This window comes from Siminovitchia sediminis (assembly GCF_042680885.1).
Taxonomy (GTDB): Bacteria; Bacillota; Bacilli; order Bacillales; family Bacillaceae_C; genus Siminovitchia; species Siminovitchia sediminis.
On record NZ_JBHUEO010000005.1, the window covers coordinates 173,015 to 230,685 of the forward strand.

Annotated in this window: 57 protein-coding genes and 1 other annotated feature (2 of these 58 running past the window's edge); of the genes, 54 read left to right on the forward strand and 3 right to left on the reverse strand. The window is 43.4% G+C overall.

Features of this window, described 5'->3' with window-relative positions:
• The 13 genes from ACFSCZ_RS03400 to sigG all read left to right on the forward strand — a co-directional run.
• On the forward strand, nucleotides 1-263 hold the 3' portion of the coding sequence (locus tag ACFSCZ_RS03400) for a UDP-N-acetylmuramoyl-L-alanyl-D-glutamate--2,6-diaminopimelate ligase (RefSeq protein WP_380772339.1). It extends 1,198 nt beyond the left edge of the window; only the last 263 of its 1,461 coding nucleotides appear in the window; its start codon lies off the left edge, out of view; it ends in the stop codon at nucleotides 261-263.
• Nucleotides 257-427, forward strand: a complete 171-nt coding sequence (locus ACFSCZ_RS03405) for a hypothetical protein (RefSeq protein WP_380772340.1) — start codon at nucleotides 257-259, stop codon at nucleotides 425-427. Before ACFSCZ_RS03400 ends, ACFSCZ_RS03405 begins: the two co-directional genes overlap by 7 nt.
• Complete coding sequence (gene mraY / locus ACFSCZ_RS03410) at nucleotides 424-1,398, forward strand: phospho-N-acetylmuramoyl-pentapeptide-transferase (protein WP_380772341.1); 975 nt, start codon at nucleotides 424-426, stop codon at nucleotides 1,396-1,398. The genes ACFSCZ_RS03405 and mraY overlap by 4 nt, the downstream gene beginning before the upstream one ends.
• Nucleotide 1,399: 1 nt before the next feature.
• Nucleotides 1,400-2,761 carry a UDP-N-acetylmuramoyl-L-alanine--D-glutamate ligase gene (gene murD, locus ACFSCZ_RS03415; protein ID WP_380772342.1) on the forward strand — a complete coding sequence of 454 codons (1,362 nt, stop codon included), beginning with the start codon at nucleotides 1,400-1,402 and terminating at the stop codon, nucleotides 2,759-2,761.
• 49 nt (nucleotides 2,762-2,810) lie between these two features.
• Entirely contained in the window at nucleotides 2,811-3,911 is a 1,101-nt protein-coding gene (spoVE, locus tag ACFSCZ_RS03420; protein ID WP_380772343.1) for a stage V sporulation protein E, read from the forward strand.
• Nucleotides 3,912-4,116: 205 nt separating this feature from the next.
• Nucleotides 4,117-5,220, forward strand: coding sequence for an undecaprenyldiphospho-muramoylpentapeptide beta-N-acetylglucosaminyltransferase (gene murG / locus ACFSCZ_RS03425; protein ID WP_380772344.1), 1,104 nt, complete (start codon nucleotides 4,117-4,119; stop codon nucleotides 5,218-5,220).
• A 13-nt stretch (nucleotides 5,221-5,233) separates the two neighbouring features.
• Nucleotides 5,234-6,145 carry a UDP-N-acetylmuramate dehydrogenase gene (murB, locus tag ACFSCZ_RS03430; protein WP_380772345.1) on the forward strand — a complete coding sequence of 304 codons (912 nt, stop codon included), beginning with the start codon at nucleotides 5,234-5,236 and terminating at the stop codon, nucleotides 6,143-6,145.
• Between the two features lie 51 nt (nucleotides 6,146-6,196).
• The gene (locus ACFSCZ_RS03435) at nucleotides 6,197-6,985 is read left to right on the forward strand and encodes a cell division protein FtsQ/DivIB (RefSeq protein ID WP_380772346.1); all 789 of its coding nucleotides are present in this window, start codon (nucleotides 6,197-6,199) and stop codon (nucleotides 6,983-6,985) included.
• A 393-nt stretch (nucleotides 6,986-7,378) separates the two neighbouring features.
• On the forward strand, nucleotides 7,379-8,671 hold the full coding sequence (ftsA, locus tag ACFSCZ_RS03440; RefSeq protein WP_380772347.1) for a cell division protein FtsA: 1,293 nt from the start codon (nucleotides 7,379-7,381) through the stop codon (nucleotides 8,669-8,671).
• 36 nt (nucleotides 8,672-8,707) lie between these two features.
• Nucleotides 8,708-9,844 (forward strand): cell division protein FtsZ, encoded by a 1,137-nt coding sequence (ftsZ, locus tag ACFSCZ_RS03445; protein ID WP_380772348.1) that lies wholly within the window; start codon nucleotides 8,708-8,710, stop codon nucleotides 9,842-9,844.
• Nucleotides 9,845-10,462: 618 nt separating this feature from the next.
• Nucleotides 10,463-11,389: a sigma-E processing peptidase SpoIIGA gene (gene spoIIGA / locus ACFSCZ_RS03450; protein ID WP_380772349.1), complete on the forward strand. Its 927-nt coding sequence runs from the start codon at nucleotides 10,463-10,465 to the stop codon at nucleotides 11,387-11,389.
• A gap of 32 nt (nucleotides 11,390-11,421) precedes the next feature.
• Nucleotides 11,422-12,141, forward strand: a complete 720-nt coding sequence (gene sigE / locus ACFSCZ_RS03455; RefSeq protein ID WP_380772350.1) for an RNA polymerase sporulation sigma factor SigE — start codon at nucleotides 11,422-11,424, stop codon at nucleotides 12,139-12,141.
• Between the two features lie 137 nt (nucleotides 12,142-12,278).
• Nucleotides 12,279-13,061, forward strand: coding sequence for an RNA polymerase sporulation sigma factor SigG (sigG, locus tag ACFSCZ_RS03460; RefSeq protein WP_380772351.1), 783 nt, complete (start codon nucleotides 12,279-12,281; stop codon nucleotides 13,059-13,061).
• Nucleotides 13,062-13,287: 226 nt separating this feature from the next.
• On the opposite strand, the gene ACFSCZ_RS03465 is transcribed toward sigG, so the two are convergent.
• On the reverse strand, nucleotides 13,288-13,527 hold the full coding sequence (locus ACFSCZ_RS03465; RefSeq protein WP_380772352.1) for a hypothetical protein: 240 nt from the start codon (nucleotides 13,525-13,527) through the stop codon (nucleotides 13,288-13,290).
• A gap of 70 nt (nucleotides 13,528-13,597) precedes the next feature.
• On the opposite strand from ACFSCZ_RS03465, the gene ACFSCZ_RS03470 reads away from it, so the two are divergent.
• The 16 genes from ACFSCZ_RS03470 to pyrE all read left to right on the forward strand — a co-directional run bounded on the left by ACFSCZ_RS03470 (nucleotide 13,598) and on the right by pyrE (nucleotide 30,530).
• Nucleotides 13,598-13,873 (forward strand): YlmC/YmxH family sporulation protein, encoded by a 276-nt coding sequence (locus ACFSCZ_RS03470; RefSeq protein ID WP_380772353.1) that lies wholly within the window; start codon nucleotides 13,598-13,600, stop codon nucleotides 13,871-13,873.
• A gap of 92 nt (nucleotides 13,874-13,965) precedes the next feature.
• Nucleotides 13,966-14,640 carry a YggS family pyridoxal phosphate-dependent enzyme gene (locus ACFSCZ_RS03475; RefSeq protein WP_380772354.1) on the forward strand — a complete coding sequence of 225 codons (675 nt, stop codon included), beginning with the start codon at nucleotides 13,966-13,968 and terminating at the stop codon, nucleotides 14,638-14,640.
• 18 nt (nucleotides 14,641-14,658) lie between these two features.
• A complete protein-coding gene (locus ACFSCZ_RS03480; RefSeq protein ID WP_380772355.1) occupies nucleotides 14,659-15,102 on the forward strand; it encodes a cell division protein SepF in 444 nt (147 codons plus the stop codon).
• Nucleotides 15,103-15,107: 5 nt separating this feature from the next.
• Nucleotides 15,108-15,371: a YggT family protein gene (locus ACFSCZ_RS03485; RefSeq protein ID WP_380772356.1), complete on the forward strand. Its 264-nt coding sequence runs from the start codon at nucleotides 15,108-15,110 to the stop codon at nucleotides 15,369-15,371.
• A gap of 261 nt (nucleotides 15,372-15,632) precedes the next feature.
• The gene (locus ACFSCZ_RS03490; RefSeq protein ID WP_380772357.1) at nucleotides 15,633-16,409 is read left to right on the forward strand and encodes a YlmH family RNA-binding protein; all 777 of its coding nucleotides are present in this window, start codon (nucleotides 15,633-15,635) and stop codon (nucleotides 16,407-16,409) included.
• Between the two features lie 80 nt (nucleotides 16,410-16,489).
• Entirely contained in the window at nucleotides 16,490-17,005 is a 516-nt protein-coding gene (locus tag ACFSCZ_RS03495) for a DivIVA domain-containing protein (RefSeq protein ID WP_380772358.1), read from the forward strand.
• Between the two features lie 53 nt (nucleotides 17,006-17,058).
• Nucleotides 17,059-17,285 (forward strand) — a binding site (T-box leader).
• A gap of 60 nt (nucleotides 17,286-17,345) precedes the next feature.
• On the forward strand, nucleotides 17,346-20,108 hold the full coding sequence (gene ileS / locus ACFSCZ_RS03500) for an isoleucine--tRNA ligase (RefSeq protein ID WP_380772359.1): 2,763 nt from the start codon (nucleotides 17,346-17,348) through the stop codon (nucleotides 20,106-20,108).
• A gap of 229 nt (nucleotides 20,109-20,337) precedes the next feature.
• A complete protein-coding gene (gene lspA / locus ACFSCZ_RS03505) occupies nucleotides 20,338-20,814 on the forward strand; it encodes a signal peptidase II (RefSeq protein ID WP_380772360.1) in 477 nt (158 codons plus the stop codon).
• Nucleotides 20,801-21,712 (forward strand): RluA family pseudouridine synthase, encoded by a 912-nt coding sequence (locus ACFSCZ_RS03510; protein ID WP_380772361.1) that lies wholly within the window; start codon nucleotides 20,801-20,803, stop codon nucleotides 21,710-21,712. Before lspA ends, ACFSCZ_RS03510 begins: the two co-directional genes overlap by 14 nt.
• A 304-nt stretch (nucleotides 21,713-22,016) precedes the next feature.
• Nucleotides 22,017-22,562, forward strand: a complete 546-nt coding sequence (gene pyrR / locus ACFSCZ_RS03515) for a bifunctional pyr operon transcriptional regulator/uracil phosphoribosyltransferase PyrR (RefSeq protein WP_380772362.1) — start codon at nucleotides 22,017-22,019, stop codon at nucleotides 22,560-22,562.
• Between the two features lie 150 nt (nucleotides 22,563-22,712).
• A complete protein-coding gene (locus tag ACFSCZ_RS03520; RefSeq protein WP_380772490.1) occupies nucleotides 22,713-23,597 on the forward strand; it encodes an aspartate carbamoyltransferase catalytic subunit in 885 nt (294 codons plus the stop codon).
• A 15-nt stretch (nucleotides 23,598-23,612) separates the two neighbouring features.
• Nucleotides 23,613-24,899: a dihydroorotase gene (locus ACFSCZ_RS03525; protein ID WP_380772363.1), complete on the forward strand. Its 1,287-nt coding sequence runs from the start codon at nucleotides 23,613-23,615 to the stop codon at nucleotides 24,897-24,899.
• On the forward strand, nucleotides 24,896-25,996 hold the full coding sequence (locus ACFSCZ_RS03530; protein ID WP_380772364.1) for a carbamoyl phosphate synthase small subunit: 1,101 nt from the start codon (nucleotides 24,896-24,898) through the stop codon (nucleotides 25,994-25,996). Before ACFSCZ_RS03525 ends, ACFSCZ_RS03530 begins: the two co-directional genes overlap by 4 nt.
• The gene (gene carB / locus ACFSCZ_RS03535; protein WP_380772365.1) at nucleotides 25,980-29,180 is read left to right on the forward strand and encodes a carbamoyl-phosphate synthase large subunit; all 3,201 of its coding nucleotides are present in this window, start codon (nucleotides 25,980-25,982) and stop codon (nucleotides 29,178-29,180) included. Before ACFSCZ_RS03530 ends, carB begins: the two co-directional genes overlap by 17 nt.
• Before the next feature lie 14 nt (nucleotides 29,181-29,194).
• Complete coding sequence (pyrF, locus tag ACFSCZ_RS03540) at nucleotides 29,195-29,902, forward strand: orotidine-5'-phosphate decarboxylase (protein ID WP_380772366.1); 708 nt, start codon at nucleotides 29,195-29,197, stop codon at nucleotides 29,900-29,902.
• A 4-nt stretch (nucleotides 29,903-29,906) separates the two neighbouring features.
• Nucleotides 29,907-30,530 (forward strand): orotate phosphoribosyltransferase, encoded by a 624-nt coding sequence (gene pyrE / locus ACFSCZ_RS03545; protein WP_380772367.1) that lies wholly within the window; start codon nucleotides 29,907-29,909, stop codon nucleotides 30,528-30,530.
• 104 nt (nucleotides 30,531-30,634) lie between these two features.
• On the opposite strand, the gene ACFSCZ_RS03550 is transcribed toward pyrE, so the two are convergent.
• A complete protein-coding gene (locus ACFSCZ_RS03550) occupies nucleotides 30,635-32,344 on the reverse strand; it encodes an Rqc2 family fibronectin-binding protein (protein ID WP_380772368.1) in 1,710 nt (569 codons plus the stop codon).
• A gap of 239 nt (nucleotides 32,345-32,583) precedes the next feature.
• Here ACFSCZ_RS03550 and ACFSCZ_RS03555 point away from each other — a divergent pair, with 239 nt between their 5' ends.
• The 16 genes from ACFSCZ_RS03555 (at nucleotide 32,584) to spoVM (ending at nucleotide 49,062) form a co-directional block, all read left to right on the forward strand.
• A complete protein-coding gene (locus ACFSCZ_RS03555) occupies nucleotides 32,584-35,271 on the forward strand; it encodes a cation-translocating P-type ATPase (protein ID WP_380772369.1) in 2,688 nt (895 codons plus the stop codon).
• 83 nt (nucleotides 35,272-35,354) lie between these two features.
• Nucleotides 35,355-36,230, forward strand: coding sequence for a YicC/YloC family endoribonuclease (locus tag ACFSCZ_RS03560; RefSeq protein ID WP_380772370.1), 876 nt, complete (start codon nucleotides 35,355-35,357; stop codon nucleotides 36,228-36,230).
• A gap of 46 nt (nucleotides 36,231-36,276) precedes the next feature.
• Nucleotides 36,277-36,534, forward strand: a complete 258-nt coding sequence (gene remA / locus ACFSCZ_RS03565; protein ID WP_380772371.1) for an extracellular matrix/biofilm regulator RemA — start codon at nucleotides 36,277-36,279, stop codon at nucleotides 36,532-36,534.
• Nucleotides 36,535-36,543: 9 nt separating this feature from the next.
• Nucleotides 36,544-37,158 (forward strand): guanylate kinase, encoded by a 615-nt coding sequence (gene gmk, locus ACFSCZ_RS03570; protein WP_380772372.1) that lies wholly within the window; start codon nucleotides 36,544-36,546, stop codon nucleotides 37,156-37,158.
• The gene (gene rpoZ / locus ACFSCZ_RS03575) at nucleotides 37,159-37,395 is read left to right on the forward strand and encodes a DNA-directed RNA polymerase subunit omega (protein ID WP_380772373.1); all 237 of its coding nucleotides are present in this window, start codon (nucleotides 37,159-37,161) and stop codon (nucleotides 37,393-37,395) included.
• A 119-nt stretch (nucleotides 37,396-37,514) separates the two neighbouring features.
• A complete protein-coding gene (gene coaBC / locus ACFSCZ_RS03580) occupies nucleotides 37,515-38,720 on the forward strand; it encodes a bifunctional phosphopantothenoylcysteine decarboxylase/phosphopantothenate--cysteine ligase CoaBC (protein WP_380772374.1) in 1,206 nt (401 codons plus the stop codon).
• Nucleotides 38,717-41,119, forward strand: coding sequence for a primosomal protein N' (gene priA, locus ACFSCZ_RS03585; RefSeq protein WP_380772375.1), 2,403 nt, complete (start codon nucleotides 38,717-38,719; stop codon nucleotides 41,117-41,119). The genes coaBC and priA overlap by 4 nt, the downstream gene beginning before the upstream one ends.
• Before the next feature lie 23 nt (nucleotides 41,120-41,142).
• Nucleotides 41,143-41,616 (forward strand): peptide deformylase, encoded by a 474-nt coding sequence (gene def / locus ACFSCZ_RS03590; RefSeq protein ID WP_380772376.1) that lies wholly within the window; start codon nucleotides 41,143-41,145, stop codon nucleotides 41,614-41,616.
• A gap of 6 nt (nucleotides 41,617-41,622) precedes the next feature.
• Nucleotides 41,623-42,570, forward strand: a complete 948-nt coding sequence (gene fmt, locus ACFSCZ_RS03595; protein WP_380772491.1) for a methionyl-tRNA formyltransferase — start codon at nucleotides 41,623-41,625, stop codon at nucleotides 42,568-42,570.
• The gene (gene rsmB / locus ACFSCZ_RS03600) at nucleotides 42,563-43,894 is read left to right on the forward strand and encodes a 16S rRNA (cytosine(967)-C(5))-methyltransferase RsmB (protein WP_380772377.1); all 1,332 of its coding nucleotides are present in this window, start codon (nucleotides 42,563-42,565) and stop codon (nucleotides 43,892-43,894) included. Before fmt ends, rsmB begins: the two co-directional genes overlap by 8 nt.
• Nucleotides 43,895-43,948: 54 nt before the next feature.
• Complete coding sequence (locus tag ACFSCZ_RS03605; RefSeq protein ID WP_380772378.1) at nucleotides 43,949-44,710, forward strand: Stp1/IreP family PP2C-type Ser/Thr phosphatase; 762 nt, start codon at nucleotides 43,949-43,951, stop codon at nucleotides 44,708-44,710.
• The gene (pknB, locus tag ACFSCZ_RS03610; protein WP_380772379.1) at nucleotides 44,704-46,650 is read left to right on the forward strand and encodes a Stk1 family PASTA domain-containing Ser/Thr kinase; all 1,947 of its coding nucleotides are present in this window, start codon (nucleotides 44,704-44,706) and stop codon (nucleotides 46,648-46,650) included. The genes ACFSCZ_RS03605 and pknB overlap by 7 nt, the downstream gene beginning before the upstream one ends.
• A 17-nt stretch (nucleotides 46,651-46,667) precedes the next feature.
• Entirely contained in the window at nucleotides 46,668-47,555 is an 888-nt protein-coding gene (gene rsgA / locus ACFSCZ_RS03615; protein WP_380772380.1) for a ribosome small subunit-dependent GTPase A, read from the forward strand.
• On the forward strand, nucleotides 47,552-48,205 hold the full coding sequence (gene rpe / locus ACFSCZ_RS03620) for a ribulose-phosphate 3-epimerase (protein WP_380772381.1): 654 nt from the start codon (nucleotides 47,552-47,554) through the stop codon (nucleotides 48,203-48,205). Before rsgA ends, rpe begins: the two co-directional genes overlap by 4 nt.
• A gap of 19 nt (nucleotides 48,206-48,224) precedes the next feature.
• Complete coding sequence (locus tag ACFSCZ_RS03625) at nucleotides 48,225-48,878, forward strand: thiamine diphosphokinase (protein WP_380772382.1); 654 nt, start codon at nucleotides 48,225-48,227, stop codon at nucleotides 48,876-48,878.
• A 103-nt stretch (nucleotides 48,879-48,981) separates the two neighbouring features.
• The gene (spoVM, locus tag ACFSCZ_RS03630) at nucleotides 48,982-49,062 is read left to right on the forward strand and encodes a stage V sporulation protein SpoVM (RefSeq protein WP_018705181.1); all 81 of its coding nucleotides are present in this window, start codon (nucleotides 48,982-48,984) and stop codon (nucleotides 49,060-49,062) included.
• Between the two features lie 262 nt (nucleotides 49,063-49,324).
• Here spoVM and rpmB read toward each other — a convergent pair whose 3' ends face one another.
• Nucleotides 49,325-49,513: a 50S ribosomal protein L28 gene (rpmB, locus tag ACFSCZ_RS03635; protein WP_380772383.1), complete on the reverse strand. Its 189-nt coding sequence runs from the start codon at nucleotides 49,511-49,513 to the stop codon at nucleotides 49,325-49,327.
• A 283-nt stretch (nucleotides 49,514-49,796) separates the two neighbouring features.
• Between rpmB and ACFSCZ_RS03640 the strand changes: the two genes are divergently transcribed.
• The 9 genes from ACFSCZ_RS03640 to rnc all read left to right on the forward strand — a co-directional run.
• Nucleotides 49,797-50,159 (forward strand): Asp23/Gls24 family envelope stress response protein, encoded by a 363-nt coding sequence (locus ACFSCZ_RS03640; RefSeq protein ID WP_380772384.1) that lies wholly within the window; start codon nucleotides 49,797-49,799, stop codon nucleotides 50,157-50,159.
• 15 nt (nucleotides 50,160-50,174) lie between these two features.
• Nucleotides 50,175-51,818 carry a DAK2 domain-containing protein gene (locus tag ACFSCZ_RS03645; RefSeq protein ID WP_380772385.1) on the forward strand — a complete coding sequence of 548 codons (1,644 nt, stop codon included), beginning with the start codon at nucleotides 50,175-50,177 and terminating at the stop codon, nucleotides 51,816-51,818.
• 33 nt (nucleotides 51,819-51,851) lie between these two features.
• On the forward strand, nucleotides 51,852-53,900 hold the full coding sequence (recG, locus tag ACFSCZ_RS03650) for an ATP-dependent DNA helicase RecG (RefSeq protein ID WP_380772386.1): 2,049 nt from the start codon (nucleotides 51,852-51,854) through the stop codon (nucleotides 53,898-53,900).
• A 100-nt stretch (nucleotides 53,901-54,000) separates the two neighbouring features.
• A complete protein-coding gene (gene fapR / locus ACFSCZ_RS03655; RefSeq protein WP_380772387.1) occupies nucleotides 54,001-54,564 on the forward strand; it encodes a transcription factor FapR in 564 nt (187 codons plus the stop codon).
• A gap of 14 nt (nucleotides 54,565-54,578) precedes the next feature.
• The gene (gene plsX / locus ACFSCZ_RS03660; protein WP_380772388.1) at nucleotides 54,579-55,568 is read left to right on the forward strand and encodes a phosphate acyltransferase PlsX; all 990 of its coding nucleotides are present in this window, start codon (nucleotides 54,579-54,581) and stop codon (nucleotides 55,566-55,568) included.
• A 13-nt stretch (nucleotides 55,569-55,581) separates the two neighbouring features.
• Entirely contained in the window at nucleotides 55,582-56,523 is a 942-nt protein-coding gene (gene fabD / locus ACFSCZ_RS03665; RefSeq protein ID WP_380772389.1) for an ACP S-malonyltransferase, read from the forward strand.
• Between the two features lie 2 nt (nucleotides 56,524-56,525).
• Nucleotides 56,526-57,269: a 3-oxoacyl-[acyl-carrier-protein] reductase gene (fabG, locus tag ACFSCZ_RS03670; RefSeq protein WP_380772390.1), complete on the forward strand. Its 744-nt coding sequence runs from the start codon at nucleotides 56,526-56,528 to the stop codon at nucleotides 57,267-57,269.
• Nucleotides 57,270-57,331: 62 nt separating this feature from the next.
• Nucleotides 57,332-57,565, forward strand: coding sequence for an acyl carrier protein (gene acpP / locus ACFSCZ_RS03675; protein WP_380772391.1), 234 nt, complete (start codon nucleotides 57,332-57,334; stop codon nucleotides 57,563-57,565).
• 75 nt (nucleotides 57,566-57,640) lie between these two features.
• On the forward strand, nucleotides 57,641-57,671 hold the 5' end (the start) of the coding sequence (gene rnc, locus ACFSCZ_RS03680; protein ID WP_380772392.1) for a ribonuclease III. Its footprint extends 701 nt past the window's final position; only the first 31 of its 732 coding nucleotides appear in the window; the start codon lies at nucleotides 57,641-57,643; the stop codon falls past the right edge of the window.

Sequence of the window (57,671 nt, forward strand, 5' to 3'; positions counted from 1 at the left end):
TATTCACTTCAGATAATCCGCGTACGGAAGACCCGCTTGCCATTTTAAATGACATGGAACAAGGGGTGAAAGGAAGAACATATCAAGTGATCCCTGATCGAAAAAAAGCAATAGTGGCTGCTATACAAGCTGCTCATGCGGGGGATATTGTGTTAATTGCCGGTAAGGGACATGAAACCTATCAGATTATTGGCAATCAGGTCTTGGATTTTGATGACCGCCAGATTGCGAGGAATGCGATTAAGGAGTATAAGAAATGCTGACATATGAAGATGTGGAAAGGATCATACCTGATCATAAAGGTGATAGAAAAGATGAAAATAAAACAGTTGTCTTCTTGCAAAAGCAAGGAGCAGCCGGAATGTTAAGGAAGTACATCAAAAAAGAAAGACAAAACATCAGGAAATTCGGGGGGGATCAAATATGATAGAAAGAGTTGTTCTATTTACGATCATCATGTCCTTTTTGATTACCGTACTGCTATCCCCCCTCTTTATCCCTTTTTTAAGAAGGCTGAAATTTGGCCAGAGCATTCGGGACGAGGGCCCAAAATCCCATCAAAAGAAAAGTGGAACCCCGACAATGGGAGGGATATTGATCATCATCTCCCTGATTGTGACTACATTGGTGATGACCGGAAAATATACTGAGCCGGGTTCCGATACATATTTACTCATTTTAGTCACCTTTGGATACGGTCTGCTGGGATTTCTTGATGATTTTATCAAGATTGTCATGAAACGCAATCTTGGTTTGACCTCCAAACAAAAGCTGCTTGGACAAATCATGATTGCCCTGATCTTTTATTTTGTGTTAAGAAATCTGGATTTTTCTACAGAAATAGCCATTCCCTTAACTGGTCTTTCAATAGATCTGGGAATTTTCTATTCATTATTTATCATTTTTTGGATGGTAGGATTCTCTAATGCTGTAAATTTAACCGATGGATTGGATGGCCTTGTATCAGGGACGTCCGCCATTGCATTTGGTGCTTTTGCTATTTTGGCATGGAGCCAGTCCCAGTATGAAATAGCAGTATTTTCTGTTGCCGTGGTGGGTGCGGTATTGGGCTTTCTTGTGTTTAATGCCCATCCTGCCAAAGTATTTATGGGGGATACGGGATCCCTTGCACTTGGAGGCGCAATAGCAGCAGTTTCCATCCTTACAAAATCTGAGTTCATTCTTCTCGTTATCGGTGGTATATTTGTAATTGAAACGCTATCGGTCATTTTGCAGGTGATATCATTTAAGCTGACGGGAAAAAGAATTTTTAAAATGAGTCCGCTGCACCATCATTATGAGCTGATAGGCTGGTCAGAATGGCGAGTAGTTGTTACATTTTGGGCTGTTGGACTTCTTTGTGCCATTCTGGGAATCTACATAGAGGTGTGGGTCTGAATTGAAGAAAATTACGGATTATCAGCATAAAAAAATACTTGTGCTCGGGTTGGCGAAAAGCGGTGTCGCAGCCGCTACATTGCTGCATGAATTAGGTGCCTTTGTCACTGTAAACGATCAGAAACCTTTTGAGGAAAATTCTGCTGCACAGGGCTTGCTTGAAAAAGGAATTACAGTCATTTGCGGAAGCCATCCACCAGAGCTTCTTGATGAAGGTTTCGAATTGATTGTAAAGAATCCAGGAATTCCTTATACGAATCCCCTGGTAGCAAAGGCTATGAAAATGGGTATTCCTATTATTACAGAAATTGAACTTGCCTATCGTATTTCTGAAGCTGACATGATCGGGATCACCGGCTCCAACGGAAAAACAACCACAACCACGCTGATTTTCAAAATGCTGGAGCAAGCCTCCATGCATCCTTTGATTGCAGGAAATATCGGTACAGTGGCGTCAGAAGTAGCAATGAAGGCTACTGCAGAAAATCAGATGGTTGTTGAGCTATCATCTTTTCAATTGATGGGTGTAGATCAATTTAAACCCCATATAGCGGTTATTACAAATTTATACGATGCTCATCTTGATTATCATGGAACGAGAGAAAATTATGCAAAAGCAAAGGCAAATATTACATTAAATCAGACAGAATCGGATTTTCTGGTCGTTAATGCCGACCAGGAAGAACTTCTTGAGTGGGTCAGCTATTCCAAGGCAGCCCGGATCCCATTTTCTACTCAAAGGTTTCTTAAAGAGGGAGTATCCATTAAAAACGGCCGCATTGTCTATTTTGGTGAGGAAATAATCGATACAGGAGACATCCTGCTGCCCGGAAAGCATAATCTTGAAAATATCCTTGCAGCCATAGCTGCAGTTAAGATCGTTGGGGTCGGCAATGAGGCAATCCAACATGTACTCAAAACATTTCAGGGAGTCCAGCATCGGACCCAGTTTGTTGATGAAGTACATGGGAGAAAGTTTTATAACGATTCCAAAGCGACAAACATTTTGGCCACTCAAAGTGCCTTGCAGGCTTTCCGGCAGCCGGTCGTGTTGTTGGCGGGAGGATTGGACAGGGGGAACGGATTTACCGGGCTTGTGCCCTATCTGTCCGGGGTCAAGGCTTTGGTACTCTTTGGTGAAACAGCCAAAAAACTCGAGGAAGCCGGAAAAAAGGCGGGAATACAAACGATTATTCACGTCGATAATGTAGAGGAGGCTGTTCCGGTATCCTATCACTTATCCGAACCGGGTGATGTTGTACTCCTTTCCCCTGCCTGTGCAAGCTGGGATCAATACAAAACATTTGAAATCAGGGGGCATATTTTTGAACAAGCGGTGCATAGATTGAAAGAGAGCCAATAACAGGTGTATGGAACAGGCTTAAATTCAGTGGAGGCAGAGGTGCTGACTGTTGCCGTTAAAAAAATCTACACCCGATTTCATTTTAATTATCGTTACCATGACTTTGTTGGCCATTGGGCTGATTATGGTTTACAGCGCCAGTGCTGTCTGGGCTGATTATAAGTTTAATGATTCTTTTTTCTTTGCAAAAAGGCAGCTGCTTTTTGCAGGGCTTGGCTTTGCCGCCATGTTTTTTATGATGAATATTGATTATTGGTCATGGCGGAAGTGGGCCAAGCCCATGCTGCTGATTTGCTTCATTTTGCTCGTGGCAGTTTTAATTCCCGGTATCGGAATGGAAAGAAATGGTTCACGGAGCTGGATTGGAGTCGGTGCTTTTTCCGTGCAGCCGTCCGAATTTATTAAACTCGCATTGATTGCTTTTTTGGCAAAGTTCCTGTCTGAACAGCAAAGATACATTACAACCATAAGGAAAGGGCTGGTTCCTTCACTTTCGTTAGTATTTCTTGCCTTTGCCCTGATCATGCTGCAGCCTGACCTTGGTACAGGGACTGTGATGGTTGGAACATGCTTCATCATGCTGTTTATTGCCGGAGCCAGGATCCTTCACTTTGTCATTTTGGGACTGATTGGTTTGGCAGGCTTTGTTGGTCTGATTTTATCGGCCCCCTACAGAATGGCAAGGATTACATCTTTTCTTGACCCGTGGCAAGATCCTCTGAACAGCGGGTTCCAAATCATTCAATCGCTGTATGCCATCGGTCCGGGAGGATTATTTGGCTTAGGTTTGGGACAGAGCAGACAGAAATTCTTTTACTTGCCTGAACCGCAGACGGATTTCATTTTTGCCATACTTTCGGAAGAACTGGGATTTATCGGCGGAAGCCTCGTCATTTTATTATTCGCCCTTTTGCTGTGGCGGGGCATTAAGATAGCTTTGGGAGCGCCCGATTTATACGGCAGCTTTCTTGCAGTAGGAATTATATCAATGATCGCAATCCAAGTGATGATTAACATCGGAGTCGTTACGGGGTTGATGCCTGTTACCGGAATTACACTTCCCTTCCTCAGCTATGGAGGTTCCTCTTTGACAATTATGCTTATGGCAGTGGGAGTATTGTTAAACATAAGCCGCTATGCACGTTTCTAGCCAAAGAGCTCAATTGAATTTGGGTTCTTTTTTGTTTGTCTGTAAAGCAGGAAAAACTGCTTGAAAAGCATATATCAATACATCACGTACTTTCTATTACAATTAAACAACAATACGTTAGGAAAACATTTTTCTTATAAAAAATATAGTACAATAAGATCATTAAGAAGTTTGTTTATTAGAATAGACTAACTGGGGTGTTCTCATGAGAATTATAGTGAGTGGAGGAGGCACCGGGGGTCATGTTTATCCTGCCCTGGCCTTAATCAGGACGATTAAACAAAAACATCCTGATACTTCTTTTTTATATATCGGCACCGAAAATGGATTGGAAGCCAATATTATTAGAAGAGAAAATATTCCTTTTGAAACTGTGGAAATTACCGGATTCAAAAGATCGTTATCATTCGAAAATATAAAAACTGTGATCCGCTTTTTAAAAGGTGTAAAAAAAAGCAAGCAGATTATTAAACGGTTCAAGCCGGATGCTGTGATCGGAACAGGCGGTTATGTATCCGCTCCGGTTGTGTATGCTGCGGCGAAAAAGAAAATTCCGGCTGTGATCCATGAACAAAATAGTGTTCCGGGTCTGACCAATAAGTTCTTAAGCAGGTATGTGAAGAAAATCGCCATTTGTTTTGAATCGGCGAAGGAGTACTTTCCTGCAGATAAAGTGATTCTTACAGGAAACCCCCGTGCCACTGAAGTAGTGGGAAAAACCGGTGTTGGTGAATTGGGGAAGCTGGGGTTAAAAGAGGGCACTCCCACAGCTTTGATTACAGGCGGAAGCAGAGGAGCAAGGCCCATTAATGAAGCTGTTGTAAAATCATTAGCACAGCTTGCGAATAAGCCATATCAAGTGCTTTACATAACCGGGGAAGTTCACTTTGCGGATGTTAAAAAGGAAGTTGACCTGATCGGTGATTCTCCGAACGTAGCGGTAGTTCCTTTCATACATAATATGGAGAAAGTTCTTTCGGCCATTGATGTTGTCGTCGGAAGAGCAGGGGCAACGTCACTTGCGGAAATTACGGCATTGGGCCTTCCGTCCATACTCATTCCAAGTCCTTATGTGACAAACAATCACCAAGAGAAAAATGCAGAGGTACTAACGTCTGCAGGTGCGGCCATCATGTTAAAGGAAAAAGACTTATCAAGCCAAAAGCTCATCGCGTCACTAGATGAAATTCTTTTGGATGACAAAAAAAGAAAGAATATGAGTGAAGCATCTAAAGAGCTTGGACTTCCTGATGCTTCCGACCGGCTATATGAAGTATTACTGAAAATGATGGAAAGCGGCAGGAGTTGAAAGGGGCATGAATATGAAAAAGTTGATTGAAGAGCTGCGTTCTAATGAAATTGGAAAGGTGAAAGAGGATGAACCGCTGTCCAATCATACAACGATTAAAGTAGGCGGGCCAGCTGAAGTTTTTATCGAGCCTGATTCCATAGATCAATTGTTACTGGTGATGGAAATAATTCAGAAAAACAAAGTACCATGGAGAGTCATCGGCCGAGGTTCCAACCTGCTTGTTTCAGATGAGGGTATAGCAGGAGCCGTCATTAAATTAGGAAAAGGCCTGGATCACCTGCATATGGAGGATACAACCGTTCGGGTGGGGGCAGGGTATTCCTTCATCGTTCTTGCCAATGCAATGAGCAGGAAGGGACTGAGCGGTTTAGAATTTGCCGGGGGTATTCCGGGTTCTGTCGGAGGAGCTGTCTATATGAATGCCGGTGCTCATGGATCAGATGTCTCAAAAATACTGAAGAAGGCCCGGATTCTTTTTCCGGATGGTACCGTTCAATGGCTGAGCCATGAAGAAATGGAGTACTCATATCGAACGTCGGTCCTTCAGAAAAAACGACCTGGCATTGTTTTGGAAGCAGTCTTTCAGCTGGCTGCAGGGGATAAGGAAATCATCATGGCTGAAATGAAAAAACACAAAGCATATCGACGTGATACACAGCCGGTTAAACCTTGCTGTGGCAGTGTATTTCGAAATCCTCTGCCTGAACATGCAGGGAAACTGATCCAGGATGCCAATTTGAAAGGATATTCTATTGGGGACGCACAAATTTCTGAACTCCATGGAAACTTTATTGTGAATAATGGATCTGCCAAAGCAGCAGATGTATTGGCTTTAATCTGCCATATAAAAGAAACGGTGAAGGAAAGAAATGGTATTGATCTGCATACCGAAGTTGAAATTGTAGAGAGAACCCAAGAGTGAAGATTCATAGATTTTTTTCTATGTAGATAGAAAACCGGGACGAAAAGGGGAATGACCGTGGATAAAAGGAAAGTTTTATCCTTGGAAGACAGGATTCCAAAAATAAAGGAGCATCGAAAGCGTAAAGCAAACCGACGGCTCATTTTCCTTATTTCATTATTTTTTCTTCTTATTATTTTGGTGATCTATTTTCAATCACCTTTAAGCCATGTTGCCAACATAAAAGTGGAGGGCAATGAATCTGTGCCCGACCTATCGATTATCCAAGAGAGCGGTCTGGAAAAAGGGGATAATATCTGGAAGCTTGACAGAAAAAAGATCGTTCAAAAACTCGAAGAACATCAAGAAATTAAAGAGGCAAAGGTGAAAGTCGGGTTCCCTAATACAGCAGTCCTGGAGGTTGTGGAATATGATACAATTGCCTACGTATCCACAGGAACAGAATTTCATCCCATTTTGGAAAATGGTCTGATAGTAAATCATCCGGAGGGCGAGGTTCCCGTAAGTGCGCCGATATTATCAAATTTTAAAGAAAACCAAATATTGGAAGAAATGGCAAAGGAATTAAAAAAACTGCCTCCGGAAATTGTAAATGTTATTTCAGAAATCCATTACACTCCCAAGAAAACGGACAAGTACCACATTACATTATATATGAATGATGGATATGAGGTAACGGCAACGATCTTGTCGTTTTCTGAGAAAATGATCCACTACCCATCTTTTGTCAGTCAGCTGGATCCGAAGGTGAAAGGAGTCATTGACTTGGAAGTAGGGTCATTTTTCAAAGCATACGAGCCAGGAGAAGAAAACGGAGAAGGAGACGGGCAGGAGGAGTGAAGCCCACCTTCTCTATTTTAAAGATAGATTACTCGTTGGGCCCGGGCAGATAAAGTTCGACAAATGTTCTCCGATCATCTTTAATGGGGTCTTGTCGTAAGTTTGGCTTTTCTAGGACTCCATCTTAGTGTAGACTAATATTTAGCTGTTGTTTTTAGTATATAAGCATACAGCTGGATAAGAAGAACGACGCATGTTGTCAAATTTTGTTGAACAAAAAGGCTCCAGGCCCAAAATTTAACGATGGAAACTCATAAATAATTTAAGAGATTAAAAGGAAATTACTTGAATTTGCCGAATACATACAAGTAATTGCTTTGTCAAGGATGATTATATGATGAAACTCGATAGATTCATTGATGTTAAAGAGAGAGTTGAAGGAGGTGCCGCGGAATGAACAGCAGCGAGATGTATGTCAGTCTCGATATTGGAACATCTACAGTAAAAGTCATTATAGGTTCCATGGGCAGCGACTCCTTAAATGTAATAGGGGTTGGAAATGTCAGTGCCAAGGGAATTCGAAAAGGCTCAATTGTTGATATAGATGAAACCGTTCATTCGATCAAAAGTGCGGTTGAGCAGGCAGAAAGAATGATAGGAATGAAGATTGATGATGTGATTGTCGGTATAGCCGGTACTCATGTTGCTTTACAGCCCTGCCACGGAGTGGTGGCAGTTTCCAGCCAAAATCGGGAAATTACAAATGAGGATGTAGCAAGGGTGATGGATGCAGCCCAAGTGATTTCGATTCCTCCTGAAAGGGAAATTATTAACGTGATTCCGCGCCAATTTATTGTAGATGGATTGGATGAGATTACTGATCCCCGGGGAATGATCGGAGTCCGCCTTGAAATGGAAGGGACGATTATTACCGGGGCCAAAACCATTCTACATAACACGCTTCGCTGTGTTGAGCGTGCAGGACTTAGTATCACAGATATCGTTTTACAACCGCTTGCATCTGCGTCGGCGGCCCTATCGAAAGACGAACAGCAATTGGGAACTGCTTTGATTGATATGGGAGGCGGGTCAACCACACTTTCTGTTTTTGAAAATGGCAGCATAAAGAGTGTCAGTGTCATTCCTGTCGGTGGAGAGCACATTACGAAAGATCTGTCGATTGGTCTGAGAACGGCTACGGATGACGCGGAGAAGATTAAAATTACATATGGACATGCGTTTTATGATCATGCATCGGAAGATGAAGTATTCAGTGTTCCCATTATTGGAAGTGACCAGCACCAGCAATTTAACCAACTGGAACTGGCCGACATCATTGAAGCAAGAATGGAAGAGATTTTTGAATTGGTGAAAGAAGAGCTGAACAGAATGGGTGTGACCGACTTGCCTGGTGGATTTGTCCTCACCGGCGGCAGTGCAAATATGCCGGGAGTGATTGAATTGGCTCAAGTGATTTTCCAGAGCCGGGTAAGGGTTGCTATTCCAGATTATATAGGTGTTCGGGAGCCGCAGTATACCACTGCTGTCGGACTGATTAAGTACGCATATAAGAATGCCAGATTGCAAGGAAGAAATGTCAGTGCCTCATCGGTACAAATGACAAATGATCAAGATTACGGTACCGCACAAGATATACAACATGCGGTAAAACAAAAGCAGGATAGAGATCCTGATAAAAAAATATCAACAAAAGTAAAAAAGTTTTTTGGCTACTTTTTTGAATAGTGACCGGGTTGAATAAAACGAACAGGAGGACATGTCATGTTGGATTTCGATACGAATATTGATTCATTGGCAACCATAAAAGTAATCGGGGTTGGCGGCGGCGGAAACAATGCTGTTAACCGGATGATAGAGCATGAAGTGCAGGGCGTTGAATTTATTGCTGTCAATACAGACGCTCAGGCTTTGAACTTATCTAAAGCTGAAATAAAAATGCAAATCGGTGCCAAGCTTACAAGGGGATTGGGTGCTGGAGCCAATCCGGAAGTAGGCAAAAAGGCGGCGGAAGAAAGCAAGGAACAAATTGAAGAAGCACTAAAAGGTGCTGATATGGTATTTGTTACGGCAGGAATGGGCGGAGGAACCGGAACAGGAGCGGCCCCTGTGATCGCTCAAATTGCTAAGGATTTAGGTGCTTTAACTGTGGGTGTCGTCACGAGGCCATTCACATTTGAGGGACGCAAGCGTGCTAATCAGGCAAGCGGCGGAATTGAAGCAATGAAAGATGCCGTCGATACACTCATTGTTATTCCAAATGACAGGCTTTTGGAAATTGTAGATAAAAGCACACCGATGCTTGAAGCTTTTAGGGAAGCGGATAATGTACTCAGGCAGGGTGTTCAGGGGATTTCCGACCTTATCGCTGTACCTGGATTGATTAACTTAGACTTTGCGGATGTAAAAACCATTATGACCAATAAAGGGTCAGCCCTTATGGGCATAGGTGTGGCTACGGGTGAAAATAGGGCTGCTGAAGCTGCTAAAAAGGCTATATCTTCCCCGCTGCTAGAGACTTCCATTGATGGAGCACAAGGCGTGTTAATGAATATTACAGGCGGTGCAAATCTAAGTTTGTATGAAGTGCAGGAAGCTGCTGATATTGTAGCCACTGCTTCAGATCAGGAAGTAAATATGATTTTTGGCTCAGTGATCAATGATAACTTAAAAGATGAAATTGTAGTTACGGTGATAGCCACAGGGTTTAATGAATTGACGTCAAAGGCAAAGCAGCAAGCTCCTTTGTTCGGACAAATGAGAACACAGCAAACCCCGGCACAAAATCGTGACCAAAAAAGGGAAGAAGTTCCTCAGGAGCCGGCAAGAACCAGCCAGCAGCCTATTGAAGATACGCTCGATATACCAACCTTCCTAAGAAACCGAAATCGAAGAAGGTAAAATAAGCAAAAAACCAGATGATCCATCTGGTTTTTTTGTTGAGGAAAATGTAAACGAATGTATTTGGATGTATTCTATTTCCCCCGCTACGGCACCTGTGGATAGCATTGTTTGAGCTTCCGATCCATCAATGCTCAAGCTTTTTCAAAGGAGTAAAGCTGCCTCTATGCAAAACGGTGATGCACTCTCCCACAAATGTCACATGAGGCCTTTCTCCTGCGTCACAGTTTATTTGGGGAAGGCTTTTTCAGCTTTCAACTGGCCGCAAAGCTGCATGAAGCAATTTCACGCTGAATTGAAATCAGCAGCCGGGCTAATAAGCTTCCTGTATGGTAATCACATTAATTGGGTACTGTTCAAGGCGTTTACCATAAGTTGCTTCAGTCTGAACGCTGATGAACAGGCACATTCGCCTTTGTCTACTCTTTTTACCATCATTGCTAGCCTCAAAGGCAATTCCTTCATTAGCCATTCTTCGATATTTATTGTGAAAACTTCTCTAAATTTACATACAGAAACTGACACATTCCAGACGAGACGTCAGCTATACTAACCATAGCTATGATATAAAAAAAGCCTGGCATTCTATGGCTGCATCCTATAAGGAGGGCCTTTCCCATGACGATTTATATGGATGTCATCTGGTTATTAAACTTCCTCGTGGACAGTTTACTGCTTTGGTTTACCGCAATTATTTTGAAAAGGCAAGTAAGCATGTGGAGGGTGATCCTAGCAGGTCTGATGGGTGCAAGTCTGATACTGTTCACATTGACACCATTAGCTTCATGGGCTGCTCATCCATTGGCGAAAATAGGTGTTTCAGGCTGTATGGTATGGACAGTATTTGGGTTCAAAAGACTGAAGTTATTCGTCACTTGTTTGCTGACTTTCTATTTTTCCACTTTTTTATTTGGCGGAATTTTGTTGGGGACCCATTATTTCATACGATATGATATCGAACTTCAGACCGCTGTTTCATTGGACAGCATAAGGGGATTCGGGGATCCGGTCAGCTGGCTGTTTGTAGCTGCAGCTTTTCCGGTTGCCTGGTATTTTTCAAAAAAAAGGGTGGAAGACCTGACGGCTTCTTCAGTGGAATATGATGTCCTGATTGACCTGACGATTCATATCAATGATCTGGATTTCCAAATGAAAGGATTGATTGACAGCGGGAATCAACTATATGAGCCCATCTCGAAGACTCCAGTCATGGTCTTATCTATTACCCGGTTAAAGGACCAGCTTCCTGCTGTGATTCAACATTTGTCGGTGAGACAAAATAATCCCCTTGATTTCGTCCATGAATTGCCGGATGAATGGAGTAATAAAATGAGGCTGGTACCGGCAAAGACGCTTGGGGATAACAACCAATTGTTATGTGCTTTTAAACCCGATGCACTTTATATTCATATGGGTCAAGGTCAAAGAGCCGTAAAAAAAGCATTAATCATTTTTACGGATCAGGAATTATCAAGTGATGGCCAGTTTCAATGCATTGTACATCCGCTTATGGTGGAGCAGTCCGTGATACAACCGGCTTCTTAATTTGCGGAGAAAAGATGAAAGGAGGAAGCAGCATGAAAAAATTACGTTTGTACATCACCTATTATTGGTATAAGGTACTGAAGAAATTTGGCTGGAAATCGGATGAAATTTATTATATTGGGGGAAGCGAAGCCCTGCCTCCACCCCTTACCAGGGAAGAAGAGGCCATTTTATTAAATAAGCTGCCGAAAGGTGATAAAACAGCAAGATCTCTATTGATTGAAAGGAATTTGCGGCTCGTCGTATACATTGCACGAAAATTTGAAAATACAGGAATCAATATTGAAGATTTAATCAGTATAGGCACCATTGGGCTGATCAAGGCAGTCAATACATTTAATCCGGAAAAGAAAATAAAGCTTGCTACATATGCATCTCGCTGTATAGAAAATGAAATTTTAATGTATTTGAGACGGAATAATAAGATTCGCTCCGAAGTGTCTTTTGATGAACCATTAAACATTGACTGGGATGGCAATGAACTGCTTTTGTCGGATGTGTTGGGTACAGATGATGATATTATTACCCGTGATATTGAAGCACACGTGGATAAAAAATTGCTGTTGACAGCACTGGAAAAACTCACAAAAAGAGAGAAGCAAATCATGGAATTGCGGTTTGGCCTTGCAGGGGAAGAAGAAAAGACCCAAAAGGATGTAGCAGAAATTTTGGGTATTTCTCAATCGTATATTTCCCGGCTCGAAAAAAGAATTATTAAGCGCCTTCGAAAAGAATTTAACAAAATGGTATAGAGCCGGTGTGACTAGATTTTCCTTAACTTTTGTATAAAATTTGATCAATTTTCACTTCCGCATCACAGGACACCATGCATATAATTTCCATGCTCGGAGATACTTATTTCTAGCAGCTCCTGCTAGGAGGGAAATAAGTGAAGCGAAATAAAGTGGAAATTTGCGGTGTAGATACTTCAAAGCTGCCTGTTCTCAAAAATGAGGAAATGCGAGAACTGTTGAGACAGATGCAGCAAGGTGATGTGACAGCTAGGGATAAACTGATCAATGGCAATCTCCGCCTGGTGTTAAGTGTCATCCAACGCTTTAACAACAGGGGAGAATACGTGGATGACCTCTTTCAAGTTGGCTGTATAGGACTGATGAAATCAATCGATAATTTTGATTTAAGCCAAAATGTTAGATTTTCCACCTACGCCGTTCCGATGATTATAGGGGAAATCCGCCGATATTTGCGGGATAACAACCCTATCCGTGTATCACGATCATTACGCGATATCGCTTATAAAGCACTCCATGTAAGGGAACGCCTGATGGCGAAAACTTCAAAGGAGCCGACTGCCGCAGAAATTGCCAAGGAATTGGAAATCCCCCATGAAGAAGTGGTGTTTGCTTTGGATGCTATCCAAGACCCTGTTTCTTTATTTGAACCCATTTATAACGACGGCGGTGATCCGATTTTTGTGATGGATCAAATCAGTGATGAGCGAAGCCGCGACAGTCAGTGGATTGAGGAGATTGCATTACATGACGGGCTGCAGCATTTAAATGACAGGGAAAAGTTGATTATACGAAAACGTTTTTTTCAGGGGAAAACCCAAATGGAAGTTGCAGAAGAAATCGGGATTTCCCAGGCGCAAGTGTCAAGACTGGAAAAGGCGGCAATCAAGCAAATGAATAAAAATATTAATATTCAATAAGAAAAGCGGAGGGCGCCTGTTTATCGACGTACAGACTGGAGTGCCTCCGACGAGATAAAGGAAACACGGCGACGCAGGAGCCGATGTTGACTTATCATAGGAAAGCCTACCAATTTGAAATCTTCGTGTGTGACTTCTTTGAATAGACATCATGAGCTTTGCGACGAGGTGAGCTCTACTTCTTCGAACAAGCTCCGCCGCAGGAGCACCTGAGGCGCGAAGTCTGCTAGTCGATAGGCGCCGCAGCTGGCCAATAAGAAAATCGGAAGACGGTGCTTAGGGTCGACAAGCGCTGGAGTAAATACCAGTGATGGCGTAGTTTGCCTTCATTGGTTTTTTTGAAGCGGCCCTGAGCCCCTGCCGTCTGCAGCTGGAGAAAAATCAGAACAAGAGCCGGATGGTTCCAAGTGGACATCCGGCTCTTGTTTGTTCTATTGGAAAAATGCAGCTTTTTGTTAATTATCATCAACCATAGCTCCCTCAGCATATACATAATATAGAGCGCCTGTATAAACGAAGGATGGAGGCGGAAATCAATGGTAAGGATCTCAGAATTTCAATTAAAGGATATAGTGAACATAGCCGATGGAAGAAAACTTGGAAACATTACAGACATTGAAATAAATTTGGACACGGGCAAAATCGAATCGATCATTATCAGCGCTTCGGGAAAGCTGCTTGGATTTTTTGGAAAGGATGAAGAAGTAGTGATCCCCTGGAATCAAATCATGAAAATCGGTCAAGATGTCATTCTTGTCAGGTATGCCGGGACCCAATATACCCAACAGAAGCTGGAAACTCCAAAGGACTAGATATTAGATGCCGTTCGCATACTTTTATGGTACACTTAAGAAAATGTCTTTTTCTGTGAAAAAAAGTAGAAACACAAATAGGAGTAATCAAAGTGAGAGATGTCAAGGAAAACTTATCTATTATTCAAGAACGGATCAACGAAGCATGCGAACGGTCTGGGCGGGACCCGGAGGATATTCAAATTGTGGCAGTTACCAAATATGTTTCTGTTGAGAGAGCTGCTGAGACCTTGGACGCAGGTATTCAAAACCTGGGTGAAAATCGGGACGAAGGATTATTGAAAAAGTGGGAAGCGTTAGGGGACAAGCCCACCTGGCACTTTATCGGTACTCTTCAATCCCGAAAGGTTAAAAGTGTTGTGGATAAAGTAAATTACATCCATTCTCTTGACCGAAAGTCTCTGGCTAAAGAAATTAATAAACGTGCTAAACAGCCTGTCAAATGCTTTGTACAGGTCAATGTATCAGGTGAGGAGTCCAAACACGGTTTGGCGCCGGAAAATACAGTGGAATTTATAAAACAGCTGGAGGCCTATGAAAATATTGAGGTTGTCGGCCTGATGACGATGGCCCCTCATATAGATGATGATGAGGTTTTGCGTACATGCTTCCGCCGCCTTCGTAAGCTGAAAGAAGAAGTTGAAGGGCTGGGCTTATCTTATGCGCCATGCCACGAACTATCCATGGGAATGTCCAATGATTACACAATTGCCATTGAGGAAGGCGCGACATTTATACGTATCGGATCTGCCCTAGTCGGAGAATGATGTTGAGGAGGCTGAGAAATGGGGATTAAATCAAAGTTCAAAAATTTTTTCCTTTTAGAAGATGAGTATGATTACGAAGAAGAAAAAAATGAAATGGAACCTCAACCCAAAAAAGAACAAGCTCATCCTGTACCTTCACGAAAGCAAAATGTAGTCAGCCTTCAAAGTGTTCAGCAGTCATCAAAAGTGATGCTTGTAGAGCCCAGAGTTTATGCCGAGGCGCAGGAGGTTGCTGATCACCTTGTTAACCGCCGTGCAGTAGTCGTCAATTTACAGAGAATCCACCATGATCAGGCTATCCGAATTGTAGATTTTTTAAGTGGAACAGTGTATGCCATTGAAGGGGATATCCAAAAGATTGGCCGGGATATCTTTCTCTGTACACCGGATAATGTGGAGGTGTCCGGAAATATCACTGAAATGTTTGATGATGAAAATTTTGAGGATCCGAGGTGGTCATAAGACAAATGAACGTAATTATAGCCATTATTATGCAAGTCATAAGCCTTTATTCATGGGCATTAATTATTTATATTTTAATGTCCTGGTTCCCAAACGCAAGAGAATCGGCCATTGGCCAATTTCTTGCCAAGATATGTGAACCGTATTTGGAACCTTTCCGAAGAATTGTTCCCCCGCTTGGAATGATTGACATATCCCCTATTGTCGCATTTTTAGTGTTAAGACTGGCAACCGCAGGTCTGCTGGAAATTGCGAGATGGGTAAGCTAGAAAAGGATAGCTGTTCAGCTCTCCTTTTTTATTGTTGCGGATAAAACAGAACGGGACCATCGATTCGGATATCACACCTTTTATTTTGAAGGGAGTATGTCAACAGATAAAAACTGCTGAAGCAGTGGCTTTTGCTGTTTTTAAAAACAGTTGTTTTTGAAAAGCTCCCAGGGGGAATGCCCCCCTGATCTCTTTTTTAGGAGTTCCTGGATTTGTGGACAGGTGTCTGCATGATGTACCAGTCATGAGGAGTTGTATCACATGTCATCTATTTATCAACATTTCAGACCTGAAGAAAAGCCATTTATTGATACCGTTTTTGATTGGCGCCATCTTGTGGAGAATACTTATTCCCCTAAACTGACTGATTTTTTGGATCCTCGCCAGCAGTATATTCTTCAGTCTGTCATAGGCGAAGGCGGGGATATACAATTTGGTTTATTTGGAGGCCAGGAACAAAGCGAGAGGAAAAGAGCTCTCTTATATCCGGACTATTTTCAACCGGAGGAAGAGGATTTTCAAGTCGGGCTCTATGAAATAGAGTATCCGAAAAAGTTTGTTCGAATAGAACATCCGATGGTATTGGGCTCCCTCATGTCACTAGGTTTAAAAAGAGATAAATTCGGTGATATTCTTGTAGGTGAAGATCAAATACAATTTTTCTCAAGTAAAGAGATTGAACGTTTTCTACTGTCAGAACTGAAGGAAGTTGGACGGGCGGCTGTTCGTCTTAAAGCAATACCGCTGACAAAAGCCATAGAAACTACCGAGAAATGGAACGAAAAAGAGGTGTCCGCCGCTTCAATGCGCATAGATGCCATCGTATCGGCTGCGTTTAATCTGTCAAGGCAAAAATCCCAAGTTTTAATTGAGCAAAAGCGTGTAAAGCTGAATTGGAAAACAGTTGAAAATCCTGCAGCTGAATGCATGGAAGGTGATATTATATCCGGACGCAGGCTCGGCAGGTGCAAAATTATTGACGTTCTGGGTACAACGAAAAAAAATAAGGCGCGGCTGAAAATTGGAACAAAAAATTAATTAAGAAACCCGCCAACTTTAGTCAAAATTCGAGTATAATATGATTAGTAGATGAACAGAAGTGTAATGGAGGTGGCATCATGCCGTTAACACCAGTGGACATACATAATAAAGAATTCAGCAAAGGTTTTCGCGGATATGACGAGGATGAAGTAAACGAATTTCTTGACCAGGTTATAAAGGATTATGAGTTAGTCCTCAGGGAAAAGAGAGAATTGGAAGATAAGATTGCATCTATGAACGAAAGACTTGGACACTTTAGCACCATTGAAGAAACGTTGAATAAATCCATTGTCGTTGCACAGGAAGCAGCTGAAGAAGTAAAAGGAAATGCTATGAAGGAAGCAAAGCTCATCATTCGGGAAGCCGAAAAGAATGCGGATCGGATTGTAAATGAGTCTTTGTCAAAAGCACGTAAAATTGCTTTGGAGATTGAAGAGTTGAAAAAGCAGGCAAAGGTTTTTCGGACACGCTTCAGAATGCTGATTGAAGCACAGCTGGATTTAATTAATACGGATGATTGGGACCAATTAATGGAATTTGAACTGGATGCAACTGAACTGAATAGTTTAGAAGAAGTCGAAGAATTAGAGTAAAACTTGACTCTGCATTTAAGACTTTCATATAATGGTATCAATTCAATGATATGTGTAATACGATGACAGGGACAGTACAATCTTAGACCTATTCCAAGCGAGCCGGGGAAGGTGAAAGCCCGGCAATAGGAGAGATGTGGAAAATCACCCTGGAGTACTTGATTCGAAAGCATTGCGAGTAGAAAAAAGCGTTTCATCCATGATACGGATGCTTGAGCGGACAATTACCGGTAATTGTCTAATTGGGTGGTACCACGGGAACAGCCTTCTCGTCCCTTTTTTGGGATGAGATGGCTGTTTTTTTATATATACGGATGTAAACATTAAAGGAGGAAATAGGATGGATTATAAAGATACGCTGCTTATGCCGAAAACAGATTTCCCGATGCGTGGAAATCTACCAAAAAGAGAGCCGGAAATGCAAGCGAAGTGGGAAGAAGACAATATTTACCAAAAGGTTCAGGAAAGAACAAAGGGACGGCCGCTATTTGTGCTGCACGATGGACCGCCATTTGCAAACGGCAATCTTCATATGGGCCATGCTCTAAACAAAACGTTAAAAGATTTTATTGTGCGCTACAAATCTATGGCTGGCTATTGTGCTCCATACGTCCCAGGATGGGATACACATGGTCTGCCCATCGAGCAAGCCCTTGCAAACAAAGGTGTAAACCGGAAAGAAATGACATTAGCGGAATTCCGGGAAATCTGTAAGGAATACGCATATGAACAAATTGATAATCAAAGAAGTGAATTTAAGCGTCTGGGTATCAGGGGAGACTGGGATCATCCTTATATTACCTTAAAGCCTGAATTTGAAGCGGAACAGATAAAAGTGTTCGGCGAAATGGCGAAAAAAGGATATATTTATAAAGGTAAAAAACCTGTGTACTGGTCACCTACAAGTGAGTCTGCACTTGCTGAGGCAGAAATTGAATATAAAGATAAGCGCTCGCCATCCATTTATGTAACATTTACGGTAACGGACGGTAAAGGTGTCATTGAAGAGGGGACAAACATTATTATTTGGACAACAACGCCTTGGACGATCCCTGCCAATCAGGCCGTTGCCGTTCATCCAAACTTGAATTATGCAGTCTTGGATCACGAAGGAAAAACATATTTAGTTGCTGAGGACCTTGTTTCAAATGTAAAAGAGGTACTGGATTGGCCAAATGCCAAAGTCATCAAAACGGTACAAGGATCCACCCTTGAATATGTGGTTGCAAAACACCCTTTCTACAATAGGGATTCCCAAGTCATTCTGGGTGAGCACGTAACGGTTGATTCCGGTACGGGATGTGTCCATACAGCCCCGGGTCATGGTGAAGATGACTTTATTGTCGGACAACAATATGATTTGGAAGTTCTCTGCCCGGTTGATGACAAAGGGATCATGACAGAAGAGGCTCCAGGATTCGAGGGGATGTTTTATGATAAGGCCAACAAGCCGATTACAGAAAAGCTTCAAGAAGTTGGGGCTTTGCTGAAACTGGAATTTATCACCCACTCTTATCCGCATGATTGGCGGACCAAAAAACCGGTCATTTTCCGAGCAACTTCCCAATGGTTTGCCTCCATTAAGGATTTCAGAGAGGATATTTTGGAAGCCATTAAAGACGTGAAATGGGTACCGAATTGGGGAGAAACCAGACTCTTTAATATGGTGAGGGACCGGGGAGACTGGTGCATTTCCCGACAAAGGGTATGGGGAGTGCCTATCCCGGTGTTTTACGCGGAAAATGGTGAAGCCATTATTACAGATGAAACGATTGCTCACGTATCTGAACTATTCCGTAAACACGGATCCAATATCTGGTTTGAAAAAGAAGCTTCAGAACTGTTGCCTGAAGGATTTTCGCACCCTGGAAGCCCTAATGGAATTTTTACCAAGGAAATGGATATTATGGACGTTTGGTTTGACTCTGGTTCTTCTCATCAGGGAGTCCTAGTTGAAAGAGAAGAACTTAGACGCCCGGCTGACTTGTATTTGGAAGGGTCTGACCAGTACCGCGGATGGTTCAACTCTTCTCTGACAACGGCGGTGGCCGTAACAGGAAAAGCACCATACACGGGAGTGCTGAGCCATGGCTTTGTCCTGGACGGAGAAGGGCATAAAATGAGTAAGTCCCTAGGGAATGTCATTGTACCTTCAAAGATAACTAATCAGTATGGAGCTGAAATCCTCCGTCTGTGGGTAGCGTCTGTAGACTATCAGTCAGATGTAAGAATTTCCGATGCCATTTTGAAGCAAGTCAGTGAAGTTTACCGTAAAATCAGAAATACATTCCGTTTCCTTCTCGGAAACCTGGCTGATTTTAACCCGAATGAACATGCAGTTCCATTTGAAAAACTTCGTGAAGTCGATCAGTTTATGTTCATCAGGCTGAATAACTTGGTAAGACATTCCCTGACAGCCTATGATGAGTATGAATTTGCGGACATTTACCATGCCGTCAATAATTTTTGTACGGTAGATCTGAGCTCTTTCTATATGGATTTTGCGAAAGACATATTATATATTGAAGCAGAAAACAACTTTGAGCGCAGGGCCATGCAGACGGTCATGTATCAAAGTGTCGTAACGCTGGCAAAGCTGCTGTCTCCAATTTTACCTCATACAGCAGATGAAGTCTGGTCCCATATCCCTGGAGTACAGGAAGAAAGTGTCCAGCTGACAGATATGCCTGATGTCAAAGAAATTCAAAACGGTGAAGAATTGGAGAAAAAATGGAAAGAGTTTCTTCTTGTCAGGGATGATGTTCTCAAAGCTCTGGAGGAAGCCAGAAATCAAAAGGTGATCGGGAAATCATTGACAGCTAAAGTGACACTGTATGTGAATGAAGACGTGAAAAAGTTATTGGACAGCATTTCCGAAAGTTTACACCAACTTTTTATCGTATCAGGTTTTGAAGTGGCTGGACCCTACGATGAAGCACCGGACAATGCTTTGAAGCTTGACAAGGCTGCTGTTGTGGTAGAAAAAGCTGATGGGGAAACTTGTGAACGATGCTGGGTTGTCACCCCTGATGTCGGCAAAGTTGAGGAACATCCAACCATTTGCCCTCGTTGTGCATCAGTTGTTGAAGAGCTGAAATCTTAAAAGAAGCCCTCCGCTGGGTACTGCACCCCGGGGGGGCTTCTTTTTAGTGATGGTCATGATGGTGAGAGGTTTGGCGAAGGAAACCGTATCTGTGCATTTCTTTTGACGCTGCTTCATACTTGGACTGGATACAAAGGATAGTCAACATAACGGTTTCTTTATACTATTGTCATTCTTTTTGTGCTAAAATTCAGTAGGAATAAGTACTTTATGATTCGGGGGTTTACGAGTGCCTTATTATTTAATAGCATTGTTCGTCATTGTACTTGATCAAGTGACCAAATGGACCATCGTCCGCCACATGGAAATCGGTGAAAGTATTACAATTATTCATAATTTCTTTTATTTGACATCCCACCGGAATAGAGGTGCCGCGTGGGGTATGCTGGAAGGCCAAATGTGGCTGTTTTATATCGTTACGCTGATTGTAGTGGCCGGAATTATTTATTACATGCAGACACAGGCTAAAGGTAAGCCTTTGTTTCAGATCAGCCTATCTTTTATATTGGGAGGAGCGATCGGTAATTTTATTGACCGATTGTTTAGAAAAGAAGTAGTGGACTTTTTGGATACATATATATTTGGTTATGACTTCCCTATCTTTAATATTGCTGATTCGGCTTTGACAATCGGGGTGATTCTTCTCTTTATCCAAATGTTTCGGGAAGAGAGAAAAGAAAAGGTGAATGCAGATGGAAAAAATTGAGTATCTTGTAAAAGAAAAAGATAGCGGAGAGCGGATTGATAAATTGGCAGCAACGCTGAACAAGGATTGGTCTCGCTCCCAGATTCAGCAATGGATCAAAGATGGACATCTGACGGTAAACGGAAAAAATGTAAAAGCAAATTATAAATGCAATCAGAATGACCGGATCGTTTTAGAAATCCCGGAGCCCGAACCGTTGGATGTGATCCCGGAAGAGATGGATCTTGACATTTATTATGAAGACCAGGATGTGATCGTAGTCAATAAGCCCAAAGGCATGGTCGTTCACCCTGCACCAGGCCACACCTCTGGGACGCTTGTAAATGGAATAATGGCTCATTGCAGGGATTTATCCGGGATCAACGGTGTATTGCGTCCGGGGATTGTCCATAGAATTGATAAGGATACATCAGGGCTGTTGATGGTTGCAAAAAATGATCGGGCCCACGAGAAGCTTGTACAGCAGCTGGTTGATAAAACAGTCACCCGGAAATATTTTGCTCTGGTACACGGGGTGATCCCTCATAACCACGGGACGATCGATGCTCCGATCGGAAGAGATCCCATGGACCGTCAAAGCATGACAGTCATTGAAAAAGGAAAACAGGCTGTGACTCATTTTACAGTTTTGGAACGGCTGGACCCTTATTCGTATGTTGAGTGTGTGTTGGAAACTGGAAGGACACATCAAATTAGGGTTCATATGAAATATATCGGCCATCCGCTTGTCGGAGACCCGAAATATGGACCGAGGAATACGATTTCTGCCAATGGACAAGTGTTACATGCAGGAATTTTGGGTTTTAACCATCCTCGAACCGGAGAATATAAAGAATTTCAGGCACCTTTGCCGGATAGCTTCACCAAATTGCTGAATGAGCTTCGACAAATTCATTGACAACCATTTCTCAGAAGTTTATAGTTGTATTAGTTGAATATGACCCTTTAAGTCGGTCCAGTGAGGCCGGGAAGGTACGGTGAATATGATTGGAAATAACATGTGTTGTTCAAAACTATGTTATTTCTCTGGTACCCTCCTGCCTGGATGCAGGAGGGTTTTTTGCTGCATAACATCATCATGAATAACTAGAAGCCAGAATTAAGTCCTGGCGGCTCGAAAGGGTCCTTAGGCAATAATTGTCTTGTGTTCGTCACCTAAGCCTGTATACTTGGCGCTGTTCTTATGAAAGGGGTATGATACCATGAATCCAAAGGCAATCGTACTTGATGAAAAGGCCATCCATAGGGCGTTGACCAGGATCGCCCACGAAATTATTGAACGGAATAAAGGAATAGATCATTGTGTACTCATTGGAATCAAAACGAGAGGAATCTACCTGGCACAGCGTCTTGCTGATCGGATTAAAAGGATTGAAGGTGAGAATATACCGGTAGGTGAACTGGATATTACACTTTACAGAGACGATTTGACTGTCAAAACGGACAGCTCTGAACCTGAAATCAAAGGTTCTCATCTTCCGGTGAATATTAAAAATCAAAAAGTTATCCTTGTTGATGATGTTCTTTATACAGGAAGAACAGTCAGGGCTGCGATGGATGCTCTCGTTGATCTGGGCCGACCCTCTCAAATTCAGCTCGCTGTTCTTGTAGACAGAGGTCACAGGGAGCTGCCGATACGAGCTGATTTTATCGGTAAGAATATTCCGACTTCCAGTCAGGAACGAATAGTTGTACAGCTCGTAGAAGCAGACGGCTGTGACCGGGTAGAGATTTACGAAAATAAATAACCCTTTTAATTCAGTCCTGTGAGGCTGGCAAGGGGAGCTGTTTGAGTAAAAGCCGGAGCAATATTTTCCAGCTTTGTTTTCCAAACCCTCTTTGCCTAAAAAGCACAGAGGGTTTTCTTTTTGAACATAAACGAAAGAAAGGTGAACAGCATGAACAACCTTTTTTCTATGCAAGACCTATCCACAAACGACATGAATGATCTGCTCAGGACTGCTCAAGCTTTTGCGAATGGGGAGAGCTGGACGCCGCGGGAACAAACTTTTGCGGTGAACCTGTTCTTTGAACCGAGCACAAGAACAAAGTTGAGTTTCGAAATGGCAGAGCGCAAACTGGGCCTTGAGGTTATACCTTTTGAGTCAGGGTCATCCAGTATTTTAAAAGGTGAAACTATGGAAGATACCTTAAAAACGCTGGAGGCCATTGGAGTAGATGTTGCTGTTGTTCGCCATAAACAAGATGCCTATTATAAAACATTGGCGGAGACCGTAAATATAAAAATCATTAATGGCGGGGATGGCTGCGGCCAACATCCAACGCAGTCACTGCTGGATTTACTGACCATCAAACAGGAATTTGGCAAATTTGAGGGTTTGAAAGTTACCATTGTCGGCGATTTGAGCCACAGCCGAGTTGCCAGATCCAATACTGAAGCACTGACCGCATTAGGGGCTGAAGTATTTCACTCAGGTCCGCCGGAATGGTTCGAAGGAGATCCCAAAACAGCGGATAGTTATGTGGAGCTGGATCAGGCCATAGGTTTTTCTGATGTCTTGATGCTATTGAGAATCCAGCATGAAAGACATGAAAATGTGATGGAGCTGCCGGCCGAACAATATCACAAGTTGTATGGACTGACTGCCGAAAGGGAAAAGAGGATGAAGCCGGAAAGTATCATTATGCACCCGGGACCAGTAAACAGAGGCGTTGAAATAGCGGACAGTCTGGTGGAAAGCCAAAAGTCAAGAATCTTTAAGCAAATACAAAATGGTGTATATACAAGAATGGCTGTTCTAAAACACATACTTGATCAATAGAGGGAGGAAACCTGCATGAATTGGCTGATTAAAAATGGGAAAGTGTTCGAAAATGAAGAGATGGTCCATAAAGATATTCGTATTAAAGATGGATGGATTGCCGAAATAGGTGATCAATTAGAGAATCAGGGTGAGAAGGAATTTGATGCAACAGGCCTGCTCGTAACACCAGGCTTCGTAGATTTGCACATTCATCTGCGTGAACCGGGCGGTGAATACAAAGAAACGATTGAATCGGGGACGGCAGCAGCAGCCAAAGGCGGTTTTACTACAGTTGCCTCTATGCCGAATACAAACCCGGTACCTGACAATGCCGGGCAGATGGAGTGGCTCACAAACCGTATTAAAGAAACTGCTCATGTCAAAGTTTTACCTTATGCTGCGATCACCGAAGGCCTTCAAGGAGAAAACCTTGTAAATTTTAAAGCCTTAAAAGAAGCTGGTGCCTTCGCATTTACTGATGATGGAGTAGGGGTACAAACCGCAGCCAAGATGTACGAAGCTATGCAAAAAGCTTCTGAATTGGATATGGCGATTGTGGCTCATTGTGAAGATAATTCCCTTATTTACGGCGGGGCAGTACATGAAGGGGAATTCTCCAAAAAATCGGGCTTACAGGGAATCCCGTCAATTTGCGAATCCGTCCATATTGCCCGCGACGTGCTCCTTGCAGAGGCTGCAGACTGTCATTATCACGTCTGCCATATTAGTACAAAAGAATCCGTACGGACAGTAAGGGATGCCAAACGTGCAGGAATTAAAGTGACAGCGGAGGTCAGTCCGCACCATCTGCTGCTGTCTGATGAAGATATCCCGAATGCGGATGATACGAATTATAAAATGAATCCACCGCTTCGCAGTAAAGATGACCGACAGGCTCTGATCGAGGGGCTGCTTGATGGAACAATAGATTTTATAGCAACAGACCATGCCCCTCATGCAAAAGATGAAAAAGCCAGGGGAATGATAGAATCTCCTTTTGGGATCGTGGGCCTCGAAACGGCTTTTCCTCTCCTCTATACACATTTTGCAGAAAAAGGATATTGTACATTAAAGCAATTGGTCGATTGGTTCACTGCAGCTCCCTCCAAAACATTCAACTTGGATTGCGGAACATTGGATATTGGAAAGCCTGCTGATATCACACTGATTGACTTAAAGAAAGAACAAACAATTAATCCCAATCAGTTTTTATCAAAAGGAAAAAACACACCGTTTGCCGGCTGGGCCTGTAAAGGCTGGCCAGCTGCAACATTTGTGAATGGTAAATTGAAATGGTCGGAAGGACGGGATGATGAATGAAGCGCCAGCTTATATTAGAAGATGGAACTATATTTGTAGGTGAAGCGATCGGGAGCGAGAAAGAAACAACGGGCGAAATGATCTTTAACACCAGCATGACCGGTTATCAGGAAATTATTTCAGACCCATCCAACTATGGGCAGATTATCGTATTTGGCTTTCCGCAAATCGGCAACTATGGTATTAATCGGGATGACTTCGAAAGCATTCAACCAGTTATAAAGGGCGTCATTATTAGAGAAGCGGCTGATTATCCTTCTAACTGGCGCAGCAATATGTCCTTAGGTGAATTTTTGGAAGCAAAAGATATCCCCGGGATCACCGGAATTGATACAAGAAAGCTGATCCGCCTGATCAGGACGAAAGGTGCGATGAAAGGTGTGATGTGCGGGTTTGGGGAAAGTGTTGAAACACACCTGTCCAGGCTTCAGGCAGTTGAACATTTGCCTGACCAGGTAAAACAAGTTTCAACAATCAAACCTTTTCCGGCACCCGGAAGAGGCAGCAATGTAATTGTTGTCGATTTTGGCTTGAAGCACGGGGTTTTGCGTGAATTAACGAAAAGAGGCTGTGACGTAAAGGTTGTCCCCTATCGGTCATCAGCTGATGAAATTCTTACATTACAGCCAGACGGTGTTATTTTATCCAACGGGCCGGGGAACCCGGAACATGTGCCTGAAGCGACTGAAATGATAGCAGATATTCAAGGGAAAGTTCCGCTTTTTGCTATCGGACTTGGACATCAGCTGTTTGCCCTGGCCAACGGCTGCCAAACACAAAAAATGTTTGTCGGGCATCGAGGAGGCAGTTACCCTGTGAAAGATCTGGCCACGGGAAAAGTTGTCTTCACTTCGCAAAACCATGGGTATGAAGTAGTAAAAGATTCCGTTAATGAGAGCAAAATGATGATCACACATACAGAACTGAACAGTGGGTCGATTGAAGGCCTTTCCCATCGAAACTATGCAGCTTTTTCCGTGCAGTTTGATCCGGAAGGAGCACCTGGATCAGAGGATGCCAAGTATTTGTTCGATCAATTTTTAAAAGTAATGGAAGATCATAAAAGAAAGGCGGATGACCATGCCGAAAAGAACTGATATCGAAAGCATTTTAGTCATCGGGTCCGGCCCGATTGTGATTGGACAGGCAGCTGAATTTGACTATGCCGGTACCCAGGCATGTCTGGCTTTAAAAGAGGAAGGGTACAGAGTCATCTTGGTAAATTCCAATCCTGCAACGATCATGACAGATTCAGAAATTGCAGATGCTGTCTATATTGAACCGCTGACGCTGGAATTTGTCAGCCGGATCATTAGAAAAGAAAGACCGGATGCCATTCTGCCTACACTTGGCGGACAAACAGGCTTAAATATTGCCATGCAGCTTGCAGAAGCCGGAGTTTTGGACGAATGTGGAGTTGAAATTCTGGGAACCAAATTGTCGGCTATACAACAGGCTGAGGATAGAGACGAGTTCAGAAACTTGATGAATCAATTAAACGAACCGGTACCCGAAAGTGAAATTGTTCATTCTTTAGAAGAAGCCCAAACTTTTGCCAAACAAATTGGGTATCCGGTCATTGTCCGTCCGGCATATACACTTGGCGGAACCGGCGGAGGAATCTGCCAAAATGATGAGGAATTGTCCTCGATTGTAACCAGCGGCCTGAAAAACAGTCCTGTCCATCAATGTCTTATTGAAAAAAGCATTGCAGGCTATAAGGAAATTGAATATGAGGTCATGAGGGACGCCAATGACAATGCGATCGTTGTCTGCAATATGGAAAATGTAGATCCTGTCGGTGTTCATACAGGAGACTCCATTGTAGTGGCTCCATGTCAAACATTAAGTGACAGGGAAGTCCAGCTGCTGAGAAATGTTTCGTTAAAATTAATTCGCGCACTTGGAATCGAAGGCGGGTGTAACGTCCAGCTTGCTCTAGATCCGGACAGCTTCCAATACTATATTATTGAGGTGAATCCGAGAGTGAGCCGTTCATCTGCTTTAGCTTCAAAAGCTACAGGGTTTCCGATAGCCAAACTGGCGGCCAAAATTGCGGCAGGATATACTTTGGATGAGCTGATGAACCCTGTAACGGGTAAAACGTATGCCTGTTTTGAACCGGTGATCGACTATATTGTTTCGAAAATACCCAGGTGGCCATTTGATAAATTTGAGTCCGCAAACAGGAGCCTGGGTACACAAATGAAAGCGACTGGGGAAGTCATGGCGATTGGCAGAAGCTTTGAGGAATCCTTGCTTAAAGCTGTTCGGTCATTAGAAATCAGCTTATACCATCTGGACAATGAAGAAGCAAAAACCATGGAAGAAACGGATTTGAAAGCTGCTATCCGGCAGCCCACTGATGAGCGGCTGTTTGTTATAGCAGAGGCTTTAAGAAGAGGAATCTCCATAGAAACGATTCATGGCTGGTGCAAAATGGATTTGTTTTTCCTTCATAAAATTAAAAAGATCATTGATATCGAAAAAGAGCTTCAAGATGCACCATTCCATATCGATTTAGGACGGAGAGCCAAGCAGATGGGCTTTGCCGATTTGACCCTTGCCAGACTTTGGAACACGAACGAAAAAAATATATATGAGTGGAGAAAAGAAAATAATCTCATCCCTGTCTACAAGAAAGTGGATACGTGTGCCGGTGAGTTTGAATCAGAAACACCATACTTTTACGGTACGTATGAAGAAGAGAATGAGTCAGTGAGGACGGACAAAAAAAGTATTGTGGTTCTTGGATCGGGTCCGATCCGCATCGGTCAGGGAATTGAATTTGATTATGCAACAGTTCACAGTGTATGGGCGATACAACAGGCAGGTTATGAAGCCATTATTATTAACAACAACCCGGAAACAGTATCTACAGACTTTAGTATTTCAGACAAACTCTATTTTGAGCCGCTTACCCTTGAAGATGTTATGCATATCATCGATTTGGAGCAGCCTGAGGGAGTAGTTGTACAGTTCGGCGGCCAAACTGCGATCAATTTGGCATCAGGGTTATCCGAACGAGGTGTAAACATACTCGGAACATCACTGGAAAGTCTGGATAGAGCAGAAGACAGAGAACTGTTTGAACAGGCACTTTCTCAATTAAATATTCCACAGCCCAAAGGAAAGACAGCATTTTCAGTAAAAGAAGCTGTGAAGATTGCTTCCGACATTGGCTACCCTGTGTTGGTACGCCCTTCCTATGTTCTTGGAGGACGGGCCATGGAAATAGTGTATGAAGAGAAAGAACTGCTTCATTACATGGAACATGCGGTGAAAATCAATCCTGAACATCCAGTGCTGGTGGACCGGTATTTAACGGGCAAGGAGATAGAGGTAGACGCCATTTCCGACGGAGAACATGTATTAATTCCGGGCATCATGGAACATATTGAGCGTGCAGGTGTCCACTCCGGAGACTCAATTGCCGTGTATCCGCCGCAAAATATTGGGCCCGATATGATGAAGAAGATTGAAGATGCCACGATTCGGCTTGCAAAAGGTTTAGAAATCATCGGCTTATTAAATATTCAATATGTCATCTCTAATGGTGAGTTGTATGTCATTGAAGTCAATCCCCGTTCAAGCCGGACAGTTCCGTTTTTAAGCAAAATTACAGGCATTCCAATGGCCAATCTTGCAACTAAAGTGATCTTGGGCGAAAAGCTGCCTGCACTTGGATATGAAACAGGTTTAGTCCAAGAAATGGATGGTGTGTATGTGAAAGTGCCTGTCTTTTCCTTTGCAAAACTGAGAAGGGTAGATATTACACTTGGACCTGAGATGAAATCAACCGGCGAAGTGATGGGGAAAGACAAAACATTGGAAAAGGCCCTATATAAAGGGTTGGTTGCATCAGGCATTGAGATAAAGACTCATGGTACAGTGCTGATCACTGTTGCAGATAAAGATAAGGATGAAGCTGTTAAGCTGGCGGAAAGATTTGCTGCTATCGGCTATCAAATGATTGCGACAAGCGGTACCGCAAAGGCGATTATGGATGCAGGCATCAAAGTGAGGACAGTAGATAAAATCGGAACGTCCGGTCATAATTTATTAGATACGATCAGACAGGGAGATGCCCAGCTTGTTATCAATACATTGACAAAAGGCAAACAGCCGCGCCGTGACGGGTTTAGAATCCGCAGAGAATCTGTTGAAAACGGCATTCCGTGCCTGACTTCACTGGATACTGCAAAGGCGATTCTCGATATTCTTGAATCGATGGTACTGTCTGCAGAAGCAATGCCGTCAGGAAACAGGGCGGTTCAGTAATGGAGGGGCGGGCTTTGGAAAATGAAGTAATCATTGCTCTTGATTTCCCGAATGCAAGTGAAGCGAACGACTTTTTACGCCATTTCCATGGACAAAGCTTATACGTTAAAGTTGGTATGGAGCTTTATTATCAGGAAGGCGCAGCATTCATTCAACAGTTGAAAAACAATGGGCATCAAGTTTTCCTGGATTTAAAGCTTCATGATATCCCAAATACGGTGTACAGGGCAATGAAGGTATTGGCAGGTCTTTCCGTAGACATGGTTAATGTCCATGCAGCCGGAGGAACAGACATGATGAAAGCGGCCAGGTCAGGGCTGGAGGAAGGGACCCTGGCCGGGCAGACCCGTCCGGCTTTAATTGCTGTGACCCAGCTTACAAGTACAAGTGAAGAACAAATGCAGCGAGAGCAATTAATTAAGCGGTCCATGGAGGAGTCTGTTCTTCATTATGCCCGGCTAGCCAAGAAATCGGGCCTTGATGGTGTTGTCTGCTCTGCATTTGAGGCGGCATCGATTGAAAAAGCCACGGATACCAGCTTTTTGCGGGTGACTCCCGGGATCAGGTTGGACGGAGGCAAGAGCGATGACCAGAAAAGAATCGTTACTCCTTCGAACGCACGGGCCATGAAATCCTCCATGATTGTGATTGGCCGTCCAATTACGGGCGCGGCAGACCCGGCAGCTGCCTATCAAAAAGTGGTGACAGAATGGGAGAGGTAAGACTATGAAGGAATCAATTGCTGAGAGTTTACTTGATATACAAGCTGTATTTTTACAGCCCAATGATCCATTTACTTGGTCGTCGGGCTTGAAAGCTCCTATTTATTGTGACAACCGATTGACGATGTCCTATCCAGATGTACGGAAAAAAATTGCGAGCGAATTAGCCGGTCTGATTCGCAGGCAGTTTCCTGGGGTTGAATTAGTTGCCGGTACAGCGACTGCAGGCATTCCCCATGCAGCTTGGGTTAGCGATATTCTTAATTTGCCCATGTGTTATGTCAGATCAAAAGCAAAGTCACATGGCAAAGGCAACCAGATTGAAGGAAAAACATCAGCAGGCCAACATGTGGTAGTCGTAGAGGATTTGATCTCTACCGGCGGGAGCTCAATTTCAGCTGTACGTGCATTGAAAGAGGCCGGCTGTAATGTTTTGGGTGTGGTCAGTATCTTTACTTATGGCCTGGATAAGGGAAAACAGTCTTTCGAGAATGAAGGCATTCAGGTATTTTCTCTTACAGGTTACGATGATTTGATCGAAACGGCATTTCAAAAAGGATTAGTTCAGGAGGAAGACATGGAAACACTCCGCCGGTGGAGAGAAAACCCGGAGGAATGGGGTCAATAATAAATCCAGGCGAAGGAATTCTTCGCCTGGATTTTTATTGTTTTTTCTGCTCTTGTCGGTATGGATGCTGAATTAATCCTCCGGACAAAATGTGTATTAAACAGCTATTTCACTTTCATGGACCTGACCTTTTCTCCATCAGGAGTGACATAGACTGTTTGCTGATGATCGTAAATGACAAATCCCGGCTTGGCTCCATTTGGTTTTTTGACATGACGGATTTTCGTGTAGTCCACAGGTACAGAAGATGAGTCTCTTGCTTTGCTGAAGTATGCGGCGAGCATCGCCGCCTCCAGAATCGTTTCTTCCGATGGATCCGTATCCCTGATCACAACATGTGAACCAGGTATATCTTTTGTATGGAGCCACACTTCATCCCGGCGAGCCAACTTATTGGTCAAATACTCGTTTTGGGTATTGTTTTTTCCTACAAGGAGTTCTGTTTTGTCGCTCGCTTCGTATTTTTCTATAGCCGGTTTGGTCAATTGTTTTTTTCTTGTACGGCTTGGCCGGCGTTTGATATATCCCCCTTCAGATAACTCCTCTCTGATTTCTTCAATATCTTCCACAGAAGCAGCAGACAACTGCTGCAGGAGGCTCTCAAAATATTGCGCTTCTTCTTTCGCTTTTCTAATCTGATCCTGAACGACTTGAACGGAATTTTTTGCTTTCTGATATTTAGAGAAGTAATGCTGTGCATTCTCAGACGGCTCTTTTTGCGGATCCAACGGTATGTCGATCGTTTTTCCATCAGGGTCGTAATAGTTTACAACCGACAACCTTTTCATTCCTTTTTTGGCAAGATGCATGTTAGCCGTTAAGAGCTCACCGAGCAGCTGATATTCTTCAGCCTTCTCGGCTTTCTTCAATGTATCTTCGAGTTTGACAATTTTCTTTTCATTTTTTTCCTTTTCGTTTTTCATCAATTTCTCCAGATCCATGGCCTGCTGCTTCACCCGATCTCTTTCGGCTTTCCCGAAATAGAAGCTGTCCAGCATATCGCTGAGTGTTTGGAAGGTTGTAACTTCACCTTTCATGTGATCGAGCGGCAACAGATAAAAAGCGGTTTTGCCGGATGAGGCAGTAATGGCTTCCTGGTATTGATGATTTTTTAAACGCTGCATCATGTTGATGAAAACAGGAGGAAGTGTGTTCCTGTTTGCCAAGCCGCAATGAAACAGAATCTCCTTTGCAAACAGCGGTGAAATACCGGCAAAATGCTGGACAATTTGCTTATCCATCTTTCCCACATTAAAGTCTATGTTTCGTAAAATATCATTTGTATCTGCATCCAAGGGATTTACTTTATTTTGAGCGGGTGGGTACACATATACGCTTCCTGGTAAAACGGTCCGGTAACTATTGACAGAAGCAGGGATATGTTTAATGCTGTCTATAATTTTCTCTGTCTTTTGATCTGCCAGGATGATATTGCTGTGTCTGCCCATAATCTCTACGATGAGCAGTTTAATAGACTCATCGCCAAGCTCGTCTCTGCCCTTTAGCTGAAAAATGATCATTCGATCCAGTCCAGGCTGGTAAATATCTTGAATGATGGCGCGGTCCGCGTGTTTCCTCAACATCATGCAAAACATCGGGGGCTCTTCGGGGCTTGAGTAGGTCTCTTGAGTTAATTGAACTCTGGAGTAGCTGGGATGCGCAGACAGCAGCAATTTATGATTTTTTCCATTGGCACGGATCGTCATGAGTATCTCATTTTTAAACGGTTGTTGAATTTTGTTGATTCTGCCATTCAGTAGCTGATCTTTCAGCTCTTTCGTCATAGCCCTGGTAAATAATCCGTCAAATGCCATGATTGAAACATCCTTTTCTATATATTGACTTCATTCGGCTTTATGAACACTTATGTGCAGTCACCGGAATAATAATGGATTTAAACCTGTGATACGGCGGCATTAGTCCGGTGCTTGTCTCCGCCTGTTAATCAGTCCATTCACATTTCTATAAAATTATATCATGAACAGCCTTCATCATGAATAAGCTTGCAATGATAAGGACAACGTTTGCTTGTCTTATACAGGAGGCGGGTGTAATGAACTACCATCAGATGAATGAAGATGAGCTGGCTAAATCACTCCATACAAATAAAGTGACAGGACTATCGAATAAACTGGCAGATGAAAGAAGAAAAAAGGTTGGCCGAAATGAACTGTCGGAAGGAGAAAAACAATCTGCCATCCTCCTTTTTTTCAGCCAATTCAAAGACTTTATGGTAATTGTCTTATTGGCGGCAACACTTATATCCGGTCTCCTGGGAGAATATGTCGACGCCGTTGCTATTATGGTGATCGTGTTGCTGAACGGCATGTTAGGGTTCATTCAAGAGAGAAAAGCCGAGAAGTCACTGCAAGCTTTGAAAAATCTGTCTGCTCCTCAGGTGACGGTGCTAAGGGATGGACAATGGTCCAAAATTGATTCCAAGGATATTGTCCCGGGAGATATTTTAAGGTTTGCCAGCGGAGACAGAATTGGTGCGGACCTTCGGATCATTACTGCCAACAACTTAGAGATAGAAGAGTCCGCTCTCACAGGGGAATCCATTCCATCGGTTAAACATTCAGACCCTATATTGGACGAGAACCCCTCTCTTGGTGATTTGAATAATATGGCATTTATGGGGACAATGGTGACTCGCGGCAATGGTGTAGGGATTGTTACCGGAACCGGTATGAATACAGCAATGGGCAATATTGCCGGAATGATCGAATCGGCCCAGGCAGTGATGACTCCCCTTCAAAGACGATTGGATCAGCTGGGAAAAATTTTAATAACTGTTGCGCTGTTCCTCACCATTATTGTTGTATTGGTGGGCGTTATTCATGGGCATGATGTATATACGATGTTTTTGGCCGGTGTATCCCTTGCCGTCGCAGCCATCCCGGAAGGCCTTCCGGCTATCGTAACCATTGCACTTTCGCTGGGCGTCCAAAGAATGATCCGAAAAAAAGCGATTGTCAGGAAACTTCCTGCGGTTGAAACCCTGGGCTGTGCTTCTGTCATTTGTTCGGACAAGACCGGGACGATGACCCAGAATAAAATGACAGTGACCCATGTATGGAGCGGAGGAAAAACATGGACAGTTTCAGGGACAGGATATGAGGCGACAGGTGATTATTTTGATCAGGATAAGAAAGTGGATGTTGAACGGGAAAAAGCCCTCCAGCAACTTCTTACGTTTGGCGTGCTCTGCAACAATGCCGAAATTAAACTGGAACACAACAAACTTTCTGTTGACGGTGATCCTACAGAAGTAGCATTGATGATTGCGGGGGCAAAAGCGGGCCTCGATAAAAAAACCCTCCTTGGCCAATTTACGCTGGAAAAAGAATATCCCTTTGATTCTGCCCGAAAGATGATGAGTGTCGTAGTTAAAAATTCATATGGGGATCGTTTTCTAATAACGAAAGGAGCACCGGATGTCCTTACGCTGAAAAGTGAGGCGATTCTTTGGGACGGAAAACGGAAAGCATTCAGCCCCCGGCAGATCGATGAAGTAAATAAAGCCATCAATCAATTGGCATCTATGGCGCTCCGAACAATAGCAATCGCATACAAACCACTGAAAGAAGGCGTATTGCCCGAGAGAGCAGATGATGTAGAACAACAGTTAACCTTGATCGGCTTGCAGGGCATGATTGATCCTCCTCGTCCTGAAGTACAAGCTGCTGTATCAGAGTGTAAAGCAGCAGGCATCAAGACGGTCATGATTACCGGGGACCATGTAGAAACAGCCTGTGCAATAGCGGAGCAGCTCGGAATTTTGTCTAGCGGTCCCAAAGAAACAAAGGTATTGGACGGGCGCAAGTTGAATGAGCTTTCTGTGGAAGATTTGGAGAAAGTGGTAGAAGACATTTCGGTTTTTGCAAGAGTATCGCCGGAACACAAACTTAAAATTGTCAACGCGTTGCAAAATAAAGGGCATATCGTGGCCATGACAGGCGACGGAGTAAACGATGCCCCTGCCATTAAGGCAGCAGACATCGGAATTGCCATGGGCATTACTGGGACAGATGTAGCAAAGGAAGCTTCTTCTCTCATTCTTCTGGATGATAATTTCGCCACAATTAAAGCGGCCATTAAAGAAGGAAGAAACATTTATGAAAATATCCGGAAATTCATCAGGTATTTGCTCGCCTCCAACGTGGGTGAAATTTTGGTCATGCTGTTTGCCATGCTGTTATCCTTGCCGCTGCCTTTGGTGCCCATCCAAATCTTATGGGTCAATTTAGTTACAGACGGCTTGCCTGCCATGGCCCTGGGGCTGGACCAACCGGAAGAAAATGTGATGAGAAGACATCCTCGGCACCCAAAAGAAGGGGTCTTTGCCCGGGGACTCGGCTGGAAAATCTTATCCAGGGGATTTTTGATCGGCCTTGTCACCTTGGCAGCTTTTATTATCATTTATCAGAGGGATCCGAATAATTTGCCCTATGCGCAAACAACAGCATTTGCCACACTGGTTATGGCCCAGCTTATTCATGTATTTGACTGCAGGAGTGAAATATCCATATTTTCCAGAAATCCTTTTGGGAATAAATATTTGGTCTGGGCAGTCATTTCTTCTGCGCTTTTAATGGTTGCAGTGATTTATATTCCAATCTTCCAGCCGATTTTCCATACAGTAGCCATTGAATGGATCGACTGGATGTTAATACTTGGTCTAAGCGCAATGCCTACGTTTTTGCTTGCCGGAACATTTTTTTCAAGAAAAAGAAAGTAGTGTGTGCTATAATAAATCAGGTAATAGAGTAATTCTATTACCTTTTTTCATGATGTTTACCGGTAAAAAAAGAGGTGATTCTGATGGTGATGAGTATGACTGGTTTTGGACGGGCTGTAAAACAGACCTCCGGCTGTATCATTCAAGTTGAAATCAAAACAGTGAACCATCGCTATCGTGAATATCACTTGAAAATTCCCCAGCAGCTTTCAAATACCGAAATGGCCCTGCGAAACCGTCTCGGCAAGTATTTTAACAGGGGCAGGGTTGAAGTGTCCGTAAAAATGACAGGCCAATTGCCGGCAAGAAAAGAATTGCATATTGACTGGGATTTATTGGACAGTTATGATCATTTTATACAGGAAATAAAGAAGAAATATTCAGTGCCGGGTGATGCTGTAATATCTGATTATCTTCGTATACAAGATGCTGTAGAAGTTGTAGAATCAGGTGATAGGGCTGAGGAGCTATCAACCGTGCTGATCAGCGCTGCAGATGAGGCAGCAGAGCAGGTCTTAAGAATGAGACACGCTGAAGGTATCGCATTATCCAATGAGATACACTCATACATAGATGAATTAGAAGAACGTGTATTGAAAGTAAAAGAGCAGGCTCCTGCTGTATTAAAAAAGTATACGGATAGACTGAAAAATAAATTATCTGAACTCATGCAGGATCATATAGATGAATCCAGGCTTCTTGCGGAAGCTGCCATCTTTGCCGATAAAGCGGATATTAGTGAGGAGGCAGCGAGGTTACACAGCCATATCGCCCAATTCAGGGAGGCGCTGCACGCAAGTGGTCCAACAGGCAGGAAAATGGATTTTATCATACAAGAAATGAATCGCGAAGTAAATACCATCGGCTCAAAAGGAAACGATTCATTCATTGCCAATTTGGCAGTTGACATGAAAGTATTGTTGGAAAAATTACGGGAACAGGTTCAAAATATTGAATAAAAAATTGAAATAAGGCTCAGCAGCCGAACGTGACTGGAGGAGCAGCATGCCGATACAGCTCTTAAATATAGGTTTTGGAAATATTGTTTCTGCTAATAGGATTATATCCATTGTAAGTCCTGAATCGGCCCCGATTAAAAGAATGATTCAGGATGCCAGGGAACGGGACGTATTGATTGATGCTACATATGGAAGAAGGACAAGGGCGGTCATCATTATGGACAGTGATCATGTGATTCTTTCAGCGGTGCAGCCCGAAACGGTTGCCCAGCGTTTGATGTCCAATGGCCAGGATGAAGGGTAGGTTGTATGTATGAAGGATAAAGGAATACTGATTGTACTTTCCGGGCCGTCCGGTGTCGGAAAAGGAACGGTAAGAAAAGCCGTCTTTTCACGTCCGGATGCCAAATTCGAATATTCAATCTCCATGACAACCAGAAAACCCCGTGAAGGGGAAGTGGATGGGGTTGATTACTTTTTTAAAACGAGGGAAGAATTTGAAGACCTGATTAAAAAAGGAAAGTTGCTTGAGTATGCCGAATACGTCGGTAATTATTATGGGACTCCTGTGGATTATGTAAAAGAAACGCTTGAATCCGGGAAAGATGTTTTTCTGGAAATTGAAGTGCAAGGGGCCAAGCAAGTAAGGGAAAAATTTCCCGAAGGCCTGTTTATTTTTCTGATGCCCCCCAGTCTGGAAGAATTAAAAAATAGAATTACGGGCAGGGGTACAGAGTCTGTAGAGCTGATTCATGACCGGATGGAAGCAGCCAGGAAAGAAATTGAATTGACAAGTATGTATGATTACATTGTTGTAAATGATGATGTAGAGCGAGCGGTCGATAAAATTTATGCGATTGTCCAAGCAGAGCATTGCCGCAGTGAGCGTGTAATAGATCAATACATTAAAATGCTGGAGGTGGAGTAAATGCTGTATCCTTCTATTGATCGGCTAATGGACGTCATTGATTCAAAATATTCACTGGTCACCATTGCAGCCAGGAGGGCACGCCAGCTTCAGGATGATAACAATCCTCAGCTGGAATCTTATCACTCTCAGAAATACGTCGGTAAGGCATTGGAAGAAATCCATGCAGGTGTTTTGACGATCAGTGAATCTGAAGATGATGAACCGGATAAGAACGATGAAAGAGAATCGGCATAATAACCTTACCTTCAACCTGCCTGTAATGGCAGGTTGTTTTTTCTTTTATAATGAAGAAATATGATTCATAATAGGAAGAACAGAAATCGAACCAGTAGGAAAAAAGGGGATATTTTGCTGTGGAAAAGAAAAAAGTTTTGCTGTGTGTAACAGGCGGCATAGCCGTATATAAAGCTGCAGACCTAACAAGTAAGCTTGTTCAATCAGGTTATCAGGTAAAGGTCATCATGAGTGAATCGGCCACAAGGTTTATCACTCCGCTTACTTTTCAAGCTTTGTCACGCAATGAAGTGTATACAGATACTTTCATTGAAAATAACCCGGAAGTAATAGCCCATATCGAACTTGCAGACTGGGCGGATCTTATTTTGGTTGCACCGGCTACGGCAAATATTATTGGCAAGCTTGCACATGGGATTGCTGATGACATGATCACAACTACCTTGCTGGCTGCTGCCGCTCCAGTATGGATTGCACCGGCAATGAATGTTCATATGTATGACCATCCCATCGTGAAAAGTAATATTGAAGCCTTGCATCAAACGGGGTATAGTTTCATCGAGCCGAATGAAGGATACCTGGCTTGCGGATATGTTGGAAAAGGCAGACTGGAAGAACCTGAAAAGATTTTGGAACACATACAACAACATTTTTCAGTCAAGCCGTTATTTAAAGGAAAAACATTTGTCATTACTGCGGGACCCACGAAAGAAAAAATAGACCCTGTCCGTTATTTTACGAACCGTTCAAGTGGAAAAATGGGCTATGCTCTAGCTGAGCAGGCTGCACAAATGGGTGCAGAGGTCATATTAGTTTCCGGCACAGATTCACTTCCTCCACCAAAGGGTGTTCAAATCGTCCCTGTTGAAAGTGCAGAGGATATGTTCCATTCTGTGATGAAGTATGCCTCTTCGGCCGATGTTATTATCAAAAGTGCGGCCGTAGCAGATTACAGGCCCAAGCAAACGTTTGATTCAAAAATGAAAAAGCAGCCAGGGAATTTAATCATTGAAATGGAACGAACAAAAGATATTCTATTTGAGTTGGGCCAAATAAAAAAACATCAATTTCTTGTTGGTTTTGCGGCTGAAACAAATGATATGGAGACTTATGCCAAAGATAAACTAGTAAGGAAAAATGCAGATATGATCGTCGGAAACAATGTTTCCGAAAAAGGTGCAGGTTTTGCAGGTGATACAAACATTGTCACGATTTTTCATAAGGACTTTTCCACTGTGTCACTGCCGCTTATGAGCAAACAGGAAACCGCCAAAAGAATCTTATTGGAGATATCAAAAAAATGGGGGGATGATCACCACTCATGACCATTGCGCAGGTAATTGTTGATGTTCCTTCTGCAGGGACGGACAAGGTATTTGATTACGCCATTCCGGACAAGTGGGCAAACATCATCCGTCCCGGTTTGAGAGTCGCCGTGCCGTTTGGTCCCAGAGCTATCCAAGGATTTGTTGTGGGCTTAAAAAGCCGGACGGACATTAAAAATCTCAAAAGTATTAGACGGCCACTTGATTTGACACCTGTATTAAATGAAGAGCTTTTGCAGCTGGGACAGTGGATTGCAGAAGAGACACTTTCATATAAAATTTCTGCTTTTCACGCAATGCTCCCCGCTGCAATGAAAGCGAAGTATGACAAGATCATCCGGAGAACAGGAGAAGCTCAACTATTACTGGATGAATTATTTGAAGGAAAACAGGAAATAACCTGGAAAGAAGCGGAAAAACGTAATCTCTTGCCTGCCCTCCATAAAGAAATTGAAAACGGCAACGCTGAAGTCATCTACCGTGTGAAAAACAGGGCAAGAAAAAAATTGATAAGAACAGTTCAAGTCAATGCAGAACAGGAGAAATTAGAAGATCTTCTCGAAACTCTCCCTTCACACGCCGTAAATCAGAAACGGTTGGTTCAATATATAATGCAACACCCATTTGAGACTATGGATGCATCTCAGTTGGCCAAAAGTGCCAGCGTACCTCAAGAAACAATAAAGGCATTAATTAAAAAAGGGATATTTAAAGAACACATGCTGGAAACCTACAGAGATCCTTACGAACACCGAAGCTTTGAAAGGACAGCTCCTTTGCCGTTGACCGCCGATCAGCAGACAGCAATAGAGCCGATCATGCAGTCAATTTCCCATCATCGTCATGAAACATTTTTGCTCCACGGGGTAACCGGGAGCGGTAAAACAGAAATCTATTTGCAGGCTATTCAGGAAGTGTTGAAAAAGGGAAGAGAAGCGGTGGTTTTAGTCCCCGAAATTGCCTTAACTCCTCAAATGGTTGAACGATTTAAAGGCAGGTTTGGAAGTGATGTGGCAGTTTTGCATAGCCGGCTTTCCATAGGAGAACAGTATGATGAGTGGAGAAAGATTCAGAGAAAGGAAGTTAAAGTGGTTGTCGGGGCTCGTTCGGCTGTATTTGCCCCGTTTGAAAACCTTGGAATTATTATTATTGATGAAGAACATGAAACGAGTTATAAGCAGGAAGAGGCACCGCGCTATCATGCACGCAATGTGGCGATAAAGAGGGGAGAATATCATCACTGTCCAGTTATTCTTGGCAGTGCGACACCTTCGCTCGAATCTTTTGCCAGGGCTCAAAAAAGTGTGTATCACTTGCTTTCATTGCCTAAACGAATGAATAACAGGGGGCTCCCATCAGTGTCAATTATTGATATGAGAGAGGAAATGAGGAATGGAAACCGGTCCATGTTTTCGATTGAGTTATTTGAAAAAATGAAGGACCGTATTGAAAAAGGCGAACAAGCTGTACTGTTTTTAAACAGACGGGGACATTCCACGTTTATCATGTGCAGAGACTGCGGCTATGTTATGCAGTGCCCGCACTGTGATATTTCGATGACCTACCATCGTTCTTCGAACGAAATGAAGTGTCATTATTGCGGGTTTCAATCAGGTGTTCCAGCAGTTTGCCCCGAATGTGACAGCTCCCATATCAGGTATTTTGGAATGGGAACCCAAAAGGTTGAAGAAGAACTGGCCAAACTGCTCCCCGAAGCCAGGGTGATTAGGATGGATGTAGATACAACGACTAGAAAAGGCTCACATGAACGTCTGCTGGATCAATTCCAATCGGGCAAGGCGGATATTTTACTCGGAACACAAATGATTGCAAAAGGGCTGGACTTTCCAAATATCACACTTGTCGGAGTGCTGAGTGCTGACACGATGCTCCATTTGCCTGATTTCCGGGCAGCAGAAAAAACATTTCAGCTGCTGACTCAGGTGAGTGGAAGGGCAGGAAGGCATGAATTGTCAGGGGAAGTGGTGGTTCAAACGTATACACCCGGACATTACAGTATTCAACTGGCAGCCGCGCAAGATTATGGACGATTTTATGTGCAAGAAATGTCCATGAGAAAAGTCGGGTCTTATCCACCTTTTTATTATTTGGCGCTGATTACAGTTACACATGAAGACTTAATGAAGGCAGTGTCTGTTACAGAAAAGATTTCTGCTTTTCTGCAGTCGAACATCTCAGACCAGGCTATTTTACTTGGCCCCGTCGCTTCATCCATTCCTAAGATCAATGATAGATATCGTTACCAATGTCTGATAAAATACAAGCGTGAACCTAACCTGTTTCCGGCATTAAGAAAAGTGTTGGAGCACTATAACACGCAATCCTCCCGTGAAGGATTTTCGGTCACCATTGATATAGAACCAAATAATATGATGTAGCGTACGGGAAAGAAGGGGAAGCTTTGGCTATACATCCGATTGTTCATTATCCAAACAAGATATTGAACATCAAGTGTGAACGTGTATCGAATTTTGATGTGGAACTTCACCGGCTCTTGGATGACATGTATGAAACGATGATTGCAGAAGATGGTGTGGGTCTGGCAGCTCCGCAAATCGGATGCTGCCGCCAAATTGCCATCGTTGATATAGGTGAAGAAAAAAAAGAACTCATCGAAATGGTGAACCCTGAACTGATTATGAAAAAAGGGTATCAAGTGGACATTGAAGGCTGTTTAAGTATTCCGGGGGTCTATGGAAAGGTAACGAGATCAAGTGTGATCGGAATAAGAGCATTTGACCGATACGGGAATGAATTCAGCCTGACCGCCGAAGGTTATTTGGCACGGGCGATCCAGCATGAAATAGACCATCTGCACGGAATTCTTTTTATCTCAAAAGTAACGGAATATGTAGATGAGTCGGAATTGGAGTGAGAGACCATTACTAAAGTGATTTTTATGGGTACCCCGGACTTTTCTGTACCTATTTTAAAAACAATCGTAAATGATGGATATGATGTAGCGGCTGTAGTTACACAGCCTGATAGGCCGGCAGGAAGAAAAAAAGTGCTGACTCCTCCACCTGTGAAAGTAACTGCCGAAGCGCTTGGCCTTCCTGTCATTCAGCCTGAGAAAATACGTGATGAAGCTGAAAAGATATTGGAGCTGGCCCCGGACTTGATTGTTACAGCAGCCTACGGGCAAATTCTCCCCAAAGAGATTCTGAATGTCCCCAGGCTTGGATGTATCAATGTCCATGCCTCCCTGCTGCCTGAACTAAGGGGAGGGGCACCGATTCATTATGCTATTTTGCAAGGCAAGAAGAAAACAGGCGTAACGATCATGTATATGGTGAAAAGATTAGATGCGGGAGATATGATCAGTCAAGTGGAAGTTCCAATAGATGATGACGATGATGTCGGAACCCTTCATGATAAACTTAGTGAGGCCGGGGCAGCGCTTCTTTCCAAAACAATTCCTAAGCTCCTATCCGGAGAAGCAAGGCGGATCCCGCAAAATGACAATTTAGCAACATTTGCCCCCAATATCACACGTGAGCAGGAAAAAGTGGACTGGAGCCGTCCCGGGGAGGATATTTATAACCAAATCCGCGGACTGCGTCCATGGCCGGTTGCCTACTCGATCATGCAACAGGATGTATTAAAAATATGGAGAGCGGAAAAAAAGCAGCTGGGTTTTACAGACGAACCGGGGACAGTCATTCAAGTTGAAGAAGATGGTATTATCGTCTCAACGGGAAATGAAACTTCCATTAAAATAACCGAATTACAGCCGGCAGGTAAAAAACGGATGTCCGCTTCGCAGTTTTTGAGAGGTGCCGGTTCATTCGTCAAAAAAGGGATGAAGTTAGGCGGCCAAGATGGATAATCAGATGAAAAATGTTAGAGAAGCTGCACTTGAGATTATAGAAGCGGTTGAAAAAAATCAATCATACAGCAATCTGTTATTAAATGATACGATAAAAAAATATCATATGACCGGGCCTGATGCAGCTTTATTAACCGAGCTTACTTACGGTACAATCCAAAGAAAGTTAACTCTTGACTATTACTTAAAGCCTTTTATAAAAAAGAAATTAGAGCAATGGGTTCGTCTTTTGTTAAGGCTATCCCTTTATCAAATGGTTTTTCTTGATAAAATTCCGGACCGTGCGGTCATACACCAATCAGTTGAGATTGCTAAAAAACGGGGCCATAAAGGCATAGCCGGTTTGGTAAATGGGGTGCTTCGATCGGTCCAAAGAGAAGGAGTTCCGTCTCTGGAGGAAATTAAAGACCCGATACACCGGTTGTCCATTGAAACCAGCCATCCTGAGTGGCTGATCAAACGCTGGGTCCATCAATATGGATACGAACAGACCCGCCGGATGTGTAAAGAAAATCTCTTGGCCCCTGTACAAACCGCCCGTGTAAATGAGACAATTACGAACCGCAGGGAGGTTATTGAAAAGCTTCAGTCAGAAGGGGTCACTGCCGTACCAAGCCCGGTGATTCCCATCTCCATTCGGGCTGTCAAAGGCAATCTTGCCCATACGGAAGCATTCAGAAAAGGATTATTTACCATACAGGACGAGAGCTCTATGATAGTGGCTTTTGCTCTGGAAATCGAACCGGGTATGCGTGTCTTGGATGCTTGCGCAGCACCGGGAGGAAAGACAACCCACATTGCAGAAATACTCAATCACACAGGCTCTGTTACAGCCTTGGACCTGCATGCCCACAAAGTTAACCTGATGATGGACCAAGTCAAAAGGCTGCATTTAAACAATGTGGAAACACGGGTTTTGGACAGCCGGAAGGCGGGGGATGTTTTTGAACATGAATCGTTTGACAGGGTGTTGGTGGATGCCCCCTGCTCCGGTCTCGGTGTCTTAAGGAGAAAACCCGATATAAAATATTCCAAATCCGAAGAGGATATCTATTCTTTGAAGAGCGTTCAGAAAGACATTTTAGATACTGTCTCCCAACTGGTAAAACCGGGAGGGATCTTAGTTTTTAGCACGTGTACAGTTGACAAGGAAGAGAATGTTGAAACAGCAGCACAATTTTTATCGGACCACGCAGAGTTTACGGAAAACCCCTTGAACATTCCGGAAGGGCTGCCAATTAAAGCAGATCGTCATATATTGCAAGTTTTTCCCCAAGACTTTGGCGGAGACGGGTTTTTTATATCAGCATTTAGAAAAAAATAAATTTCCAATCAAAGGTTTAAAGTGTCTTGTATACAAAAGGGGTGAAATGGGATTATGCTCGCGGTATTTAAAACAGATAAGGGTAAAGTTAGGCCTCACAATGAAGATAATGGCGGGATTTTCCGCAGTCAGAGCGGAGAACTTTTAGCCGTTGTCGCCGATGGCATGGGCGGTCATAAAGCGGGCGAAGTGGCCAGCGGAATTGCGGTAGACGTCCTGCGTAAACAATGGGAAACAGTACAGCAATCCTTCACTCCTGCAGAAGCAGAGCAGTGGTTTCGTGAACATATTGATGTTGCCAATAAAAAAATATTTGAACACGCCAAAGAGAATACTCAGTTTGAAGGCATGGGGACTACAATTGTTGCTGCCATTTGTACAGATGGCTTCGCGACCATCGCCAATGTGGGGGACAGCCGTTGCTATGTAATGAATGAGGAAGGTTATGAACAGCTGACGGAGGACCATTCATTTGTAAATGAATTGGTGAAGACGGGCCAGATTACTCCTGAAGATGCAGCACATCATCCGAGAAAAAACATTGTACTTAAAGCAGCAGGTACACAAGAAGATATAGAAATTGATACAAAGACCATTGCATTTGAAGATGGGGATCGAATCCTTTTATGTTCAGATGGATTGTCTGATAAGGTCAGCAAAGCGGAAATGGAGGAAACTCTGAAAGCTTCTCTTACTCAAGAAGAGAAAGCTGATCGCCTGATCCATCTGGCAAATAAATATGGCGGTGACGATAATATTTCCATTGCTATTATAGAACAAGGGACCCGCGGTGAAAGCAGGTGCCATGAATGCTGATCGGGAAAAGAATTAGCGGGCGCTACAAAATTATCAGGATGATTGGCGGCGGCGGAATGGCCAATGTCTATTTGGCACATGACATGATTCTGGATCGTGACGTCGCAGTAAAAGTGCTAAGGCTGGATTTTGCAGATGAAGAGGAATTCATCCGCCGCTTTCAGCGTGAGGCACAATCCGCAACCAGCTTAAATCACCCCAATATTGTAAACATTTTTGATGTCGGGGAAGAAGACAATATCTATTATATCGTCATGGAATATGTCGATGGAATGACTCTGAAACAATACATACACAATCATTACCCAATCTCAGTCCAAAAAGTAATTGATATTGTCAGCCAGATTACCTCAGCTCTTGAGCATGCACATTATAACCATATTGTTCACCGGGATATTAAACCGCAAAATATTTTGATAGACCATGAAGGAAACGTAAAGATTACGGATTTTGGAATTGCCATGGCGTTGAGCGCCACCTCCATCACTCAAACAAATGCAGTGCTCGGATCCGTCCATTACCTGTCTCCTGAACAGGCGAGAGGAGGAATGGCTACCAAAAAATCGGATATTTATGCTTTAGGAATTGTCATGTTTGAACTGCTGACCGGAAGGCTGCCTTTTTCAGGTGAATCAGCGGTTTCCATCGCACTAAAGCACCTGCAGGCTGAGACACCGCGGCCGTCAAGGTGGAATCCCGATATCCCGCAGAGTGTTGAAAATATTGTGTTAAAAGCAACTGCCAAAGATCCATTCCACCGATATGACAGTATTGAAGAAATGGAAAAAGATCTGGAAACAGCTCTTGATCCGGAGAGAGCGGCAGAACCCAAATTTGTCATACCCGAAGACGATGAAGCAACGAAAGCTATTCCTGTCATCACGGATGAACATATCGAATCGATGGATGATGATACTGTGATCCATCCAATACCCAAAGAGCAGGAAAAACAGGAACCTGGGAAAAAGAAGAAGAAAAAGAGGAAGTGGCCGTGGGTAATCGGTTCTATTGCTGCAATTCTTTTCGTTACGACAGTACTCCTGTTTGTCATGCCTTCTTTAATGAGTGCAAAAGTTGTAGAAGTACCTGATGTAAGCGGGGAACTATATGAGGATGCTGTATTAAGTCTCGTAGAGGCTGGATTCGAGATCGGTGAAACTATAGAAACGCCCGATGAAGAAGTAAAAGAAGGGGAAGTGATAAAAACAAGTCCGAAAGCCGGCAGAGAAGTAAAAAAAGGAAGTACCATCAATGTTTATGTAAGCACAGGAAAGGAAAAGTTTGTATTATCGGATTATAGTGGGCGCCAATACGAGGAGATTAAAGAGCTGCTCAGTAAAGAAGGTTTTGAACGCATTGAGAAGGAGGAATTGCATGATTCTTCTGTACCAGGCACAATAATTGAGCAAGATCCGGTCCCCGGATCTGACGTCATCCCTTCTGAGACAAAGATCGTGTTTAAAGTCAGTTTAGGCGAAGAAAAAATTACTTTAAAAGATTTATCCGGTTATAATCAGAAGGGTTTGGAGAGCTATGAAGATTCGACAGGGCTGAAAATTGATTCTTCTGCTGAAGAGTATTCCGATGATGTTCCGGAGGGCGTGGTCATTAGTCAGGATCCTGCTCCAGGCTCAGTCCTTATGAAAGGTTCAACTGTCAAGGTGACTATATCCAAAGGACAAGAAGAGATTCCTCCTGAAAAAGTTAGAAAAGAAATCACGATTCCATATGAACCTAATGAAGAAGGAGAGCCACAAAACATCGTTATATTTATTGAAGATATGAATCACAGTATGACTGTTCCGGCAGAAACCTTTACAATTGATTCTACGATTAAGAAACAATTGGAATTTACGATAGAAAAAGGAAAAAAAGCAGGCTATAAAGTAGTGAGAGACAATACTGTCATTTTGGATGAAGAAGTACCATATCCAGATTAACCGAAAGGATGGATGCCATGTCGAAAGGCAAAATTATTAAAGCATTAAGCGGATTTTATTATGTACTGGATGGGGAAGAAGTTATACAATGCCGAGGGCGCGGGGTTTTCCGCAAAAAAAATGTGACTCCTCTAGTTGGAGATTATGTCGTCTATCAAGCAGAGAATGAAACAGAAGGATATATTATGGAAATTAAGCCGCGCAGAAATGAGCTTGTTCGTCCCCCGATAGCCAACATAGACCAAGCCATTTTGGTTTTTTCCGCTGCAAGGCCGGATTTCAGTACAGCTTTGCTTGACCGGTTTCTTTCCGTGATAGAGGCGAATGAAATCAAACCTGTGATTTGCGTAACGAAAATAGATTTACTGTCTGAAGAAGAAAAGAAAAAGATAGACTGGTATATAGAAGGATATCAATCCATCGGTTATGACATAATTCAATTATCATCATTAACAGGGGATGGGATAAAGCAGATCTTTCCTGTGATCAAGGATCAAATTAGTGTATTGGCTGGACAGTCTGGTGTTGGAAAGTCAACACTGCTAAATTCGCTGCATCCTGATTTAGACATTAAGACAGCAGATATATCTGACCACCTTGGGAGAGGGAAGCATACGACACGCCACGTGGAGCTGCTTCGGATCGGAGAGGGTCTTGTCGCTGATACACCGGGATTTAGCTCCTTGGAATTTCCTGACATGGAGGCAGAAGAGCTTTCATCCACGTTTCCGGAAATGGTAAAATTTGGGGAGTCCTGTAAATTCCGAGGATGCGTTCATATCAATGAACCGGGCTGTGCAGTCAAGCAAGCTGTGAAGTCAGGTGAGATTCAAAACTATCGTTATGAGCATTATCAGGATTTTTATCAAGAATTAAAGAGCAGAAAGCCGAGGTATTCAAAATGAAAATAGCACCTTCGATTTTAGCTGCTGATTTTTTAAAGCTGGGTGATGAAATCCGGGAGGTGGAAGCAGCAGGGGCTGATTATATTCACATTGATGTAATGGATGGCCATTTTGTACCGAATATCACCATGGGGCCGGGGACAGTCTCAGCGATCGATTCCATTACAGATCTACCGCTTGATGTCCATCTGATGATTGAGAACCCCCACCTGTATATAACAGATTTTGCAAAAGCAGGAGCAGATTATTTAACCATTCATGTAGAGGCTGATCCGCATCTGCACCGGACTTTGCAGGAAATAAAGAAGCATGATGTAAAAGCGGGAGTCGTCCTAAATCCGGCTACTCCCGCCGAATCGATTAAATATGTTTTGGGTGATATTGATATGGTTTTACTTATGACAGTCAATCCCGGTTTCGGCGGACAGTCTTTTATTGAGTCTGTCCTCCCAAAAATGACGGAGATCAGGAAAATGGCAGACGACCAGGGTCTGGATCTTGAAATAGAAGTAGACGGCGGCATCAATGCGGAAACTGCCCGCTTGTGCAAACAAGCGGGAGCGGATGTGTTTGTGGCCGGTTCATTTATCTTTAACCAGTCTGACAGAAAAAAAGCGATACAAGAGCTGCGCAGACAAGTGGAACAATAGTGACAAGCGGTGATGCTCCATGAAAAAAATTATTCATGTAGTCGCTGGCGGGCCGGATGAGTTTTTACCGGATTTATCAGACTATGCTCAGAAAGATGCCATTTGGATCGGTGTGGATAAAGGAGTTCAGTTGATCATTCAGCACGGACTCCATCCTGATTTGGCCGTCGGGGATTTTGACTCAATTTCTCCGGAGGACTTCTTGAGAGTTAAACGCCTTGTCCCTTCACTTCGGCAGTTTAAGCCGGAAAAGGATGAAACGGATATGGAACTCGCAATCTTAACGGCATTGGAAATGACTCCATCAGTTATTAAAATCTTTGGGGCTACCGGCGGGCGGCTGGATCATTTAATGGCCAATATAATGATGCTTGGAAGATTTAAGCAGCACCATCCTGACACATCATTTGAAATGATCGATACTCAAAATAGTTTATCTGTGTTTGTACCCGGATTTTATCAGATTGGGCGGGAGGATGAAAAAAAATATGTATCGTTTATCCCCGTTTTTTCGGATGTAAATGGTTTGACCTTGAAAGGATTCAAATTTCCCCTCACACAACACCACGTTCCATTGGGTTCATCTTTATGCATAAGTAATGAACTTATTCAGGAAACCGGTCATTTTTCATTTGAGAAAGGCATACTTATGATGATAAGGAGCAAGGATTAAACTTGGCTTTAAAGAACCGGGCATATGTACTTATGCATAGATCATGAATAGGATAAAGTGACTGAAAGTGTGACAGTTTCAGAGTGATGAGGAGGGGACCTGTATGAAGTTTTATACAATCAAGCTTCCTAGGTTTTTAGGAGGTATTGTAAGAGCCATGTTGGGTACTTTCAAAAAAGATTAATGGAGGCATAAGAAAAAGAGGCACCTGATCAGGGCGCCTCTTTTATGTTGAATCAATAAGATCATCCGTTTTCAAACAAAGTCATGGCTGCTGGACGCCTTTATCGAGTGCCAAAGAAATTACCGCAGGCGGGCATGTTCCAGCACTTGATCCCGGCGTAATAAAATAAACGGAAGCTCATGAATCTGTTATTCCTGCAGTCGTCGTATGCTTGGTAAACCAGGCTGTAAGATGTTCGATCGGCAGGAATGACAGACAAAACTTATACTCTTTGTACTTTTCCGGACTTAAGGGCACGGGCCGAAACCCATACACGCTTAGGCTTACCGTCAACCAAAATCCGGACTTTTTGAAGGTTTGCACCCCAAGTACGTTTATTTGCATTCATAGCGTGTGAGCGTTTGTTTCCAGTTCTGGTTTTTCTCCCAGTTACAACACATTGTTTAGGCATCTATGATTTCCCTCCTGTCACTTACGGTATCATGAAATATTCAATGATTCGTTCATCTTCTTTTCAGAAAAGATACCTTAATAATTTATCATAAAAACCGTTATAGTGCAACAATATCATTTTTTATCTGAATGGAAAGACCCCTTTACATCAATGGAAAATTGGAGAAGATCCCTTGTATCCGGCTTTTAAAATCAGGCACATTATAGTAATATAAGCATATCTCTAAACGCTTGAAGCATTTGATGGGATATGGCCCAACAATTATAGGGGGGAATCTCTTGTGTCCATTGAAATGAAAACAAGTTTTGGTCAAATTGATATTTCAAATGAAGTCATTGCCACGATTGCCGGAGGAGCGGCGATTGATTGCTACGGAATCGTTGGAATGGCCTCGAAAAATCAAATACGTGATGGGCTGACAGAAATCCTTCGAAGGGAAAATTTTTCCCGAGGGGTAGTTATTCGTCAAGAGGATGATAGACTTCACATTGATATGTACATTATTGTAAGTTATGGGACAAAAATCTCAGAGGTTGCTTTTAACGTACAATCAAAAGTGAAATATACATTGAAGCAAACAATCGGCATGTCAGCCGATACTGTCAATATTTATGTTCAGGGGGTTCGTGTGACGAATCCGTAATGAGGAGGAAAAGTTGTGTCGATAACATCGTTGGATGGGAATCGCTTCGCAGATATGATCGCAAGCGGAGCTAATCACTTGTCAGCAAACGCTGAAACGGTTGATGCGCTGAATGTTTTTCCTGTTCCGGACGGGGATACCGGAACAAATATGAAGCTGTCGATTTCTTCCGGCTCAAAGGAAGCCCAGGCTCACAGGCAAGACCACATAGGAAAAGTTGGAGCTGCATTCTCGAAAGGCCTGCTGATGGGTGCGAGAGGGAACTCCGGGGTTATTTTATCCCAATTATTCAGGGGATTTTCAAAAGATATTGAACACAAATCATCTGTTACAGGCATGGAATTTGCCCATGCACTGAAAATGGGGGCCGAAACAGCATATAAAGCTGTCATGAAACCTGTTGAAGGAACCATTCTGACCGTGGCGAAGGATGCAGCAAATGAAGCGGTCCAATCGGCCAAGGAAACAGATAATTTGGTCAAGATCATGGAGGCTGCATTGGATGAGGCGAAGAAATCTCTCGCAAGAACGCAGGACTTGCTGCCGGTATTAAAAGAAGTGGGCGTAGTAGACAGCGGCGGCCAGGGGCTCGTTTATGTTTACGAGGGATTTCTGGCTGCCTTGACAGGAAAGGAAATCACTGAAGCAGCTCCTTCCATGGATGAACTTGTTAATGCACAGCATCATCAGAGCATACATGGTTTTATGAGCACCGAAGATATTGAATTTGGCTATTGTACCGAGTTTATGGTCAGGCTGGAAAGCGGCCGTCCTTATCATGAGGGTGATTTTCGGAAAGACCTGAGCAGGTACGGAGATTCATTGCTCGTTATCTCTGACGAGGATGTAGCAAAAGTACATATCCACTCTGAGCAGCCGGGAGAAGTTTTATCATATGGTCAACAGTATGGGCCGCTCATTCATGTGAAAATTGAGAATATGAGAGAACAGCATAGTGCGCTGACGAACGAAGGGCCATCGAACCCGCGTCCCAAAGAGAAGGAAGAGTATGCCATCGTCTCGGTTTCCATGGGAGAGGGGATCGGGGAGCTGTTTAAGAGCATCGGGGCCAATGCTATTATAGAAGGCGGGCAAACGATGAATCCGAGTACCGAAGATATTCTGGAAGCCGTTCGTTCAGCTCATGCTAAAAATGTTATCATCCTGCCGAACAATAAAAACATAGTGATGGCTGCTGAGCAGGCAGCTGAGATGGCTGAAGACAATGTTGCAGTTGTGCCATCCAAAACGATTCCTCAAGGGATGGCTGCGATTTTAGCTTTTAATCCGACAGCTTCTCTCGAAAATAACAGCCGGGAGATGACTGAAGCGCTGGAACATGTCAAAACCGGACAAGTTACCTATGCAGTCAGGGATACAGTGATTGATGGCGTTACAATAAATAAAAATGACTATATGGGATTGGCAAATGGAAATATTATTTATTCGGGTCCGGATCTTTTGGAAACAGCCCAAGTTTTGTTAAAGGAAATGATTGATGAAGACGCGGAGATCCTGACAATCTTATATGGTGAAAATATAGACCGAACGCAGCTGAATCAGCTGGAAAAATTTATTGATGACCATTTTGGAGAAATTGAAGTGGAACTTCATTATGGGGGACAGCCGGTATACAACTATATTTTTTCAGTGGAATAATAGCAGGATGAAGGAGGCGCACATTTCGGAATCATGAACAGTCCATTGGATCAAGAAGTGACAGTTTTAAGGGGAATTGGTGAAGAGACCGCTGTCCAGCTTGCCGGTCTGGACATTCATACTATCCGCGATATACTCTATTATCTTCCGTACCGATATGATGATATGAGGCTTCGTGATTTGTCCGATGTTGAGCATGATGAGCGCATTACAGTTGAAGGGAAGGTTCATAGTGAACCTTCCCTTGTGTATTATGGAAAAAAAAGAAACCGCCTGACGTTCCGTCTTTTGGCAGACCGGTACTTAATAAAAGCTGTAGTTTTTAATCGCGGCTATTTAAAAGGGAAGCTCCAGCCCAACAGCATTGTGACGGTGACAGGGAAATGGGACAAGCACCGTCAAACGCTTACATGCTTTGAAGTGATTCTCGGGCCTCACGAAAGGGTAGGGGATTTCCAGCCGGTGTATGCAGTAAAAGGGAGTTTGACGGTCAAAGCGTTAAGACGTTTTATTCAAGAGGCTTTTGATGAATATGCCCAGTATATGGAAGAACCTCTTCCCGAACCGCTTCTAATGAAATATAAGCTCGTTGGTATAAAGGATGCGTTATCCTTTATGCATTTTCCGGAAACGGCCAGAGAAATGAAACAGGGACGGAGACGTTTCGTATATGAGGAATTCCTATTATTTCAATTGAAAATGCAGGCGCTTCGAAAAATGAGGAGAGAGAGAACAAGTGGTGCCGGTCAAAAGTATGATCTTCAAAAGTTAAAAGCATTCATCGCTTCATTGCCATTTACTTTAACCAATGCTCAAAAAAAAGCTGTAAATGAAATTTGTTACGATTTAAAATCCCCATATAAAATGAACAGGCTGCTGCAGGGGGATGTGGGATCTGGTAAAACCGTCGTTGCCGCCATTGCCCTGTTTGCCAGTGTCACTGCAGGATATCAGGGTGCACTGATGGTGCCGACAGAGATTTTGGCAGAGCAGCATGAAGAGTCGCTGAAAGAAATTTTTTCAAAGACAGATCTGAGAATTGAATTATTGACAAGCTCAGTGAAAGGAAAGAAAAGAGACGACATCTTGGAACGTTTGAAGTCAGGGGACATTGACATTATGATCGGCACTCATTCGCTGATTCAGGATGATGTGGATTTTCATCGTCTGGGTCTTGTCATAACAGATGAGCAGCACCGGTTTGGTGTGGAACAGCGCAGGATTTTGAAGGAAAAAGGGGAACATCCGGACGTTTTATTTATGACGGCCACTCCCATTCCAAGGACGCTGGCCATTACCGTTTTTGGAGAGATGGATGTATCTGCGATCAACGAATTGCCTAAAGGAAGAAAACCAATTGAAACCTATTGGGCAAAACAGGAGATGCTGGACAGAGTACTGGATTTCATGGAAAAAGAGCTTCGCGAAGGCAGACAGGCATATGTCATTTGCCCGTTAATCGAGGAAAGCGACAAACTGGATGTTCAAAATGCTATTGATGTTTATGAGATGCTCTCCAGCCATTTCCAAGGCAGATATAGCACCGGTTTAATGCATGGACGCCTCCCTGCAGCTGAAAAGGATGAGATCATGAAAGCATTCAGCCGGAATGAAATTCAGGTCCTTGTATCTACAACAGTTGTAGAGGTGGGAGTGAATGTTCCCAATGCTACATTTATGCTGATTTATGACGCTGAACGATTTGGGCTTGCGCAGCTTCACCAGCTTCGGGGAAGGGTTGGAAGGGGCAGCAGCCAGTCTTACTGTATATTGTTGGCTGACCCTAAAACCGAAATCGGCAAGGAAAGAATGCGGATCATGACAGAAACCAATGATGGATTTGCCTTGAGTGAGCGTGATTTAGAACTGAGGGGACCCGGAGATTTTTTTGGAAAAAAACAAAGCGGCTTGCCTGAATTTCAGGTTGCCGACATGGTTCATGATTACCGCGTTTTGGAAGTGGCCAGAAATGATGCACTGGAAATGATTGAATCAGAGGAGTTTTGGAACGGGGAATCCTATAAAATACTAAGGTCCCGGCTTGAGCAATCCGGGGCTTTATCAGGAGAGAAGCTAGATTAGTATTCGTTTCGGATGAATTAATAGTTGCATGGTGCCCCGGCATTTTATATACTACTATTAGTACCAAGTCTTAATATCGGGGAATGGTGTGAAAGTCAAAATGAAGCCTTCAAAAAAGGAACGACAAAAATGGCTTGTGGAAACAATTGAGACCAATCCTTTTGTGACAGATGAGGAGTTGGCTGAACGATTTTCAGTGAGCGTTCAGACCATTAGGCTTGACCGGATGGAATTGGCGATACCCGAGTTGAGAGAAAGAATTAAAACGGTTGCTGAAAAGCATGTGGATAACACAGTGAAATCATTGCCGATGAATGAGGTCATTGGTGAAGTGATAGACCTGCATTTGGACGAGAGCGCAATTTCACTGTTTGAAGTTCAGGAGGAACATGTCTTTACGCGCAACTCTATCGCAAGGGGACATCATTTATTTGCCCAAGCCAACTCTCTTGCAGTGGCGGTCATTGACGACGAACTGGCATTGACCGTAAGAGCCGGCATCCATTTTACCCGCCCGGTAAAAGCCGGTGAAAGAGTCATTGCCAAAGCAAAGGTGCGTTCCAGTAAAAAGAACAGTAACCGAACGATTGTGGATGTGGAGAGTTTTGTAGGAGGGGAATTGGCCTTTAAGGGCGAATTTGAAATGTATCGCTCGAGTGAATGAAAAGGAGATTGTTTATGAAAGTAGCTATTGATGCCATGGGAGGCGACCATGCACCGAAAGAAATTATTTTGGGTGTGAATCACGCAGCCCGTGATTTTTCTGATACAGAGTTTATTCTTTTTGGAGACGAAGAGCAGATCCAAAAATACCTGGATCCGAGCGGCCGCATTACGGTTGTTCATACAAAAGATGTGATTGAGCCAACGGATGAACCGGTTCGTGCTGTCCGCCGGAAAAAAGAAGCATCTATGGTGAAAATGGCTCAGGCGGTAGCTGATGGCGAGGCTGACGCCTGCATTTCTGCAGGAAATACCGGAGCTTTGATGACGGCAGGGTTGTTCATTGTCGGAAGAATCAAAGGCGTTGAGCGGCCGGCCTTGGCACCAACCCTTCCAACGTTGGATGGCAGGGGTTTTTTAATGCTTGATCTTGGGGCAAATGCGGATGCAAAGCCTGAGCACTTGCTTCAATATGGCTTTATGGGACAAATCTATGCAGAGAAAGTAAGAAAGATTATAAAGCCGAGAGTGGCCTTGCTTAACATTGGATCTGAGCACAATAAAGGGAATGAGCTGACGAAGAAAGCTTTTGAACTTTTACATTCATCTGACGTAAATTTTATCGGTAATATTGAGGCCCGTGATTTACTGGAAGGACGCGCAGATGTCGTGGTAACAGATGGTTTTACTGGCAATATCGTCTTAAAAGCGATCGAGGGTACGGCTGCTTCCATTTTTTCAATGGTGAAATCCACTTTCACCAGCAGCCTGAAAAATAAACTTGCCGCAGGATTAGTCAAGTCGGATCTCATAGAGTTAAAAAAACAAATGGATTATTCGGAATATGGTGGGGCGGCCTTGTTTGGACTGCAGGCGCCTGTTGTAAAAGCCCACGGCTCATCCAATGCAAATGCCATTTATCATGCGGTTCGCCAGGCTAGAGATATCGTACTGAATGACGTGTCCGGAACCATTGAATCTGCTGTTACAGTACATAAAGAATAAAGGAGTTTGGAAATTGGGAAAAATAGCATTTATATTCCCCGGCCAAGGGTCACAGACTGTTGGTATGGGAAAAGAAGCTGCTGAAACAAATGAAAAAGCGAAGTCCGTTTTTGACCGGGCAGACCAGCGCCTTGGGTATTCACTGTCGTCGATTATATTTGAAGGACCTCAGGAAGACCTGACATCAACAGCTAATGCACAGCCGGCCCTGTTAACTGCCAGCATGGCTCTCATGCAGGATTTGACAGATGCAGGGATTTCTCCGGATTATACCGCAGGCCACAGTCTTGGGGAGTATACTGCCTTAGTCGCTGCTGGTGCCATTGACTTTGCAGATGCCGTATATGCTGTACATAAACGCGGACAATTTATGGAAGAAGCAGTTCCAAACGGGCGGGGGACGATGGCTGCTGTACTCGGATTGGAAAGAGGCACTCTGCACGGCATTTGCGAACAGGTTACTTCAGGTGGAGATCTTGTACAGATGGCCAATTTAAACTGCCCCGGGCAAATTGTTATATCAGGAACAGTGGAAGGAGTCAAAAAGGCTGGTGAACAGGCCAAAGAGCAGGGTGCAAAGCGAGTACTGCCATTGCAGGTAAGCGGTCCGTTTCATTCAAGTCTTATGAAGCCTGCTGCCGAGAGATTCACCCAAGTTTTACATGAAATTGAGATTAAGGATGCTGATGTTCCGGTCATTGTGAATGTTTCTGCTGAACCTGAAACAAAGAAAGAAGCCTTTCAGGAAAAATTGATCGAACAACTCTATTCACCGGTGTTATGGGAAGATAGTGTGCAAAAGCTTATCAGCTTAGGAGTTGATACATTTGTAGAAATAGGGCCAGGCAAAGTGTTGTCCGGCTTAGTTCGAAAGGTGGATAGGAAGGTCACGGCCATATCAGTTCAAGATCCGGAGAGCTGTCAAAAAGCGATCGGAATGTTGAGGGGGGAATAAGCATGCGATTGGAAGGAAAAGTAGCACTTGTGACCGGCGCCTCCAGAGGCATAGGGAAAGCTGTAGCGCTTGCGCTTGCCGAAGAAGGTGCGAATGTTGTCGTAAACTATGCCGGCAGTACCGGCAAAGCGAATGAAACGGTCAGCGAAATTCAAGCAATGGGAAGGGAAGCCGTTGCATACCAGTGCAACGTATCTGATTCTGAAGCTGTTCAGGCCATGGTGAAGGATACTGTAGCGAAATTTGGGAAGCTCGATATTCTTGTAAATAATGCAGGCATTACCAGAGATAATCTCCTGATGCGTATGAAAGAAGATGAATGGGATGATGTCATAGACACAAACTTAAAAGGTGTCTTTCTCTGTACAAAGGCTGTAACCAGGCAGATGATGAAACAAAGAAGCGGACGCATCATTAATATGGCCTCGATCGTAGGAGTGATCGGCAACCCGGGCCAGGCAAACTATGTTGCTGCAAAAGCAGGAGTGATCGGCTTAACTAAATCAGCAGCTAGAGAGCTGGCTTCGCGCGGGATTACAGTGAATGCAGTGGCACCGGGTTTTATTACTACTGATATGACCGACCAGCTAACGGATGAGCAAAAGGATGCCATGCTCAAGCAAATACCACTGGAAAAATTTGGACAGGCTTCCGACATTGCCAATACGGTCGTGTTCCTTGCTTCGGATGAAGCCGGTTATATTACCGGTCAGACGATCCAAGTTGATGGCGGTATGGGCATGTAATAGAACAAATATTTTATTTCTGCCATGTTTGGATTATAATGGCTTGAGGGGAGGTGAACCTGATGGCAGACATACAAGAAAGAGTAACAAAAATCATTGTAGACCGCCTGGGTGTGGAAGAGTCAAAAGTTCAATTGGAATCTTCTTTTAAAGATGACCTGGGAGCGGACTCGCTTGATGTAGTTGAGCTTGTTATGGAATTGGAAGATGAATTTGACATGGAAATTTCCGATGAAGATGCTGAGAAAATTGCAACAGTAGGCGATGCGGTCAATTACATAAAAAGCAACAGCTAGTCGTTGGAAAATAAAATGTCCCGTTGATTGCCAGCGGGGCTTTTTCTACTTTTAAATTGATAAGGTGGATAGACAATGCGAAAATCGAGAAAAGGTTCAAAAGCAG

What these genes read in the sequence shown, in the direction of transcription:
- ACFSCZ_RS03480 (WP_380772355.1), top strand. Translation starts at nt 14,659, where the DNA reads ATGGGGATTAAATCAAAGTTCAAAAATTTTTTCCTTTTAGAAGATGAG.
- ACFSCZ_RS03495 (WP_380772358.1), top strand. Translation starts at nt 16,490, where the DNA reads ATGCCGTTAACACCAGTGGACATACATAATAAAGAATTCAGCAAAGGT.
- rsmB (WP_380772377.1), top strand. Translation starts at nt 42,563, where the DNA reads ATGGATAATCAGATGAAAAATGTTAGAGAAGCTGCACTTGAGATTATA.
- mraY (WP_380772341.1), top strand. Translation starts at nt 424, where the DNA reads ATGATAGAAAGAGTTGTTCTATTTACGATCATCATGTCCTTTTTGATT.
- ftsZ (WP_380772348.1), top strand. Translation starts at nt 8,708, where the DNA reads ATGTTGGATTTCGATACGAATATTGATTCATTGGCAACCATAAAAGTA.
- sigE (WP_380772350.1), top strand. Translation starts at nt 11,422, where the DNA reads ATGAAAAAATTACGTTTGTACATCACCTATTATTGGTATAAGGTACTG.
- carB (WP_380772365.1), top strand. Translation starts at nt 25,980, where the DNA reads ATGCCGAAAAGAACTGATATCGAAAGCATTTTAGTCATCGGGTCCGGC.
- acpP (WP_380772391.1), top strand. Translation starts at nt 57,332, where the DNA reads ATGGCAGACATACAAGAAAGAGTAACAAAAATCATTGTAGACCGCCTG.
- pyrR (WP_380772362.1), top strand. Translation starts at nt 22,017, where the DNA reads ATGAATCCAAAGGCAATCGTACTTGATGAAAAGGCCATCCATAGGGCG.
- ACFSCZ_RS03470 (WP_380772353.1), top strand. Translation starts at nt 13,598, where the DNA reads ATGGTAAGGATCTCAGAATTTCAATTAAAGGATATAGTGAACATAGCC.
- pyrE (WP_380772367.1), top strand. Translation starts at nt 29,907, where the DNA reads ATGAAGGAATCAATTGCTGAGAGTTTACTTGATATACAAGCTGTATTT.
- murB (WP_380772345.1), top strand. Translation starts at nt 5,234, where the DNA reads ATGAAAAAGTTGATTGAAGAGCTGCGTTCTAATGAAATTGGAAAGGTG.
- ileS (WP_380772359.1), top strand. Translation starts at nt 17,346, where the DNA reads ATGGATTATAAAGATACGCTGCTTATGCCGAAAACAGATTTCCCGATG.
- fabG (WP_380772390.1), top strand. Translation starts at nt 56,526, where the DNA reads ATGCGATTGGAAGGAAAAGTAGCACTTGTGACCGGCGCCTCCAGAGGC.
- spoVM (WP_018705181.1), top strand. Translation starts at nt 48,982, where the DNA reads ATGAAGTTTTATACAATCAAGCTTCCTAGGTTTTTAGGAGGTATTGTA.
- ACFSCZ_RS03485 (WP_380772356.1), top strand. Translation starts at nt 15,108, where the DNA reads ATGAACGTAATTATAGCCATTATTATGCAAGTCATAAGCCTTTATTCA.
- rpoZ (WP_380772373.1), top strand. Translation starts at nt 37,159, where the DNA reads ATGCTGTATCCTTCTATTGATCGGCTAATGGACGTCATTGATTCAAAA.
- priA (WP_380772375.1), top strand. Translation starts at nt 38,717, where the DNA reads ATGACCATTGCGCAGGTAATTGTTGATGTTCCTTCTGCAGGGACGGAC.
- ACFSCZ_RS03560 (WP_380772370.1), top strand. Translation starts at nt 35,355, where the DNA reads ATGGTGATGAGTATGACTGGTTTTGGACGGGCTGTAAAACAGACCTCC.
- ACFSCZ_RS03510 (WP_380772361.1), top strand. Translation starts at nt 20,801, where the DNA reads ATGGAAAAAATTGAGTATCTTGTAAAAGAAAAAGATAGCGGAGAGCGG.
- ACFSCZ_RS03520 (WP_380772490.1), top strand. Translation starts at nt 22,713, where the DNA reads ATGAACAACCTTTTTTCTATGCAAGACCTATCCACAAACGACATGAAT.
- gmk (WP_380772372.1), top strand. Translation starts at nt 36,544, where the DNA reads ATGAAGGATAAAGGAATACTGATTGTACTTTCCGGGCCGTCCGGTGTC.
- rpe (WP_380772381.1), top strand. Translation starts at nt 47,552, where the DNA reads ATGAAAATAGCACCTTCGATTTTAGCTGCTGATTTTTTAAAGCTGGGT.
- rpmB (WP_380772383.1), bottom strand. Translation starts at nt 49,513, where the DNA reads ATGCCTAAACAATGTGTTGTAACTGGGAGAAAAACCAGAACTGGAAAC.
- ACFSCZ_RS03555 (WP_380772369.1), top strand. Translation starts at nt 32,584, where the DNA reads ATGAACTACCATCAGATGAATGAAGATGAGCTGGCTAAATCACTCCAT.
- recG (WP_380772386.1), top strand. Translation starts at nt 51,852, where the DNA reads ATGAACAGTCCATTGGATCAAGAAGTGACAGTTTTAAGGGGAATTGGT.
- murG (WP_380772344.1), top strand. Translation starts at nt 4,117, where the DNA reads ATGAGAATTATAGTGAGTGGAGGAGGCACCGGGGGTCATGTTTATCCT.
- ACFSCZ_RS03605 (WP_380772378.1), top strand. Translation starts at nt 43,949, where the DNA reads ATGCTCGCGGTATTTAAAACAGATAAGGGTAAAGTTAGGCCTCACAAT.
- remA (WP_380772371.1), top strand. Translation starts at nt 36,277, where the DNA reads ATGCCGATACAGCTCTTAAATATAGGTTTTGGAAATATTGTTTCTGCT.
- ACFSCZ_RS03550 (WP_380772368.1), bottom strand. Translation starts at nt 32,344, where the DNA reads ATGGCATTTGACGGATTATTTACCAGGGCTATGACGAAAGAGCTGAAA.
- ACFSCZ_RS03625 (WP_380772382.1), top strand. Translation starts at nt 48,225, where the DNA reads ATGAAAAAAATTATTCATGTAGTCGCTGGCGGGCCGGATGAGTTTTTA.
- ACFSCZ_RS03435 (WP_380772346.1), top strand. Translation starts at nt 6,197, where the DNA reads ATGACCGTGGATAAAAGGAAAGTTTTATCCTTGGAAGACAGGATTCCA.
- ACFSCZ_RS03490 (WP_380772357.1), top strand. Translation starts at nt 15,633, where the DNA reads ATGTCATCTATTTATCAACATTTCAGACCTGAAGAAAAGCCATTTATT.
- ACFSCZ_RS03525 (WP_380772363.1), top strand. Translation starts at nt 23,613, where the DNA reads ATGAATTGGCTGATTAAAAATGGGAAAGTGTTCGAAAATGAAGAGATG.
- rsgA (WP_380772380.1), top strand. Translation starts at nt 46,668, where the DNA reads ATGTCGAAAGGCAAAATTATTAAAGCATTAAGCGGATTTTATTATGTA.
- ACFSCZ_RS03530 (WP_380772364.1), top strand. Translation starts at nt 24,896, where the DNA reads ATGAAGCGCCAGCTTATATTAGAAGATGGAACTATATTTGTAGGTGAA.
- ACFSCZ_RS03405 (WP_380772340.1), top strand. Translation starts at nt 257, where the DNA reads ATGCTGACATATGAAGATGTGGAAAGGATCATACCTGATCATAAAGGT.
- pknB (WP_380772379.1), top strand. Translation starts at nt 44,704, where the DNA reads ATGCTGATCGGGAAAAGAATTAGCGGGCGCTACAAAATTATCAGGATG.
- spoIIGA (WP_380772349.1), top strand. Translation starts at nt 10,463, where the DNA reads ATGACGATTTATATGGATGTCATCTGGTTATTAAACTTCCTCGTGGAC.
- ACFSCZ_RS03465 (WP_380772352.1), bottom strand. Translation starts at nt 13,527, where the DNA reads ATGATAATTAACAAAAAGCTGCATTTTTCCAATAGAACAAACAAGAGC.
- plsX (WP_380772388.1), top strand. Translation starts at nt 54,579, where the DNA reads ATGAAAGTAGCTATTGATGCCATGGGAGGCGACCATGCACCGAAAGAA.
- ftsA (WP_380772347.1), top strand. Translation starts at nt 7,379, where the DNA reads ATGAACAGCAGCGAGATGTATGTCAGTCTCGATATTGGAACATCTACA.
- fapR (WP_380772387.1), top strand. Translation starts at nt 54,001, where the DNA reads ATGAAGCCTTCAAAAAAGGAACGACAAAAATGGCTTGTGGAAACAATT.